Source organism: Halogeometricum limi (assembly GCF_900115785.1).
GTDB classification, from domain to species: Archaea; Halobacteriota; Halobacteria; order Halobacteriales; family Haloferacaceae; genus Halogeometricum; species Halogeometricum limi.
In genome coordinates this window covers 57,555-113,323 of record NZ_FOYS01000005.1, presented here as the reverse complement: position 1 = coordinate 113,323, position 55,769 = coordinate 57,555, and the positions used below count along the sequence as shown (strand labels likewise).

Annotated in this window: 55 protein-coding genes and 1 pseudogene (2 of these 56 cut by a window edge); 31 read left to right on the top strand and 25 right to left on the bottom strand. The window is 65.8% G+C overall.

The genetic code is table 11. The features are described from left to right. The 8 genes from BM282_RS14545 to BM282_RS14510 all read right to left on the bottom strand — a co-directional run. Positions 1–860, bottom strand: the 5' portion of a protein-coding gene (locus BM282_RS14545; RefSeq protein ID WP_089882372.1) for an MBL fold metallo-hydrolase. Its footprint begins 94 nt before the window's first position; the window shows 860 of its 954 coding nt (coding positions 1–860); it begins with the start codon at positions 858–860; its stop codon lies beyond the left edge, outside the window. Continuing rightward, complete coding sequence (locus tag BM282_RS14540; RefSeq protein WP_089882369.1) at positions 853–2,259, bottom strand: UbiD family decarboxylase domain-containing protein; 1,407 nt, start codon at positions 2,257–2,259, stop codon at positions 853–855. The genes BM282_RS14545 and BM282_RS14540 overlap by 8 nt, the downstream gene beginning before the upstream one ends. Next, positions 2,259–3,767, bottom strand: coding sequence for a UbiD family decarboxylase (locus BM282_RS14535; RefSeq protein WP_245758381.1), 1,509 nt, complete (start codon positions 3,765–3,767; stop codon positions 2,259–2,261). The genes BM282_RS14540 and BM282_RS14535 overlap by 1 nt, the downstream gene beginning before the upstream one ends. Next, positions 3,764–4,264, bottom strand: a complete 501-nt coding sequence (locus tag BM282_RS14530; protein WP_089882367.1) for a hypothetical protein — start codon at positions 4,262–4,264, stop codon at positions 3,764–3,766. The genes BM282_RS14535 and BM282_RS14530 overlap by 4 nt, the downstream gene beginning before the upstream one ends. A 115-nt stretch (positions 4,265–4,379) precedes the next feature. Continuing rightward, entirely contained in the window at positions 4,380–4,823 is a 444-nt protein-coding gene (locus BM282_RS14525) for a MaoC family dehydratase (protein ID WP_089882364.1), read from the bottom strand. Between the two features lie 157 nt (positions 4,824–4,980). Continuing rightward, positions 4,981–6,618, bottom strand: a complete 1,638-nt coding sequence (locus tag BM282_RS14520; RefSeq protein WP_089882362.1) for an acyl-CoA synthetase — start codon at positions 6,616–6,618, stop codon at positions 4,981–4,983. A 59-nt stretch (positions 6,619–6,677) separates the two neighbouring features. Beyond that, a complete protein-coding gene (locus tag BM282_RS14515) occupies positions 6,678–7,463 on the bottom strand; it encodes a CoA-transferase subunit beta (protein ID WP_089882360.1) in 786 nt (261 codons plus the stop codon). Then, entirely contained in the window at positions 7,453–8,346 is an 894-nt protein-coding gene (locus BM282_RS14510) for a CoA transferase subunit A (protein ID WP_245758380.1), read from the bottom strand. The genes BM282_RS14515 and BM282_RS14510 overlap by 11 nt, the downstream gene beginning before the upstream one ends. Before the next feature lie 184 nt (positions 8,347–8,530). Between BM282_RS14510 and BM282_RS14505 the strand changes: the two genes are divergently transcribed. From BM282_RS14505 to BM282_RS14495, 3 genes are all read left to right on the top strand, one after another. Further along, positions 8,531–9,817 carry an ABC transporter substrate-binding protein gene (locus tag BM282_RS14505; RefSeq protein WP_089882356.1) on the top strand — a complete coding sequence of 429 codons (1,287 nt, stop codon included), beginning with the start codon at positions 8,531–8,533 and terminating at the stop codon, positions 9,815–9,817. A 90-nt stretch (positions 9,818–9,907) separates the two neighbouring features. Further along, entirely contained in the window at positions 9,908–10,768 is an 861-nt protein-coding gene (locus BM282_RS14500; RefSeq protein ID WP_089882354.1) for a branched-chain amino acid ABC transporter permease, read from the top strand. Beyond that, positions 10,765–11,793: a branched-chain amino acid ABC transporter permease gene (locus BM282_RS14495; protein ID WP_089882352.1), complete on the top strand. Its 1,029-nt coding sequence runs from the start codon at positions 10,765–10,767 to the stop codon at positions 11,791–11,793. The genes BM282_RS14500 and BM282_RS14495 overlap by 4 nt, the downstream gene beginning before the upstream one ends. 185 nt (positions 11,794–11,978) lie before the next feature. On the opposite strand, the gene BM282_RS14490 is transcribed toward BM282_RS14495, so the two are convergent. The 3 genes from BM282_RS14490 to BM282_RS14480 form a co-directional block, all read right to left on the bottom strand. Then, the gene (locus BM282_RS14490) at positions 11,979–12,671 is read right to left on the bottom strand and encodes an ABC transporter ATP-binding protein (RefSeq protein ID WP_089882349.1); all 693 of its coding nucleotides are present in this window, start codon (positions 12,669–12,671) and stop codon (positions 11,979–11,981) included. Continuing rightward, positions 12,668–13,393, bottom strand: a complete 726-nt coding sequence (locus tag BM282_RS14485; protein ID WP_089882348.1) for an ABC transporter ATP-binding protein — start codon at positions 13,391–13,393, stop codon at positions 12,668–12,670. Before BM282_RS14485 ends, BM282_RS14490 begins: the two co-directional genes overlap by 4 nt. A 116-nt stretch (positions 13,394–13,509) precedes the next feature. Beyond that, complete coding sequence (locus BM282_RS14480; RefSeq protein WP_089882344.1) at positions 13,510–14,622, bottom strand: NAD(P)-dependent alcohol dehydrogenase; 1,113 nt, start codon at positions 14,620–14,622, stop codon at positions 13,510–13,512. Between the two features lie 182 nt (positions 14,623–14,804). On the opposite strand from BM282_RS14480, the gene BM282_RS14475 reads away from it, so the two are divergent. The 4 genes from BM282_RS14475 to BM282_RS14460 all read left to right on the top strand — a co-directional run bounded on the left by BM282_RS14475 (position 14,805) and on the right by BM282_RS14460 (position 19,153). Next, positions 14,805–15,980 carry a thiolase domain-containing protein gene (locus BM282_RS14475; RefSeq protein ID WP_089882342.1) on the top strand — a complete coding sequence of 392 codons (1,176 nt, stop codon included), beginning with the start codon at positions 14,805–14,807 and terminating at the stop codon, positions 15,978–15,980. Beyond that, positions 15,977–17,398, top strand: a complete 1,422-nt coding sequence (locus BM282_RS14470) for a zinc ribbon domain-containing protein (protein WP_089882340.1) — start codon at positions 15,977–15,979, stop codon at positions 17,396–17,398. Before BM282_RS14475 ends, BM282_RS14470 begins: the two co-directional genes overlap by 4 nt. Positions 17,399–17,480: 82 nt before the next feature. Beyond that, complete coding sequence (locus BM282_RS14465; protein WP_089882338.1) at positions 17,481–18,362, top strand: 3-hydroxyacyl-CoA dehydrogenase family protein; 882 nt, start codon at positions 17,481–17,483, stop codon at positions 18,360–18,362. Continuing rightward, on the top strand, positions 18,359–19,153 hold the full coding sequence (locus BM282_RS14460; RefSeq protein WP_089882335.1) for an enoyl-CoA hydratase/isomerase family protein: 795 nt from the start codon (positions 18,359–18,361) through the stop codon (positions 19,151–19,153). The genes BM282_RS14465 and BM282_RS14460 overlap by 4 nt, the downstream gene beginning before the upstream one ends. A 26-nt stretch (positions 19,154–19,179) precedes the next feature. Here BM282_RS14460 and BM282_RS14455 read toward each other — a convergent pair whose 3' ends face one another. From BM282_RS14455 to BM282_RS14445, 3 genes are all read right to left on the bottom strand, one after another. Continuing rightward, positions 19,180–20,631, bottom strand: coding sequence for an aldehyde dehydrogenase family protein (locus BM282_RS14455; RefSeq protein ID WP_089882333.1), 1,452 nt, complete (start codon positions 20,629–20,631; stop codon positions 19,180–19,182). A 549-nt stretch (positions 20,632–21,180) separates the two neighbouring features. Further along, positions 21,181–22,410 (bottom strand): FAD-dependent monooxygenase, encoded by a 1,230-nt coding sequence (locus tag BM282_RS14450; RefSeq protein ID WP_089882331.1) that lies wholly within the window; start codon positions 22,408–22,410, stop codon positions 21,181–21,183. A gap of 61 nt (positions 22,411–22,471) precedes the next feature. Further along, positions 22,472–22,792, bottom strand: coding sequence for a hypothetical protein (locus tag BM282_RS14445; protein WP_089882329.1), 321 nt, complete (start codon positions 22,790–22,792; stop codon positions 22,472–22,474). A gap of 428 nt (positions 22,793–23,220) precedes the next feature. On the opposite strand from BM282_RS14445, the gene BM282_RS14440 reads away from it, so the two are divergent. Continuing rightward, a complete protein-coding gene (locus tag BM282_RS14440) occupies positions 23,221–23,988 on the top strand; it encodes an IclR family transcriptional regulator (protein WP_089882793.1) in 768 nt (255 codons plus the stop codon). Between the two features lie 100 nt (positions 23,989–24,088). Continuing rightward, positions 24,089–25,636 carry a class I adenylate-forming enzyme family protein gene (locus tag BM282_RS14435; RefSeq protein ID WP_089882327.1) on the top strand — a complete coding sequence of 516 codons (1,548 nt, stop codon included), beginning with the start codon at positions 24,089–24,091 and terminating at the stop codon, positions 25,634–25,636. 38 nt (positions 25,637–25,674) lie between these two features. Here BM282_RS14435 and BM282_RS14430 read toward each other — a convergent pair whose 3' ends face one another. Further along, positions 25,675–27,090, bottom strand: coding sequence for an SLC13 family permease (locus BM282_RS14430; protein WP_089882325.1), 1,416 nt, complete (start codon positions 27,088–27,090; stop codon positions 25,675–25,677). Between the two features lie 132 nt (positions 27,091–27,222). Here BM282_RS14430 and BM282_RS14425 point away from each other — a divergent pair, with 132 nt between their 5' ends. From BM282_RS14425 to BM282_RS14410, 5 genes are all read left to right on the top strand, one after another. After that, positions 27,223–28,599: a CoA-binding protein gene (locus BM282_RS14425; protein ID WP_089882323.1), complete on the top strand. Its 1,377-nt coding sequence runs from the start codon at positions 27,223–27,225 to the stop codon at positions 28,597–28,599. Continuing rightward, entirely contained in the window at positions 28,592–29,293 is a 702-nt protein-coding gene (locus BM282_RS14420) for an acetate--CoA ligase family protein (RefSeq protein WP_089882321.1), read from the top strand. Before BM282_RS14425 ends, BM282_RS14420 begins: the two co-directional genes overlap by 8 nt. Next, the gene (locus BM282_RS14415) at positions 29,290–29,691 is read left to right on the top strand and encodes an acyl-CoA thioesterase (RefSeq protein ID WP_089882319.1); all 402 of its coding nucleotides are present in this window, start codon (positions 29,290–29,292) and stop codon (positions 29,689–29,691) included. The genes BM282_RS14420 and BM282_RS14415 overlap by 4 nt, the downstream gene beginning before the upstream one ends. 43 nt (positions 29,692–29,734) lie before the next feature. Continuing rightward, on the top strand, positions 29,735–29,905 hold the full coding sequence (locus tag BM282_RS18595; RefSeq protein ID WP_175501558.1) for a hypothetical protein: 171 nt from the start codon (positions 29,735–29,737) through the stop codon (positions 29,903–29,905). 86 nt (positions 29,906–29,991) lie between these two features. Further along, positions 29,992–31,071, top strand: a complete 1,080-nt coding sequence (locus tag BM282_RS14410) for a cupin domain-containing protein (RefSeq protein ID WP_089882317.1) — start codon at positions 29,992–29,994, stop codon at positions 31,069–31,071. Positions 31,072–31,116: 45 nt separating this feature from the next. Here BM282_RS14410 and BM282_RS14405 read toward each other — a convergent pair whose 3' ends face one another. Further along, the gene (locus BM282_RS14405) at positions 31,117–31,995 is read right to left on the bottom strand and encodes a fumarylacetoacetate hydrolase family protein (RefSeq protein ID WP_089882315.1); all 879 of its coding nucleotides are present in this window, start codon (positions 31,993–31,995) and stop codon (positions 31,117–31,119) included. A 1,239-nt stretch (positions 31,996–33,234) separates the two neighbouring features. On the opposite strand from BM282_RS14405, the gene BM282_RS14395 reads away from it, so the two are divergent. The 5 genes from BM282_RS14395 (at position 33,235) to BM282_RS14375 (ending at position 37,419) form a co-directional block, all read left to right on the top strand. Next, positions 33,235–34,179, top strand: a complete 945-nt coding sequence (locus BM282_RS14395) for a hypothetical protein (RefSeq protein ID WP_139229735.1) — start codon at positions 33,235–33,237, stop codon at positions 34,177–34,179. Positions 34,180–34,354: 175 nt separating this feature from the next. Further along, positions 34,355–35,239, top strand: coding sequence for a GAF domain-containing protein (locus BM282_RS14390; protein ID WP_089882309.1), 885 nt, complete (start codon positions 34,355–34,357; stop codon positions 35,237–35,239). After that, complete coding sequence (locus BM282_RS14385; RefSeq protein WP_089882307.1) at positions 35,239–35,895, top strand: DUF7504 family protein; 657 nt, start codon at positions 35,239–35,241, stop codon at positions 35,893–35,895. Before BM282_RS14390 ends, BM282_RS14385 begins: the two co-directional genes overlap by 1 nt. A gap of 84 nt (positions 35,896–35,979) precedes the next feature. After that, entirely contained in the window at positions 35,980–36,879 is a 900-nt protein-coding gene (locus tag BM282_RS14380; RefSeq protein ID WP_089882305.1) for a universal stress protein, read from the top strand. Positions 36,880–36,930: 51 nt separating this feature from the next. Next, complete coding sequence (locus BM282_RS14375; RefSeq protein ID WP_245758379.1) at positions 36,931–37,419, top strand: halocyanin domain-containing protein; 489 nt, start codon at positions 36,931–36,933, stop codon at positions 37,417–37,419. Positions 37,420–37,515: 96 nt separating this feature from the next. Here BM282_RS14375 and BM282_RS14370 read toward each other — a convergent pair whose 3' ends face one another. Next, positions 37,516–37,719 (bottom strand): HVO_2142 family zinc finger protein, encoded by a 204-nt coding sequence (locus tag BM282_RS14370; protein ID WP_089882303.1) that lies wholly within the window; start codon positions 37,717–37,719, stop codon positions 37,516–37,518. 217 nt (positions 37,720–37,936) lie between these two features. On the opposite strand from BM282_RS14370, the gene BM282_RS14365 reads away from it, so the two are divergent. The 3 genes from BM282_RS14365 (at position 37,937) to BM282_RS14355 (ending at position 40,740) form a co-directional block, all read left to right on the top strand. Beyond that, on the top strand, positions 37,937–39,361 hold the full coding sequence (locus BM282_RS14365) for an amidohydrolase (protein WP_089882301.1): 1,425 nt from the start codon (positions 37,937–37,939) through the stop codon (positions 39,359–39,361). A gap of 181 nt (positions 39,362–39,542) precedes the next feature. Beyond that, a complete protein-coding gene (locus BM282_RS14360; RefSeq protein WP_089882299.1) occupies positions 39,543–39,830 on the top strand; it encodes a HalOD1 output domain-containing protein in 288 nt (95 codons plus the stop codon). Positions 39,831–39,954: 124 nt separating this feature from the next. Next, on the top strand, positions 39,955–40,740 hold the full coding sequence (locus tag BM282_RS14355) for a response regulator (protein ID WP_089882297.1): 786 nt from the start codon (positions 39,955–39,957) through the stop codon (positions 40,738–40,740). A gap of 9 nt (positions 40,741–40,749) precedes the next feature. Here BM282_RS14355 and BM282_RS14350 read toward each other — a convergent pair whose 3' ends face one another. Together BM282_RS14350 and BM282_RS14345 are read right to left on the bottom strand one after the other, a co-directional pair. Further along, positions 40,750–41,787, bottom strand: a complete 1,038-nt coding sequence (locus tag BM282_RS14350) for a zinc-dependent alcohol dehydrogenase family protein (protein ID WP_089882296.1) — start codon at positions 41,785–41,787, stop codon at positions 40,750–40,752. Positions 41,788–41,878: 91 nt separating this feature from the next. After that, entirely contained in the window at positions 41,879–42,598 is a 720-nt protein-coding gene (locus tag BM282_RS14345) for a helix-turn-helix domain-containing protein (protein ID WP_089882294.1), read from the bottom strand. Positions 42,599–42,924: 326 nt separating this feature from the next. Between BM282_RS14345 and BM282_RS14340 the strand changes: the two genes are divergently transcribed. From BM282_RS14340 to BM282_RS14310, 7 genes are all read left to right on the top strand, one after another. Continuing rightward, positions 42,925–43,146, top strand: a complete 222-nt coding sequence (locus BM282_RS14340) for a hypothetical protein (RefSeq protein WP_089882292.1) — start codon at positions 42,925–42,927, stop codon at positions 43,144–43,146. Continuing rightward, positions 43,139–43,549 carry a hypothetical protein gene (locus BM282_RS14335; protein WP_089882290.1) on the top strand — a complete coding sequence of 137 codons (411 nt, stop codon included), beginning with the start codon at positions 43,139–43,141 and terminating at the stop codon, positions 43,547–43,549. Before BM282_RS14340 ends, BM282_RS14335 begins: the two co-directional genes overlap by 8 nt. A gap of 46 nt (positions 43,550–43,595) precedes the next feature. Then, positions 43,596–43,883, top strand: coding sequence for a hypothetical protein (locus BM282_RS14330; protein WP_089882289.1), 288 nt, complete (start codon positions 43,596–43,598; stop codon positions 43,881–43,883). A 141-nt stretch (positions 43,884–44,024) separates the two neighbouring features. Then, complete coding sequence (locus tag BM282_RS14325; RefSeq protein WP_089882287.1) at positions 44,025–45,545, top strand: DUF3267 domain-containing protein; 1,521 nt, start codon at positions 44,025–44,027, stop codon at positions 45,543–45,545. 248 nt (positions 45,546–45,793) lie between these two features. Further along, entirely contained in the window at positions 45,794–47,722 is a 1,929-nt protein-coding gene (locus BM282_RS14320; RefSeq protein ID WP_089882285.1) for a methyl-accepting chemotaxis protein, read from the top strand. 107 nt (positions 47,723–47,829) lie between these two features. Continuing rightward, positions 47,830–48,843 carry a lysylphosphatidylglycerol synthase domain-containing protein gene (locus BM282_RS14315; RefSeq protein WP_089882283.1) on the top strand — a complete coding sequence of 338 codons (1,014 nt, stop codon included), beginning with the start codon at positions 47,830–47,832 and terminating at the stop codon, positions 48,841–48,843. Positions 48,844–48,930: 87 nt separating this feature from the next. Next, positions 48,931–49,512 (top strand): NAD(P)/FAD-dependent oxidoreductase, encoded by a 582-nt coding sequence (locus tag BM282_RS14310; RefSeq protein WP_089882280.1) that lies wholly within the window; start codon positions 48,931–48,933, stop codon positions 49,510–49,512. Here the strand turns inward: BM282_RS14310 and BM282_RS14305 are convergent. Further along, positions 49,446–50,021: a TrmB family transcriptional regulator gene (locus BM282_RS14305; protein ID WP_245758378.1), complete on the bottom strand. Its 576-nt coding sequence runs from the start codon at positions 50,019–50,021 to the stop codon at positions 49,446–49,448. The two genes, BM282_RS14310 and BM282_RS14305, sit on opposite strands and share 67 nt — an antisense overlap. A 148-nt stretch (positions 50,022–50,169) precedes the next feature. Between BM282_RS14305 and BM282_RS14300 the strand changes: the two genes are divergently transcribed. After that, positions 50,170–51,315: a Vms1/Ankzf1 family peptidyl-tRNA hydrolase gene (locus BM282_RS14300; RefSeq protein WP_089882278.1), complete on the top strand. Its 1,146-nt coding sequence runs from the start codon at positions 50,170–50,172 to the stop codon at positions 51,313–51,315. Between the two features lie 25 nt (positions 51,316–51,340). On the opposite strand, the gene BM282_RS14295 is transcribed toward BM282_RS14300, so the two are convergent. The 4 genes and pseudogenes from BM282_RS14295 to BM282_RS14285 form a co-directional block, all read right to left on the bottom strand. Beyond that, entirely contained in the window at positions 51,341–51,817 is a 477-nt protein-coding gene (locus BM282_RS14295; protein WP_217642710.1) for an SHOCT domain-containing protein, read from the bottom strand. A gap of 446 nt (positions 51,818–52,263) precedes the next feature. Then, positions 52,264–52,618, bottom strand: a pseudogene (locus BM282_RS19045) (type II/IV secretion system ATPase subunit); the annotation flags it as partial. Between the two features lie 274 nt (positions 52,619–52,892). Beyond that, positions 52,893–53,042 (bottom strand): hypothetical protein, encoded by a 150-nt coding sequence (locus BM282_RS18590; protein ID WP_175501557.1) that lies wholly within the window; start codon positions 53,040–53,042, stop codon positions 52,893–52,895. Positions 53,043–53,131: 89 nt separating this feature from the next. Then, positions 53,132–54,619: an aldehyde dehydrogenase family protein gene (locus BM282_RS14285; RefSeq protein ID WP_089882272.1), complete on the bottom strand. Its 1,488-nt coding sequence runs from the start codon at positions 54,617–54,619 to the stop codon at positions 53,132–53,134. A gap of 263 nt (positions 54,620–54,882) precedes the next feature. Here BM282_RS14285 and BM282_RS14280 point away from each other — a divergent pair, with 263 nt between their 5' ends. Further along, entirely contained in the window at positions 54,883–55,125 is a 243-nt protein-coding gene (locus BM282_RS14280) for a winged helix-turn-helix domain-containing protein (protein WP_089882787.1), read from the top strand. A gap of 18 nt (positions 55,126–55,143) precedes the next feature. On the opposite strand, the gene BM282_RS14275 is transcribed toward BM282_RS14280, so the two are convergent. After that, on the bottom strand, positions 55,144–55,769 hold the 3' portion of the coding sequence (locus BM282_RS14275; RefSeq protein ID WP_139229734.1) for an amylo-alpha-1,6-glucosidase. 1,432 nt of this gene lie beyond the right edge of the window; only the last 626 of its 2,058 coding nucleotides appear in the window; its start codon lies off the right edge, out of view — the gene reads right to left on this strand; the stop codon is at positions 55,144–55,146.

Below are 55,769 nucleotides of genomic sequence, written 5' to 3'. Positions count from 1 at the left end.
TCGGCCAACGCGCGGAGATGCGCCGCCGCCTCGCCCGCACCGAACTTGACGTGGATGCCGTGCATCTCGCCGAACAGGTCCACGGCGACGTCCCACGGCGTCGCGTCTCCCCGCGCTTCGAGTCGGGCGAGGACGCGTTCGGTCCGTTCGCGGTGGTGAGTGCGAATCGTCTCGACCCGTTCGGGTATCGCGAGGGACCCGCCGTGACCGGGGAAGAACTCCCCGTCGTGTTCGAGCAGTCGTCGGAGCGACTGGAGATAGTCGGTCAGCGGTGTCGTCGAACGGGTGTCGCTCCCGCCGACGTTCGGCGTGTACGTCGGCAGAACCGTGTCGCCGACGAACATCGCGTCGCCGAACCGAATCGCGAGGTGGCCGAGCGTGTGACCCGGCGTGTGGAGAATCTCGCCGCCCGCGACGACGTCGCCGTCCTCGTGAGCCACGACGGGCGTCTCGTCAGGAAGCGGCGACGGCGTGTCGCCCGCCCGCACCTCCTCGACTCGCACTTCGGGGACGCCCCACTCGGCCAGCGTGGCCGCGTCGCGACGCGTTCGCTTCCGGCGTTCCTCGCGGTAGGACCCCAGAAGCGGAGCGTCGTGTTTGTGCATGTGTATCGTCGCACCCGCCGCCGCGGCGAGGCGAGGCGCGAGTCCAACGTGGTCGGCGTGCCAGTGCGTCACGACGACGTGGTCGATATCCGAGACCGAAATTCCCGCGTCCGCGAGTCCGGTCCGGAGACGTTCGTACGCCTCGTCTCCCGGCGGCCCGGGGTCTATCAGGACGCTGTGGTCGGGGAGGACGTACGCGCTGTTCGACCCCTCCGGTGAGCCACCGCCGACGGGGACGCGGACGAAGTCACTCATCGCGCTCCTCCGACGTCTCGGTCCCGTCGAATCCGAGCGCGTGCCATCGCTCCGCGACCGTCTCGCGAATCTCTTCTGGGTACATCAACTCGAACTCGACTTCCGGGGCGATGAACTCTTCGTCCCACCGGGGGTCCCACGCCGCGTCGACGTAGAGCCGTGACCCCGTCTGGCCGTCCGCTCTGTACGACGGGGCCGTCGCGGCGGGGGCCGCCGCTTCGCTGAATATCCAGTCGTGAGAGGGGTGCGCCTTCACCCACATGTCGTCCAGCGCGCTAGCGAGGTTCTCGAACGTCGCGTCGGTGTCCAGCACGACGACTTTGTCGAACGTCGGTCCGAACGAGAACAGCGTGTTCGCCAGTTGCCACTCGAACCCCGCGTAGAGAATCTCGCTGGCGACGAAGCAGACGCCGAGTCCCGCTTCCACGGGGAGACCGATCCAACTGACCGGTGAGACGCCCCAGTAGCCGTTCACACGCGCGCTCAGGCGCGCTCCTTCGACGAGACTCGTCAGGTGGGTGTCGTCGCCCAGCGGTTCGCCGAGGGGGGCGAGCGGGAGAACTGGGTCGGACCGACTCGCCACGCGGTCGACGGCGACGGCGAACGGTTCGGAGTTGGCGACGTCCTCCCACGCCGCCCGGGGAACCGTCGCCGACCCCGCCGCGCGCGTGAGCGTCCCGTCGACGACGACTTCGGCGCTGGCGGGGAGGAGGCCGCCGGCGCAGGGCGCGAGCGGAACGTCGTCCAGCGCCGCCGCAACCTCCGGCGCGGACCAGCGCCGCCACGGTTGCGTCTGCGCCGACGAGAGGTGCGCGGCGAGGAGTGCCGCCGTCGGGACGCCCAGCGCCACCGAGACGGGTGCGTTCTCGGGCGCGCGCTTCGCGACGCTGGCGGGCACGTGGACGCGGAGCGTCGACCGGCCGCGAACCTCGCCGCGGACGGGGGCCCACAACTGCCGGTCGCCCGCCTCGACGGCGAGGATGCCGTCGGACACCAACTGTCGGTCGTCCTCGCCGGCGACGGGGAGACACAGCGACGTGACGTCCCGGTCGTGTCCGCTCGCCGCGGCGGCGCGCCGTCGTAACGACGGGCGGTCGGCCGGCGGCGTGGTCAGCACGTCGAGCATCCGCCCGTACGAGGTGTCGGCTGGGAGTCCCATCCCCACCGCGTAGCGGTACCACGGCAAGCGCGCTCTCCTGAGCATCCGGTCCGGACCGCCGCGGACGCCGCACGCGAGACTCCCCTCGCCCGGAACGTCGGACAGGAGGACCGCCGGACCGTTCGAGCGCGCGCTCTCGGCCGCGACTGCGAACGGGAGGGTCGGGTCGTCGATTCGCTCGTCTATCGTCACGAGGTCGTCCGCCGTCGCCAACGCGTCGACCGTCTCTCTGAACTCCATCACTCGCCCTCCTCGGCGACGACGCCCGCCGTCGCCAGCAACTCCCGCGCGCGGTCACGACTGTCGGCGGAGACGACGTCCGGTCGTGCGGCCGCCGACCCCGTCGCGTCGATGTACGCCTTCGCCGTCTTCGCCTTCGACGTCCCCGTCTGCGCGTCTCCCTTCTCATCCGGCGTCTGATAGATGTTCAGCGGCACCTTCGGCATCGTCTCCGTCCCGAACTGGTGGAAGTCCGCGTCCGGGTCGGCGTGGAGGGCGATGGCTTCGAGCACCTCTCGCGTGTCGAACGGGTCGACGGAGGCGTCGACGAAGATGAAGAAGTCGATGTGGAGCATCCCCCACGTCGTGAAGATGAAGTTCGCCAGTTCGTGGAGCGCGCCGGGGTCGTTCGTCTCCGTCGCCACCACGTAGGCGGTGCGGGGCGTGAACTGCCACGGGACGCACCGAATCACGTCGAATCCGGCCGCTCGGAGGCCGAGCGTCGCGTCGGGGCCGACGCATCCCGCCTCCATCGAACTCGTCGTGTTCTCCGTGTAGCCGACGCCCGTCCCCTCGACGCAGAACGGGATGATGGGCGACTCGCGGTGCGTGACGGCGTCGACTTCGAGCGCCGGCATCGAACGACGAGGGCCGTGCATGTAGCCGAAGTAGTCGCCGAACGGCCCCTCGTCGAGTCGCTTGTCGGGGACGAGGTGTCCCTCGACGACGAGTTCGGCGTTGGCCGGGACGTACAGGTCGTTCGTCTCGCACTGAACGAGTTCGACCGGCGCGCGACGCAGGCCGCCCGCGTACCGCGCCTCGTCGCTGCCGGTCGGAATCCACATCACCGACGTGCACTGCACGGCGGGTTCCGTGCCGACGACGATGGCGACGGGCATGGGTTCGTCGCGGCGTTCGTACTTGTAGTAGAAGAGGTTCGGCGTCTGCTCGCCCGCTAGCAAGAGGACGCTCGCCTGCCTGTCGTCGTGGACCATCGCTCGGTGCGTCGACCAGTCGACCCACTCGGAGTCGGGGTCCGGCGCGACGAGGGTGTGGAGGTTCGAGTACCGCCCGCCGTCGCCGGAGTGGATGTACGGCCACGGGAACGACAGCAGGTCGACGTCGTCGCCGACGTGGACCACTTCCTTACACGGGGCGGCGTCGGGCGTCGAGGCCACCGTCGTCGGTTCCACGGGGTCGGTCAGGCGTTCGAGCATCGCGTCGTAGTACGTCGCGCCGTCGGTGTCCGCGGGGAGGCCGAGAGCGGTGGCGATGCGGTCCCACGGTCGACGCTGCGACCCGCGGTACGGGTCGCCGACCAGTCGCGCACCGGGGACGCCGCTTCGGGCGACCGACTCGAACAGCGGTATCTGGGCGTCTCGTTCGCCGGCCCGCATGGCGATGGCGCTGGCTTCGAGGTCCCACGACACCTCGTCGGTGACGCGGACGAGGTCACCCGCCTCGTCCAACGTGTCGAGGTAGGCCCGGAGGCTCGGTTCGGAGGCGATTCCGTCCCCGTCGTCGCTCACCGCTCGTCACCCCGAAACGCGGCGGCGACGGACTCGCGTTCGACGGCCGTCCTGAGGTCGACGTACTCGTCGACCAACTCGGGGTGTGCGGTGGACAGTTGCGCGGAGAGAAGCGAACGGACCGCGTCCGAGAGCGACCCGTACTCCCCGCTCCGAACGAGATACTGTAGCATCGCACGCAACTCCTCCGAACGGGCGTTCAGGAGGTCCGAGTCCTCGCGGGCCTCTTCTAAGCACTCGCGGAGGAGGTCCGTGTCCACCTCGGCGTCGCCGACGTCCGTCTCGATGAAGTCGATGTACCACTGCTCTTCGATGTTCTCGTGCGGCCCCTTCACGACGGTCAGCGGGGCGGGGTCTCTCAGTCCGTCCGGGTCCCGAGACACCCGCGCCCGCGTCCGAAATATCTCGCGTGACTCCGTGTCCGTCACCTGGAGGGTGACCTCTCCGTCGGTGTCCTCGGGGAGGTACTCTTCTGACGTGGTGTACGTTCGTGCCATGCGCGTTCGTCACGTCCCTCCCGTCGAACATACATAAACGTTCCTCAAGAATTTGCGAAACGAAAGTGAACACCCAATCAGAGCGACGTTTACACCTCTGTAAGCAGTGGAGTAATCAGCGCTTGAGGAAGATGTTGGTCGCCCGCCAGTACACCACCTCGTCGCCGTCCCCGTTCGTCGCCTCGACTTCGGACGTGATGTAGCCCCTGTCGTCTCGGCTGGTCGATTCGGTCTTCTCCAAGACGCGTACCTCGACGCTCACGGTGTCGCCGGGGTAGACGGGGGTTCGCCAGCGGAGTTCGTCGAGGCCGAACGACCCCAGCGTCGCCGTCTCCGAGAGGAACTCGTCGACCAAGAGGCGCATACAGCAACTCGCCGTGTGCCACCCGCTGGCGATGATTCCGCCGTAGATGGTGTCTTCGGCGGCGACGGGGTCGACGTGAATCGGTTGCGGGTCGTATCGTTCGGCGAACTGTAAGAGTTCGTCGCGCTCGGCGGTGTAGCGTCCCAGGGCACGAACCTCGTCCGCGTCGATATCTTCGTAGTAGCGTCGTGGCATCACGGGGAACGTCTCGTGAACGGCGCATAAACGCTCGCGTCTCGGAACGTGACGGTCAGGGCGCACCGTGCGCGCGGAGGGCGGGGACAGAGCGGGTCGGTCGGCGAGTCGAGACGGGCGACCGGTCGACGGGTAGCAGTTACTCGGTGAGCGTCAGTTACTCCTGTTCGCGTTCGCGGAGTTTGATGCGCTGAATCTTTCCGGTCTCCGTCCGCGGGAGGGTCTCCACGAACTCGATGGCGCGCGGGTACTTGTACGGAGCGAGCGTGTTCTTGACGTGGTTCTGGAACTCGTCGACGAGTTCGTCGCTCCCTTCGAACCCCTCCGCGAGGACGACGAACGCCTTGACTATCTGACCGCGTTCCTCGTGCGGTGCGCCGACGACGGCCACCTCCGAGACGGCGTCCAGTTCCTGCAGGACGTTCTCCACTTCGGGACCGGGGATGTTGTAGCCCGAAGAGATGATGAGGTCGTCGCGGCGCGACTTGTACTCCAGACGGCCGTCCTCGCGGTGGACGTAGATGTCGCCGGGGAAGCTCCATCCGTCGACGACGGCGTCCTCCTGTTTGTCCGGGCGGCCCCAGTAGGAGATACCCGTCGGACCGCGAACGGCCAACAGACCGGCCTCGCCGCGCGGCATCTCCTCCATCGTGTCCGGGTCGACGACGCGACACTCGTAGCCGGGGACGGGGAAGCCCGTCGCGGAGGGGTCGATATCCCCGTCGTGCCGGTGGCTGACGAAGATGTGGAGCATCTCAGTCGTCCCGATACCGTCCAAGAGAGGGACGCCGAACTCGTCTTCGAACGCGTCGAACGTGCTCGGAGCCAGCGGTTCGCCCGCGCTCATCCCCGCGCGGAGGCTGGAGAGGTCGTACTCGTCGGCGGCGTCGGGGTGCGCCGAGAGAATCTGGTTGAACGCGGTCGGAATCGAGCAGAGGATGGTGATACCGTGGTTCTCGACGGCGTCCAACAGGTCGCCGGGTTTGGCGTCCTCGACGAGACTCGTCGTCGCGCCGAACCGAAGCGGGAAGGTGACGAGGTCACCGAACCCGTACGCGAACGGGAGCGGCGGGTTGCCGCCGAACACGTCGTCGCGGGTGGGTTCGAGACAGTAGCGCGCGTAGCAGTCGGCCGTCGCGAGCATCTGCCGGTGGGTGTGAATCGCCCCCTTCGGACGGCCCGTCGTTCCGCTCGTGTACAGCATGAGTGCGAGGTCGTCGCGTTCGGTCTCGTAGGCGTCGAGGTCGTCGGAGGCCCCGTCGAGTAGGTCGTCGAAGTCGTGGTGGTCGTGTTCCACGTCCGCCCCGCGGTCCGCGACGACGACGTCGTCGAGCGTTTCGAGATTGGGCATCGCGTTCTCCACCTCGTCCAAGAGCGCGTCGTAGACGACGCAGTGTGTCGCCCCGGAGTCGTTGAAGATGTACTCCAGTTCCTTCGCTCTGAGGAGCTTCATCGACGGCAGGGCGACGCCGCCGAGTTTCTGGACCGCGAGGCAGGCGATAACGGCTTCCGGACGGTTCGGGAAGCGGACGACGACGCGGCTTCCCGGTTCGACGCCGAGTTCCGAGAGCGCGTTGCCGAAGCTGTTCACCTTCGACTGCAGTTCGGCGTACGAGAGTTCGTCGTCCTCGAACCGGACGGCCGGGTCGTCTCCGTGGCCGTCTTCGACGTGTCTGTCGACGAGTTCGGTCACCACGTTCACGTGCTGGGGGTAGTGGACTTCCGGAACCGCGTGAATCAGTTCTGGACCCGTACCCGCGTCGGGTAGCTTCTCAGCTGGGACGCGTGCTTGCATAACAAGAGAGAGTGTCGCAATGGGGGGATATAGTAGTTCCTACCGATTCTTCCTGAATGTCAGCCGCGTGTCCAGAATCCGTCGGGGTCGAACTCGCGGATGAGCTCGACAGCCTCCGAAGAGGGAGCGTCGGTCACGCCGACCGCTTCGCCGGTGACGTCCTCCCGCGTCCGCAGGTCCCACGGGAAGTCCGCGGCCACCTCGTCGGCGTCGACGCCGGGGTGAACCGTCCGGAGGTAGAGTTCGCCGTCGTCGAAGCCGAACGTCGCCTTCGAGGTGACGAGAGCGTTCGGGCCGCCGCCCTGTACCGACTGCTCGTCGCGCCAGTCGCCGCCCTCGCCGTGGCCCGGACTCGTGACGTACTCCACGCGTTCGACGAATCGCCGGGGTTCGTGCGCCATCAGGATGACCGTCCGGTCGGACAGACACGCGATGTCGCAGGCGCCCCCGCTACCGGGGAGCCGAATCTCCCTGTCGCCGGCGTGGACGCGCGTCGTGTTGAGGTTGCCGTAGCGGTCTATCTCCGCGCCGCCGAGGAAGCCCACGTCGATGTCGCCACGCGCGAGGCGACCCATCACGTCGAGCATGCCCGTCGTCGAGACGGCGCGGTCGAGGTTCGGAAGGTCGCACATCGTGTGGAGAAAGCCGTCCGCCGGGTCCTCTCGGACGACGCCGCTCTCGAACACGGACATCGCGTTCGGCGCGTGCGTGCTGACCGCGACTTGAAACGCGATGAGCGGAAGTCGCATCCCGACGAACGCGACGTCGCCGTCGTCTATCTCGCGCGCCGCCGCACTCACCATCAGTTCGCGGGCGGTGTACTCCGAGGCGTCCTCACTGGCCATAGGTCACCTCCGCGGCCGTCGTCGGTTCGCGTACGGAGAGGTCACGCGTCACCTTCTCGCGGTACTCCGCCCGGCTCTCGACGCCGTGAATCCACTCGTCGGCCCACGCGTCGAAGCCGCCCTCGTCTCGGGTCGCCTCGGCGTACTCCAAGAAGAACTCGTTGTCGCGGTTGTACCGCCCGGCGACGGGCGACGGGTGCGCACCGAACGGCGCTTCGACGACTGCGGTCACCTGTTCGCGGGTGATGCGAGTGCGACTCGGGTCGCTCTTGATAACCTCGGGGTCGACTATCTCCTCGGCCGTGACGAGGACGTTGTCGGCGGCTCTGACGGCTTCGTACGTCACGCCGGTGTTGCCCCACAGGTGCGCGTCTCCCGTCGGCGCGGCGCGTTGGACGTGCACGAACGTCCAGTCCGGGGCGATGGCGGGGACCTGAACGACTCGCTGGCCCTCGAACGGGTCTTCGGTGATGCGGAACTGGGGTTCCCCCGCGATGTCGCTCCCGAGGAGCGAGCGCGTCGGAAGGTAGGGGACGCCCAGTTCGGCGGCGTGAAGCGACAGCGCGATGGAGAAGTTCGAGTGGTTCTCGACGTCCAGCTCACCGCCTTCGACCGCCCGTCGGAAGTTGTAGCCGCTTCCGGCGCTGACGTTTCCCGTCCACGCGGCGCGAACGTTCGAGACGAGTCCGGCGCCGACGAGTTGGTCGAACAGCACGTCGCTGATGGGGCCGACGAGCGTCAGGTCGTCCGTCCCCTGCCGCACGAGCTCGTGTCCGGCGGCGAACGGGATGGCGTGCTCCAGCGCCAACCCCGCCGCGATGGTACTGCCCGGTTCGATGCTGGCGATAGCCTCCGCCATGCTCGCAGTCTTGTCCGCAGGCATACAACACATCGCACGGTCCGTCGTGATAAATCCACGCTTCGGGGAGGGCTGTTTTCGGGTTAGAAAACAGAAATTTGACCCATAGACGGCCGATACAGCCCTCGAAGCGGTCGTAAACGGCAAAACAACACCCGTGAGAACACACTACAAAGATATTTATTGGCGCTCAATAATTGTGACACTCATGGTCGAACGAAAACGATTCCAGAGACGGAACTTTCTGAAAGCGGGCGGCGTGGCGGGACTGGGCCTACTCGCGGGATGCGCGGGTGGCGGCGGGTCGGACGGCGAGACGAACACCGACGCGTCCGGCGGAGACGACGGCGGAAGCGACTCCACCGACGGAGGAAGCGACTCCGGTGGAAACTCCGGCGAACCGATCGTCATCGGGTCGATGCAACCGCTCTCGGGGCCGTTCACCCCGTGGGGGAACGCGCACCGCGCCGGACTCGCGTTCGCCGTCGAAGAGATCAACAGCGACGGCGGCGTGTTGGGTCGCGACCTCGAAATCGTCGAGTCCGACACGAAGAGCGACGCCGGGCAGGCAGACACGGTCTTCCGCCGGTTCGTCGAACAGGAGAACGCCGTCGCGACCGTCGGTCCGGTCTCCTCCGACGTCGGTATCCGAACCGCACGCACCGCCCAGGAACTCGAAGTCCCCATGTTGCTCCACATGTCGGGGACGAACAAGGCCATCACGCCGGACACGACGTACACGTTCCGCGTCGGACTCCTCCCGGCGGACACGACGATGCGCGCACAGGCGAACCTCGTCGCGGACGCGGGCTACGAGAAAGTCGGCGCGATTATCGGCGACTACGCGTGGGGTCGGTCCATCGAAGAAGGCATCAACGAACACTTCGGCGTCGACGTGGACGTGCAGGCGGCACCCGTCGGCGCGAGCGACTTCAAGTCGTTCATCCGCAAGTACCCCGACGACATCGAGATGATGGTCGCGACGGGCCACCCGCCGGGGTCGCTCACCATCGCCAACCAACTGAACGAACTGGGCTACAGCCCCGAGGTCATCACGGGACCGAGTTTCCCACCGGGCGTCATCGCGGGCGCACTCGGCGAGTTCGCCTTCGAGGGCGGGTTCACGCACGTTCACAACACGGACGTGTACAGCGACGAGTTCGCGGAAGTCGCACAGCGGTTCGGCGAGGCGAGGGGCAGCCAGTTCGACACCCACACGGCGTACGGCTACGTCTCGGCGAAGATGCTCGCGCAAGCCATCGAAGACGCCGGCGAGGCGGACCCGGTGGCCATCGGAGAGGCGCTCCGCGGTATCAAGTTCGACACGCTGTTCGCGAACCCCATCGAGTACACCGAGAACGGCGAACTCAAGAACCAAGTGCAGATATACAGCCAACTGACCGCAGAAGCGCCGTCGTACTACCCGGACGGGAAGTTCGGCTTCGAAGAGCAGTTCCGAACCGACGCGCTGCCTGCGCTCCCTGCAGACCAGTGACCAGCGCTGTCACGCGGTGCGACGTCGGCACCGCACGGTACGTGCGTCCCGAACAGCGACGCGACTCACTCCGACGAGGACGGGGGACGTATGGTAACGGCTAGTACGCTCCTCGGACTCGCCGTCGACGGACTCGCCTTCGGCGTGTTCCTCGCACTGCTGGGCGTCGGCATCACACTCGTGTTCGGTCTCGGCGAGGTGCTCAACCTCGCTATCGGCACGTTCGCCGTCTTGGCGGTGCTCGTCGCCACCGTCGTCGTCCAACAGGGGATGGGCCTCGTCGTCGCGGCGGTAGTCGCACTCGTCGCCGTCGCGGCGTTCGGTCTCTTCGTCGACCGGACGCTACTGTCGCTCGTCTACCGGTCGGAGGGAGAGGACAGAATCCTCCTCGGCATCTTCACGACGCTGGGGCTGACGGTGTTACTGGACGGTATCCTCATCAACTACTTCCCGTCGCGGTACACCCTCCCCCTCGACGTGGGGACGCTCTCCGTGGCGGGCGCGACGCTCACCGGGAGTTCGCTCGTCATCGTCGCCGTCGGCACCGTCGTCCTCGCCGCCGTCTTCGCGTTCCTCCGCGGGACGTTCCTCGGGAAAGCGACGCGAACGGTGTTCCAAGACGAACGCGGCGCGCGTCTGGTCGGGGTGAACCCCCGACGCATCCGGACGCTCATCTTCGTCCTCTCGGCGGCGGTGGCCGGACTCGGTGGCCTCGTGTTCGCCGCCGGGTCGGCCGTCGCCGTCTCGAACGGTTTCGAGTTCACGACGTTCGCGCTCATCATCTCCATCGTCGGCGGCGTCCGGAGCCTCGTCGGCGCCATCGGCGCCGGCGTGCTCCTCGGACTCGTCAACCAGTTCGCGAACTTCTTCGTCGGGTCGTACATCGCGACGATTATCCTGTTCGTGACGGCCATCGTGGTGCTCTTGGCCCGCCCGGAGGCGATACAATGAGTTCGCGTGCGTCGCTCGGGACGGAAGTCCGCAACGTCGCCATCGTGGCGGTGTTGTTCGCCGTCGCACCGTTGGTCGTCCTCGGCAGCAGTTACTACGAGAGCGTGCTCGCGCACCTGCTTCTCATCGCGCTGTTCGCCGTCGCGCTCAACATCGTCTTCGGCCACACCGACCAACTGTTCCTGTTCGTCGGCGGCCTCGCGGGCGTCGGTGCGTACACGACGGCGCTCCTGGCGGACGCGCTGTCCATCTCGGCGTGGGTGACGCTCCCCGTCGCGGCGCTCGTGTGCGGACTCATCGGGATGCTCGTCAGCTACGTCTCCGCCAAGCGCAACTTCACCGTCGTGCTCATCTCCATCCTCACGCTGAACCTCCAACTCGTGTTCAGCGAGATATTCGTCGGAGCGCGCGACATCACCGGCGGGTCGACCGGCTTCCCGTACGAGTACTTCTCGCTCGGCGTCGTGGCCGAGGCAGTCGGCATCGAGACGAAACTCGTGCTGTACTACATCGTGCTGGTGCTCCTCGTGGCGACGCTCGGCGTCTACCTGCGACTCGTCCACTCGAAGTACGGCATCGCGTTCGACGCCATCCGCGAGGACGAAGTCGCCGCCGAGTCCATCGGCATCGACGTGGTGCGGTACAAGACCATCGCGGGCTTCGTCGCCGCACTCATCATCGGCGTCGTCGGCGCGTTCTTCGCGCGGGAGTCCGGCTACGTCCTCCCCGGTGGGTTCACCTTCCTCGCCGTCGACGTCATCGTCCTCATCGTCCTCGTCGTCGGGGGCCTGCGGACGACGCTCGGACCCGTCGTCGGCGCGGTCATCGTCGTCGGCATCGAGGAGTTCCTGAGTTCCGCGCAGAGCCTGCAGACGTGGCGGACGGCCATCTTCGGCGCGCTGCTCATCGTGCTGTTCCTCTACTTCCGCCGCGGCGTCGTGCGCTCGGCGCGCGACCTCGTGGCGGACGCGAGAGGGGGAAGTACGGGCGGGAACGGCGGAAGCGACGTCGACGGCGGCCAGTAACGCCGCCGCGACGGTCTTCGATTCGTTCGACTACGTTCGATTCCTCGGCACCTTTCGACGCGTCTCGACGTACGTCGAACAGCGCGTGACCCTCGTTCTCTGACGCGGAAAACCAGCGGGGTCCAGCGTAACGACAAAAAAGCGCGTTCGACTCGTGAGGCGGCGAAGTGACGGGGGCGACGAGGCTACAGGTACGCGTCTTTGATGTGGTCCGACTCCAAGAGAGCCGGGCCGGTGTCTTCGGCGACGAACTCCCCGTTCTCCAAGAGGTAGGCTCTGTCGGCGAGTCCGAGCGCCTTGTGGACGTGCTGTTCGACGAGGAGGACGGTCACCTCCTCGCTTATCTCGTCTATCTTCTCGAAGACGCGGTTCGTAATCTGCGGGGCGAGACCCTCCGACGGTTCGTCGAGTGCGAGAATCTTCGGCCGGGCCATCAGGCCGCGCCCGATGGCGAGCATCTGCTGTTGCCCGCCGCTCATCGACCCCGCGCGCTGACTCGCGCGCTCTTCGAGGATGGGGAAGAGGTCGAACACCTCTCGGAGCGTCTCGTCCAGCGTGTCGCGTTTCGTGTACGCGCCCATCTCCAGGTTCTCGCGGACGGTCATGTCGCCGAAGAGGTTGCGCTCCTCGGAGACGTGGACGAAGCCGCGTTGGACGACTTCCGAGGGGTCCATCTCGGCGACGTCCTCACCCCACGCCGTCACGGACCCGGCGTGGTAGGGGTGGAGTCCGGACATGACGCGAAGCAGCGTCGACTTGCCCGCCCCGTTGGGGCCGACGATGGAGACGACGCGGTCCTCCTCGGAGACGTGAAACGAGAGGTCCCAAAGCACCTGGATGTTGCCGTAGGAGACGTCGATGCCGTCGACTTCTATCACGCTTCGTCCCCCAGGTAGGCCTCGACGACGGAGTCGTTCGCGCGAATCTCTTCGGGCGTCCCCTCGGCGAGTTTGCGACCGCTGTTCAGGACGATGATGCGGTCAGCGACGCTCATGACGGCGTCCATGATATGTTCGATCCAGAAGACGGAGATGCCGCGTTCGTCGCGGAGGCGGCGGATGGTGTCCGTGAGTTCGGCTATCTCGCCGGGCGTGAGACCGCTCGCAATCTCGTCCAAGAGGAGGAGTCGAGGCTTCGAGGCGAGGGCGCGCGCGAGTTCGAGTTGTTTCTTCTGCGCGATGGGGATGTTCGCCGCCAACACGTCGGCTTTGTCGGCGAGTCCGATGAACTCCAGTGCTTCACGGGCGCGTTCCTCCGCCTCGTCGCGCGAGATGGACTCGTCGTTTCCGAACAGCGCACCAGTGGTCACGTTTTCCAGAACGGTCATCTCGTTGAACACGCGAACGATTTGGAAGGTTCGAACGAGGCCCTTCCGCGCGATGTCGTGCGTCTCCAACGCGACGATGTCCGTCCCGTCGAACTCGACGTGCGTCCCGTCTTCGGGTTCGAGGACGCCCGTGATGCTGTTGAACAGCGTCGTCTTTCCGGCCCCGTTCGGGCCGATGAGTCCGACTATCTCTCCGTCGGCTATCTCGAAGGTGACGTCGTCGACGGCCACCAGTCCGCCGAACTCCTTCCGGAGGTCGGTTACTGCTAACATAATTCATTGAGGACTGTCCACCGTTATAATGCTTTCTCGTACAGTCGGGTCGAGAGCGAGTCACCGCGTCCCGAAACGGAGTGGTCAGTCCGCGGTCGAGCGCGGAGGAGTCCGTCTCAGGCGTCGCTCATGCGAAGCACGGGTTTGATGGTGTCGCCTTCCTCGGAGTCTTCGACGGCTTGTTCGATGTCCTCGAAGTCGTAGTAGGTGACGAGTTCGTCGAACGGGAACTTCCCCTGTCGGTAGAGTTCGACGAGGTCCGGGATGAACTGCTGTGGGTCGGAGTCACCCTCGACGATGCCGGTGATGCTCCGTCCGTTCAGGATGAGGTTGTTGACGTCGTAACCGGCCTCCGTCCCGAGTGCCGGCGCACCGATGACACCGAGCGTCCCGCGTTGCGTGAGCGTCTCCACCGCCTGTTCGGCGACGGCGGGGACGCCCGTCGTCTCCAGTGCGTAGTCGACGCCGCCGTCGGAGAGTTCTCGGACGGCCTCGACGACGTCGTCCACCTCCTCGGGGTTCACCGTCGCGGTGGCGCCGAGTTCGTCGGCTTTCTCCAACCGGTTCTCCTTCAGGTCGATAGAGATAATCTCGGTACAGCTCTTGATACCGGCGGCCATGACGGCCGAGAGTCCGACCGAGCCCGCACCGAAGACGGCGATAGACGAGCCCGCCTGCGGGTTCAGGGAATTGATGACGCCGCCCGCGCCCGTCTGAATGCCGCATCCGAGCGGACCCAACAGTTCCAGCGGTACGTCGTCCTCGACGGGGACGACGTTTCGCTCCGTCGCGATGGCGTACGTCGCGAACGACGACTGCCCGAAGAAGCGACCGCTTATTCGCTCGCCGTCCTGCGAGAGCGGCGACGACTCGTCGTGCGGCCGCACGCCGCCGAAGTTGTGCGCGAAGAACGCCTCGCAGAACGCCGGGTGGCCGTCCCGACAACTCGTGCAGGTGTCGTCGTAGTCGAAGCTCAAGACCACGTGGTCGCCGGGTTCGACGTTCGTCACGTTCGACCCCACCTCCTCGACGACGCCCGACCCCTCGTGGCCGAGCACCGCCGGGAGCGGTGTCGGATACATCTGGTCGCGGACGATCATATCGGTGTGACAGACTCCCGCGCCGACGATGCGGACGAGCACTTCGTCCGACTGCGGGTCTTCCAGACTCACGTCTTCTATCTCGAACGCGCCGCCCTCCTCGTGCATCACTGCTGCTCGTATGTTCATTGGTGGAATACCACACGATTGGTCTCGGCTGAGAGACATATAGGTTGGGATGGAGGCGGTTCCCGTGCCGTCGAGTCGGCGGCGGTCCGGCGGGAGCGCGGAACGTGTCCGGTGTCTCGCCGCGTCGCGTCGTCACCTCCTCCCGCATCCTTTTCTATGGGGGCCTCGACACTCAACTATCGATGAGTGAGGCTTACATTGTCGGGGCCGGACAGTCGCCGTTCGGTTCCTTCCCCGACGAGACGTACCGCTCGCTGTTCGACACGGCGTTCGACAGAACGCTGGAGAGCGTCGACGGCGAGCTAGACACCGCGGACATAGAGGAGGCGTTCATCGGAACGCTCGGCGTCGGCGGCCGACAGATCGGTCTGAGCGGACCGGCCGTCACCGAACACCTCGGCCTGCACGGTATCCCGACGACGCGCGTCGAGAACGCCTGCGCGTCGAGCGGGTACTCGCTCCGGAGCGCCGTCGCGGCGGTCAAGTCCGGGATGGCCGACCTCGTCCTCGCTGGCGGGTACGAGGTGATGACGGACACGAGTTCGGACCACACGAAGTGGTGGCTCGGCGTCTCCGGCGAGACGGAGTGGGAACGGCTCTCCGGGACGACGTTCGCGGGCGTCTACGCGCAAATGGCCTCCGCGCACATGGACGAGTACGGGACGACCAAGGAGGACCTCTCGCGCGTCGCCGTCAAGAACCACGGCAACGGCGCGCAGAACCCCGACGCGCACCTCGGCTTCGAGTGCTCGCTGGAGGACGCGGTGAACGCGCCCGACGTGGCCGACCCGCTGAACCTCTATCACTGCTGTCCGACGACGGACGGTGCCAGCGCGGTCCTCGTCGCGAGCGAGGACGTCGCGTTCGACCTCACGGACGACCCGATTCGCGTCGCGGGCGTCGGCGCGGCGAGCGGACGGGTCGGACTGTTCCAGCGACCCTCGTTGACCTCCATCCCCGCAACGAAGGAGGCCGCAGAACAGGCGTACGAGATGGCCGGCGTCGGCCCGGAAGGCCTCGACTTCGCCGAAGTGCACGACTGCTTCGCCATCGCTGAACTCCTCGCGTACGAGGACCTCGGGTTCTGCGAACCGGGCGAGGCCGGAACGCTCCTCCGAGAGGGGCGCACCGACCCCGACGGGGAACTGCCTGTCAACACCTCGGGCGGCCTGAAGTCGAAGGGTCACCCCATCGGCGCGACGGGGACCGGACAGGTCGTGGAGGCGTTCAAGCAACTCCGCGGGAAGGCGTCGGTGCAGACGGACGACCCCGTCCGCGGTCTGACGCACAACGTCGGCGGGTCCGGCGGCGGCGTCACCGTCCACGTCTTCGAGCGGACGTCGGAGGTGGAGCCGTGAGTTCCCGTGGCATCGCCGCCGCGGGCGTCTACGTCCCGCGCGGCCGCGTGACCGCCGAAGACGTGAGAGAGGCGTGGGGCGCGTTCCAGGGCCGGGGAATCGACGCGAAGGCGGTCCCAGCGGGCGACGAGGACGCGGTGACAATGGCCGTCGCCGCCGCGGGCCGCGCGCTGGAGAACTCGGCGATGTCGCCGAACGCCGTGGACGCCGTCGCCTTCGCGACGACGACACCGCCCGTCGCCGAAGAGCAACTCGCACCCAGAGTCGTACAGGCGCTCGGTCTCTCGTCGGAGACTCGAACGTGGCACCACGGGCAGAGCACGGCCGCCGGCGCGGACGCCCTGGAGACGGCGCTGAACGCCGAGGGGACGGTGCTGGCCGTCGTCGCCGACGCCCCGGTGGGCGACCCCGCCGGAAGCGACCACGCCTTCGGGGCGGGCGCGGCGGCGTTCCTCGTCGACGACGACGCGGCGGTCACGTTCGCGGGCGTCGGGTCGGCGACGGACGAGTCGCCCGGCGTGCGCTTTCGCGAGGCGGCAGAGGAGGAGGTCGCCTCGCTCGACATCACGGGTTACGAACGCGCGGCGATTCGAGAGACGACGCGCGACGCAATCGCGGACCTCGGACTCGACGCCGACCGAATCGACGCCGCGTCGCTTCACCAACCGAACGGGTCGATGCCGTACCGAATCGCGGGCGAGGGCGTCGTCTCGAACGGGGCCGTCGCCGAGGGGACCGTCGTGGACCGCATCGGCGACGCGGGCGCGGCGACGGCGGCTATCGGTCTCGTCGCGGCACTGGAGACCGGCGGCGACGAGAGCGTCCTCGCCGCGTTCTACGGAAGCGGCGGCGGTGCCGTCGCGTTCGCCTTCGAGGGGCGTCTCGACGGCGACGAGGCGGCGACGCTGGACGACGGGGAACGGGTGAGCTACGTCGAATCCCTGCGAAAGCGCGGCATCGTCGTGGACGGCGATGTCGCCGGCGGCGGCGCGAACGTCTCGCTTCCGACGTGGCGGCGGACGCTCGACAGTCGCTACGCGCTCACCGCCGGTCGGTGTCCCGCCTGCGGCGCGCTGTCGTTCCCGGGAGAAGGCGCGTGCGACGACTGCCACGAACGCGTGGAGTTCGAGCGCGCACCGCTCTCGTCTGTGGGAACGGTCGCCGCGCGGACGGTCATCGGTCACGGCGGCGCGCCGCCGGAGTTCGTCGAGTTACAACAGCGTGACGGCGCGTACGGCGCCGCACTCGTTCGCCTCGACGCGCGAGACGGTGACGGGTCGGTGCTCATGCCCGCGCAACTGACCGACTGCGACCACGAGTCGGTCGCCGTCGGCGACGCGGTTCGGCGGACGGTCCGCCGCATCTACGAACAGGAGGGCGTCGTACGATACGGCGCGAAGTTCACGCCGACCGAGTAGCCGTCGGAACACTCGCGGCGGCGGCCCGCGACCCACGCCGGGTGGGTGGTTTTTTATCGTTGCCGCGCCGTGCAGAGAGACGATGCAAGTGTGTGTACTCGGTGCCGGGACCATGGGTCACGGCATCGCACAGGTGACCGCGATGGCGGGCCACGACGTCAGACTCCGGGACATCGAGATGGAGTACGTCGAGAGCGGTCTGGACGCGATTCGGTCGAACTTGGACGGCGGTGTCGAACGGGACAAACTGACGCAGGAGGAGGCCGACGCCGCGTTCGACCGAATCGAGGGCTACACCGACCTCGCGGAGGCGGTGTCGGGCGTGGCGTTGGTGATAGAGGCCGTCCCCGAAGACATCGACATCAAGCGCGAGACGTTCGAGGACGTGGAAGAACACGCCGCCGCCGACGCCGTCGTCGCCTCGAACACCTCGTCGCTGTCGGTGACGGAAGTCGCGAGCGTCCTCTCCGACCCCTCCCGCGCCGTCGGCCTGCACTTTTTCAACCCTGTTCACATCATGGGGCTGGTCGAAGTCGTCGTCGCCGAACAGACGAGCGAGGAGACGCTGTCGTTCGCCCGCGAGTTCGTCGCCGACATCGACAAGACGGCCGTGGAAGTCACCGACTCGCCGGGCTTTGCCTCCTCGCGACTCGGCGTCGCCCTCGGGTGCGAGGCGATGCGGATGGTCGAGGAGGGCGTCGCCTCGGCGGAGGACATCGACGCGGCGATGGAACTGGGCTACCGGCATCCGATGGGGCCGCTGAAACTGACCGACGTCGTCGGACTCGACGTCCGTCTGGACATCTTGGAGTACCTCCGCGAGGAGTTGGGCGAACGGTTCCGCCCGCCGCAAGTCCTCAAGCGGAAGGTCCGCGCGGGCAACCTCGGGAAGAAGTCGGGCGAGGGGTTCTACGTCTGGGAAGACGGCGAAGCGGTCCGCCCCGCCGACGAGGGTGGACGATGAGCCTGCACGCCGACGACTGTGACCTCGTCCGTCTCGACGTCGACGACCACGTCGCGACGGTCACCATCGACCGACCGGACGCGCGGAACGCCCTCAACGGACAGGTCCGAACCGAACTGAAGCGCCTGACGGAACGCATCGCCGACAGCGACGCGCGCGTCGTCGTCCTCACGGGGTCCGACGAGGCGAAGGCGTTCGTCGCGGGCGCGGACGTCTCCGAGTTGCGCGAGCGCGACACCTTCGAACAGCGTGAGGCGAGTCGTCGTCCTCGGGTGTACGAGGCCGTCGAAAACCTTCCGCAACCCGTCGTCGCCCGCCTCAACGGACACGCACTCGGCGGCGGATGCGAACTCGCACTCGCCTGCGACATCCGCATCGCGCACGAACGGGCCAAGGTCGGCCAACCGGAGATAAATCTCGGTCTCATCCCCGGCGGCGGCGGCACCCAGCGCCTTCCCCGCCTCGTGGGCGAGGGGCAAGCGATGCGCCTGATTCTGACGGGCGAACTCGTGAGTGCAACCGAGGCGAAGGACATCGGACTCGTCGACGTCGTCTGTTCGGACGAGGAGTTCGACGAGCGCGTCGCCGAGTTGACGGCGTCCATCGCCAACAAGTCGCCGCTGGCGCTCGAACTGGGGAAGGAAGCCGTGAAGGCGAGCAGTCGCCTCGGTCTGGACGACGGACTCGACTACGAGGCGAACCTCTTCTTCCAACTGTTCGCCTCCCACGACAAGAACGAAGGTATCGACGCGTTCTTCGAGGACCGCGACCCCGAGTGGCGCGGCGAGTGAGTCGTCCGCTCTTTCTTTCTTGACCGTCAGTCGAGTTTGACGTTCACGTTCTTCGTCTGCGTGTACTCGTGGACGGCTTCGAGTCCCTGTTCGCGGCCGTGTCCGCTCTGCTTCGTGCCGCCGAACGGCGTCTGCGGGAACGTCACCGGATACTCGTTGACGCTGACCATCCCGTAGTCGAGAGCGTCGGCGACGCGGTGCGCGCGCGAGAGGTCAGTCGTCCAGATGCCGGAGAGGAGGCCGTACGGCGAGTCGTTGGCTATCTCCAGCGCCTCCTGTTCGTCCGAGAACTCGATGACCGAGAGGACGGGACCGAATATCTCCTCGCGGGCGACGGTCATGTCGTTCGTCACGTCGGTCAGGACGGTCGGTTCGACGAAGTAGCCCGTCTCTTTGTCCTCGGGGACGCCGCCGCCGTACTCCACCGTTGCGCCCTCCTCTCTGGCCGTCTCGATGTAGTCGAGGACGGTCTGTCGCTGGTCCTCGCTGACCATCGGACCCATCCGACCGTCGTCGTCGATACCGGAACCGAGCGGAGTGGACTTCGCTCCTTCGACGACGTGTTGGACGACGTCGTCGGCCACGTCCTCGTGGACGAGCAAGCGCGACCCGGCCCAGCACATCTGCCCGGCGTTCATGAAGATGCCGTAGTGGACGCCCTTCGCGGCGGCACCCAGGTCAGCGTCGGGGAAAACGAGTTGGGGGCCTTTGCCGCCGAGTTCGAGCGTCACGCCGGTGACGTTCTGCGCGGCGTCGGCCATGACGCCCTTCCCGATTTCGGTACTGCCGGTGAAGGCGATGTGCGCCACGTCGGGATGCTGTGCGAGCGTCGCGCCCGCGCCGGACCCCGACCCGGGGACGACGTTGACGACACCGTCCGGGAGGCCCGCCTCCTCGGCGGCGAGCGCGTAGTACAGCGCAGACAGCGGTGTCTCGCTCGACGGCTTCACGACGGCGGAGTTACCGCAGGCGAGTGCGGGTGCGATGGAACGACCGGCGAGTTGGAACGGATAGTTCCACGGGACGATGTGCGCCGTCACGCCGAGGGGTTCGCGCGTCGTGTAGTTCAGGCGTTCGCCGGGGACGGGGTTGTGTTCGCCCGTCAGTTTGTCCGTCCACCCGGCGAAGTAGCGGAACGTGTCGATGACCATCTGAATCTCGATGCCCGCCTCGAACGGCGTCTTGCCGTTGTCGTGCGATTCGACCAGCGTAATCTCGTCTTTCATCTCCTCGATGGCGTCGGCCATCCGACGGAGCGCCGCACCGCGCGCGCCCGGGTCGAGTTCGCGCCACTCGCTGCCACGCTCCATCGCGCGGGACGCGGCGTCGACCGCACGTTCGACGTCTTCTGCGTCCGCCTTCGCGACGGTGGCGTACTCCTCCTCCGTCGCGGGGTCTACCGTCCGAATCGTCTCTCCCGACTCGGCGTCGGTCCACTGGCCGTCGACGTACAACTGCGTTGGGCCGTTGTATTCCATTACATGTTCGTCACGGAGCCCGAATTATTAATGATTCGTGTTTACCCCCGTGAGTCGCCGGTTCGAGACGGCGCGCCGAGAGAACGCCCGACGCGACGCGTACACGATGCCGTTTTCACAGTTGTAAACATCTGTGGCGCGAGGACAGCGCTCCCCTTGTCGCCCGAACCGTCGCGGACGGAGAGGAGCAGAGGCCTCACTGAGAACCACAGTCAAACATAACTATTTGTGAGGGACCCCGCGTCTGTACAGATGCAGACGCGGCCGGGGGAGTCGTCTCGACGGACGGGAGCCGAGGACTGAAGCGACAACCCGCAATCGAGTGAGTATCCCGTATGGAGTATCGGACGTAAATTGGGGGGGCAGTACGGAGTAAAACGTGTGAAGAGAGTTCACTCGAAATCGAGTCAGTTACTCGGCTAAACTCAACACGCCGCCGACATCGCACGGAAGAACCGCACGGACCGGAATTTCGCCGTCGAATGGCGTTCGTGTTAGTACAACTACTTTCGTCGTCGCCGAGGGTGTGGTCCGAGTCGGCCGCCCCGTTCAGTAGTTTCCGGTCGTGACGATGGGCGGACTGCCGTGCGGGCCGTACGGCGCGTCGTCTAAGTATTCGCCCGCCACCTCGAAGTGGTCGGCGAGCGACGCCGCCGCCTCTTTTCGGAGTACCGTCGCCGGGTTCTCTCCTTGCAGGTACTCCAGGGCTTGTCCGGCCGCGGCCAGGTTGTACTCCGCCGCTTTCTCGCGACGCGCGGCGTACAGTTCGACTTCGTCGCGCGCGACGGCGTCGACGCGCGCGCGGTACGCGGCGGCGATGGCCGACGCCGCCTCGTCGGCGTCCGCGATGCCGGAGTTCATGCCGCGCGCGCCGAACGGCGCGAGCAAGTGCGCCGCCTCGCCGACGAGGAGGACGCGGCGGTGTTCGTCGACGAACGTGTCGGCCATCACCTGCAGGAACTTGTAACTCGACACCCACGAGACGTTGTCGGCGTAGCGTTCGCCCATGACCGCGGTGACGAACTCCCGCATCTGTTCGTCGCTGCAGAGTTCTTCGGGGTCGTCGCCCTCGATGCACTGCACGTCGAGTCGCCATCCGCCGGTGAAGGGGACGAGGAGGACGTTTCTGCCGCCGACGCTCGGGTCGTCGTAGTGGAACAGTCGTTCGAGCGGTAGTGGGTCCTCGTCGACTTCGTCGACGTCGGCGATGATGAAGGAGTTCTCCGACTGGTCGCCGTCGAAGTTCGCACCGATTTCGTTTCGGACGGTCGACCCCCCGCCGTCGGCGCCGACGAGGTACGGTACGTCCCACGTCCGCCCGTCGGCCGTCTCGACGCGGACGCCGTCGGGACTCGTCTCGACAGTCTCGACGGCGGCGTCCCAGTGGATGTCGATGCCCGCCGCGTCGAGGGCCTCGCGCATGTACGCCTCGGTACGGACCTGCGGGATGCTGGAGAAGTGCGGAACGTCACCCGACCCGCCGGGGTTGTCGTACGTCCGCGAGAACACCTCTTTGCCCCGCCAGCACGTCCGTCGGGTCGGCCAGACCAACCCCTCCTCGACGAGGTCCATCCCGAGTCCCGGGTGGATTCGCTCTAAGGTCCGAAGCGTCGTCCCGTGGACGTATATCGCTCGACTCCCGGACCGGTCGCGGTCCTCGGACTCGGCTTCGACGATAGTCACCGGAACGCCCCGAGCGTGCAGTGCGAGCGCAGTCGTCATCCCTGTCGGACCGGCGCCGGCGACGAGCACCGGACGGTCCGCGTCAGTCTCAATCATCGTCTCTGCCCTCGTCTTTCGATGCGGCCGTCATAACCGTTCTGTTGCGTGCCATCGTGTATCATAGCCCGAGTTCGGCGGCCACCCAGCGGTCTATCGCGGCGAACACCATCTCCGACTCGTCGGCGAAGTCCGTCGTCTCGGCGACGAACGCGTCCCACTCGCCGTCGGTGACGCGGCCGAGTTCCCCCGCCGTCGTCGCGTCCGACGGACTCGCGGCGACCATCTGGTCGAACGAATCGAATCCGGAGTGCGCGCGGACGAACTCGTCGGAGAACAGGGCGTCGAGCGGTACCTCCTCGTCTTTTGCCACGACGTCGTGCGGGTCCGGGAGTCCCTCCGCGGACGCCGCTTTTGCTGTGAGATCGGACTGGTACGACATACGTTCAATGCTCGGCCAGTACCAGATAAGTGTTTACGCGAACGGACCGACGCGGCGTTCCCCCGCACCGGCCGGAGTATCGGCGCTGGCGACATCTCGTTCGATGACACCGAACAGAACTGTGCTCGGACCGAAACAGAGGCGGTGTAGCGAGAGTATCTAACCAGAATATTGGGCAGAGAGCGTCCGAAAGTGCAGAAATCGTCCTCACCTCGTCGATACGCGAGAGATTACAGGACTAACCCTGTAACGGCAGTGCCAGTTTCGTGATCGTTCGTGACAGAGTCGCGCGCCTCTCAGCCGAGTACAGCCGGGATAGGAACCACGGAGCGCGTTCGATGTCACCGAACAAAGGGTGTCGTTCGGCGGAGTCGAAGCGGTTCGGACGACACTGGACATTTAACTACGCGGTGGCCGTGTACGTCGGTATGAACCGCGAATCGGACTCGAAGAGGGGGGTCAAGTCGGACGAGACGCTGTTCGCTCTCATCGAACTCCTGCGGGAGCGAGACGGGGCGGGAGTCACCGAACTGGCGCGGGCGGCGGGCGTCGCGAAGAGCACGGTGCACGGTCACCTGACGTCGATGCGCGACCACGGGTTCGTCGTGAAGCGAGGCCAGACCTACCACTTGGGGCTTCAGTTCTTCGACTACGGACAGTACGTCCGCGGGCGACTGGACATCTTCCGCGCGGGGATGTTCGCCGCGGACAGGCTCGAACGGGAGACCGGAGAGATGTCGTGGCTCATCACCCACCAGGGCGGAAAGGCGATGTACGTGTACGGCCGCGGCGGCGAGAACGACATCGACGTGAACAAACTCCTAGGGACGTGGGCGCACATGCACTGCAACTCCGGTGGGAAGGCGATTCTGGCGCACCTGCCGGAAGACGAGGTAAACCGAATCGTCGACACGCACGGCCTGCCCGCCCGGACGGACGACACCATCACCGACCGAGACGAACTGAACGAGGAACTCGCGCGGATTCGAGAACAGGGATACGCGCTCAACCAGAGCGAGGACCTGGCGGGCATCCACGCCATCGGCGTTCCCCTCAGATTCGAGGGCGAGGTGCAGGGCGCGTTGAGCGTCGCCGGACCGGCCCACCGCCTCTCGAAAGAACGGTGCGAAGGCGAGATACTCGACCGGTTGCGCGCCGCGACGAACGAGATAGACGTGAGCCTCGCGTACCGGTGAGTCGAACGACCGGCGTTCGGTGACGGCGAACGCGACGCGCCTCCCCCGACCAGAACAATTAATACTGTGGGTGGAGCGGTACTTCCTAACGTAGCACACGATGAAGCTCGTAGAGGCGTTCGACAGGACGGTGCGGTGTTATCCGACTGAGACGGCTCTCGTCACCGAAGACGGACGGGCGTTCAGTTACCGCGAGTTAGACGAGCGAAGCACGCGCCTCGCGAACGCGCTGGAGAGGCGCGTCGGGTCCGCGCGTTGTGCTGTCCTCGCGCACAACGGACCGCCGGCGATAACGGCGATGCTCGCGGGCAACGAACGGGGCGTCGCGACGGTGCAACTGTCGTTCCGCGCGACGACCGGAGAACTCGTCGAGATGGCGGAGACGGCGTCCGCCCGAGCGCTTCTCTTCGACGACGGGAACGTCGAGACGGCGCTCGAACTCCTGGACAGAGGGACGTTCGACGCCGCGATTCACGCCGGCGACGCAACCGTCGAACACGACGACGTGGAGTCGTACGAGGCGGTTCTCGACGCGGCGTCGCCAGACCGCCGAGACGACCACCCAATCGGCGACGAGTGCGCCGTCCTCTACACGAGTGGGACCACGAGCACGCCCAAGGCGGTGCCGTTCGACCAAGAACAACTGTGGTACGGGGCGATTCAGGGCGTGATGGAGCAGGGAATAGACGAGACGGACGTGGCGCTCTGCACGACGCCGTGGTATCACATGGTGACGACGGACGCGTGGCTCTACCCGCACTTCGTCGCGGGCGCGACGGTGGTGCTCCAACGGTCGTTCGACCCGCGCGGAGCGCTCGAACTCGTCGAGGAACGCGACGTGACCGGACTCCTCGCCGTCCCGACGCAGTTGCGACGGCTGAACGCGGTGCAGGCCGAGGAGGGGTACGACACGAGTTCGCTGTCGTACGTCCGGACCGGTGGCTCGCCGCTGACGAAGCGTCTCGTCGAAGAGACCGCAGAGCGACTCGGCGAGCGAATCTACAACACGTACGGGATGACCGAGGGAGGGCCGAACTTGTCGTACGCGCATCCCGAGGTACAGCGAGAGCGCCCCGGAACCATCGGGAAGGAGGCGTTCTCCTACGAACTCCGCGTCGTCGAACCGGCCCCGCTGTCGGAGAACCCCGACCCCGAAGCCACCGTCGACGCGGGTGAGCGCGGCGAGATACTCGCCCGCGGGCCCGGGATGTCGACGGGGTACATCGACAACCCCGAAGCCGAGGCGAAGACGTACTTCGACGGCTGGCTTCGGACGCGAGACGTGGCCGAAGTCGACGAAGACGGCTTCCTCTACGTCGTCGACCGGGTTGACAACATGATACTCAGCGGCGGCGAGAACGTTTACCCCGCCGAAGTCGAACGCGCGCTGGAGAGCCACCCCGACGTGAGAGAGGCGTGCGTCTTCGGGACGCCCGACGACGAGTGGGACAACGTCGTCACCGCCGTCGTCGTCACGGACGCCGACCTCACGGCCGACGACCTCTCGCAGTTCTGTCTCGACCACGACGGACTGGCGAACTTCAAGCGGCCGCGAGAGTACGTCGTCACGAGCGACTCGCTCCCGCGGACGGAGACGGGGAAGATAGTGCGCGGCGAACTGGCGGACCGGTACTTCCCCGAGGGGTAGCGAGCGTCGAACGGCGAAGCCGAGGCGTCAGAGACGACTCAGAACAGCAGCGAGAACAGGGCAATCTGTATCGGGACCAAGAGCGCGAGCGTCGCTATCGAGCAGGCGCTCGCCATCCGCGTCAGTTCGGCGGCGTCCACGACGTCCAGTCCGAGGATGGCGACGAGCACGGCCGACTGGTACGGGAAGAAGTAGGCGTTGAGCGCGACGGCTTCCATCATGGCGACGGGGACGACGGAGACGCCGACGCTCTCGGCGAACGCGACGAGGATGGGCGTGAGGACGCTCGCGACGGCCAGCCCCTCCATCACGAACGTGAGCGCCAGCGAGACGGCGACGACGAACGCTAACACGAGTGCGAGCGAGGGGTCCGACGGGACGGAGTCGAGGAGCGCGTTCGCCGCCAGTTCGGTGAACCCCACGCGGCGCAGTCCCTCCGCGATGGCGAAGATAGCGCCGAGGAAAAAGAGGATGGAGAAGTTCGCGCGCTCTACCGCTTCGGGGCCGACAACGCCGATTCGGGGTGCGAACGCGAGAAGCGCGACGACGACGGCGCCGAACAGCGGGTGGAGGCCGTGGAGGAAGTCCGTCGCCCAGACGACGACGCCGACGAGGAGAAAGAGCGCCATCCGCCGCTGGGTCGACGTGAGCGAGACGGCGTCGGCCCGGTCCGGCGTCTCGACGTCGACAGTCGCGCCGTCTGCCGGTCGGTAGAGTGCGAGCGCGACGGCGACGACGACGACGACGCGGCCGACGCCCATCACGGGTGCGAGCCACACCGCCCACTCCGTCCACGTGATGGCCGGGCCACCGCTGGCCTCCAGAAGGCCGGTGACGATGATGTTCGCGAGCGACCCGGTCAGAATCCCGGACGCGCCGTAGAACGTGGCGAACAGCGGACCGAGGAGGAGTCCGACGCGGGCGCGAGAGTCCGAGAACAGACCGCCGAGCGAGTGGAGGATGGGGGCGAGGACGAGGACGCGGACGAGCGAGGACGGGACGAGAACCGCGAACGCGAGGCCGCCGAACGACGTGACGACGAGGAGGTAGCGATACGCAGAGCGCGCGTCGGAGGCGACGCCGGCGGGCATCCAGCGGACCGCGAGTCGTTCGACGAGCGACGCCAGACCGCTCTCGCGCGTCGCCTCCCCGACGAGGATACCGACGACGACGAGCCACGTCGCGGGGAGCTGAAATCCCGTCAGCGCGAGGCTCGGCGAGAACGTGACGCCGACGAGGCCGATACAGAGGAGCGCGGTGAACCACGGTCTGACGGGCGATCCTACCCAGAGGACGACGCAGAACAGCGTTATCGCGAGCATCCGGGTCGCGTCGGTCGAAAGCGGGGCGAACCCGAGAACCGCGCCCGCGAGGACGACGGCGACCGGAACCGAGAGCCACGCGCGGGAGACGGCGAACACGTCGGTGACGCGAGTCGTGGTCTCTTCGGACATCGGTTACCCCACGGTCACGGCCCCGGACAATGACGTTGTCGGTGGTGACGCTTCGTCTGAGATTCTCGTCGGGCGAGTGAGGGCCGGTGTCGTGGGGAAAACGCTTTGACGGAGATAGGACAACTCACGGGTGTGACTCTCGCACACATGTTCGACCCGTCGGGAATCGCCGTCGTCGGCGCGTCGGCGTCCGAGGGGAAGATCGGATACGAGGCAATGGCGAACGCCGCCGCCTTCGACGGCCCCGTCTACCCGGTCAATCCGTCGGGGTCGGGGACGCTGTTCGGAGAACCGTTCGTCGAGTCGGTGAGCGACATCGGCGGGGACGTAGACCTCGCGCTCTGCTGTGTTCCCGGCCCCGCGTTGCCGGACGTCCTCGAAGAGTGCGGCGAGGCGGGTATCGGCGCGGCCGTCGTCTACGCCAGCGGGTTCGCCGAGGCGGGCGACGAGGGCGAACGACTCCAGGCCCGCGTCGTCGACGTCGCAGACGAGCACGACGTCTCGCTGCTCGGACCGAACACGAGCGGGTTCGTCGTCCCCGAACGCGACCTGCGCTGTTCGTTCGCCAGCGGGGTCGAGAAAATCCCCGCCGGAAACACCGCCGTCGTCGCGCAGAGCGGCGGCGTCGCGCACGTGCTGGCGTTCCAGTCGCGCCGACAGGGGCGCGGCGTCTCGGCGATGGTCGGCCTCGGCAACCGCGCGAACGTCGGGTTCACCGAGGCCATCGACTACTTCGACGGCGACGAGCGAACCGACGCCATCGTCCTGCACGTGGAGGGGACCGACGACGGCCGAGGCCTGCTGGAGGCCTGCCGCGAGAGCGACACGCCCGTCGTCGCCTACAAGGTCGGTCAGTCCGACGTCGGCGAGTTCGCCGAGTCCCACACGGGTGCGTTGACCGGCGACCACGAACTCTACACCGCGGGGTTCGCGCAGTACGGCGTCCCGACGGTGGACGCGACGGACGACCTGTTGGACGCCGCGGCGGCACTGGGGAACTCACCCGAACCGGCGGGCCCGAACGTCGGCGTCGTGACGGCGCAGGCGGGACCGGGAATCATCGTGACCGACCGCATCCAACGCGCGGGGGGCAGACTCCCCGAACTCGGCGCGGAGACCCGGGCGCGTATCGACGATGTCCTCCCGGGCGTCACCTACACCGGCAACCCCGTCGACACCGGCCGACCCATGCCGGAGTTCGGCGAGTTGGTCACCGCCGTCGCCGAAGACGACGCCGTCGACATCGTCCTCGTGTACGAACTGTTCGAGGAGGCGCTCGGGTTCCCCGTCGCGTCGCTCTCCGGCCTCGCAGAACGAGTCGGAAAGCCCGTCCTATTCGCCACCGAGGGCGTCGAAGAGGAGATGGCCGAGGAGAAAGCCGCACTCGCGGAAGCGGGCGTTCCGACGTTCGAGACGCCCGAACGCGCCGCCGACGCCGCGGGCGTTCTCGCGCGGTACGCCGAGTTGTCCGCGCGGGTCGCCGCCGAGGAGGTGAGCCGCGATGCGTGACGCCGACCCCATCGATGCGGCCCGCGAAGACGGCCGGACGACGCTGACGGAGGCCGAAGGAAAGCGTCTCCTCGCCGAAGCGGGGGTCGAGACGCCGCGGTTCGAGGTGTGTCCGGACGCGACGGCCGCCGTCGACGCCGCCGAAACGCTGGGGTATCCCGTCGTCGTCAAGGTGTCCTCGCCCGCGGTGACGCACAAGAGCGAGTGGGCGGACGGCGCGGGCGTCGCAATCGGTCTCGACTCGGCCGACGCCGTGCGCGAGGCGGCGGAAGCGATACTCGCGGCCGCCGCCGAGAGCGGCATCGACGCCGACGTCCTCGTCGAGGAGGCGATGGACGTGAACGCGGGGACCGAAGTCATCGTCGGCGGCCTGCGCGACCCCTCGTTCGGCCCCGTCGTCCTGACGGGCCTCGGCGGCGTGTTCACCGAGGTATTCGAGGATACGAGCCACCGAATCGCACCGGTGAGTCACCGCGAGGCGCGGTCCGCAATCGAGGAACTGCAGGCGGCGACGCTGCTTCGGGGCTATCGCGGGTCCGACCCGGCGGACGTCGACGCAGTCGCCGCCGTCGTGAAAGCCGTCGGTGACTTCGTCACCGACTACCCAATCGCCGAACTGGACGTGAACCCCGTGTTGGCGTCGGCGGACGGCGCCGTCGCCCTCGACGCGCTCGTCGTCCTGGAGGCGGAATGACGTACGAGCGCGTCTGGACGGTTCGCTTCTCCGACACCGACCCGTTCGGCATCGCTCACTACCCGCGCATCGTCGACGCGGTGCACGAGGTGTCGGACGCGTTCATGCAGGACATCGGCTGGCCGTACTGGGACATCGTGGACGAACACGGCTTCGGCCTCCCGCTCGTCGAGATGAACTTCGAGTTCGAATCGCCCGTCGAAGCCGGCGACGACGTCATCGTCGAACTGACGACGGACGTGGGAACGCGGAGCGTCCGGTTCGACTACGTCGCTCGCCACGTCGACGAAGTGGTGTTCTCCGGCTACGAACAGCGCGTGTGCGTCGAACGAGGCGGCGAGGTGCGGGAACTCCCCGACGAACTCGCGGAGGCCCTGGCGGTCTACGCGAGCGAGTGACTTCGGGGTACGTTTTTACACACCACGTCCGTACCCAATCAGTATGACCGAGTTCGAGAACCCGTACGCCGAAGCGGACCCGTTCGTCAGAGCGCACTTCGACTGCCTGGACTGCGGCGGGAAACTCTGGGAGTACGCCATTCAGGGGCAGATGGTCTGCGAAGACTGTCTGGAGGTCTTTCCGTCCGCCGACGTGTTCGAGGCCCAGGTGTAATCGCCCGACTGGCGGCGACTGGACCGGACGCCCGACGGCGTCGAACCTCCAGTACACTTATGTCGAATCTGTGGTAACTGTTGTCCATGGGTCAGAAAGAGCCAGCGGAACTCTTAGAGCTGAGTACGGACACGAGGGATATCCTCGAATCGAACCGTCTCAGACCGCTGTGGGAGGTCCAAGAGGACTTCGGGCACGTCTTCGACGAGATGCAGGCGGACATCTGGAAGTGGGAGGATATTCAGGCGGCCATCGACGGCATCGAATCCGACGTCCCCATCGCCGAGTTGCCGCCGGGGTTCCAGCGACGGGTCGCCGTCCCGATAAACGCCGGACTGAACACGGCCGTCTCGAACACCATCTACGTCGGCATCCAGACCGTCTCGCCGGGTGAGACGGCACCCGCGCATCGCCACGGAGCCAACGCGATGCGGTTCGCAATCGACGGCCACGAGGACATGAAGACGGTCGTCGCGGGCGAGGAGTTCCCGATGGAGGACAACGACCTGATCACCACTCCGCAGTGGGAGTGGCACGACCACGTCAACGACTCCGACGAGACGGCGGCGTGGTTGGACGTCCTCGACCTGCCGCTCATCCTCGATTCGATGAGTCGGAGCAACGTCTTCGAGAATCACGAACTCGAACGCCAACCGGTGACGAAGACGCAAGGGTACTGGGACTCACAGTACGGTCGCGGACGACCGGCGAACGAGAAGTCGGGCGACATTCCGGGGCCGTTTCAGGGGACGAGAGAGCCGACGCCGCCGTACCGATTCGGGTGGGACGAGATGCTGGAGACGCTGGAACAGCGAGTCGAGAACGACGACCCGGACCCGCACGACGGCTACAGCGTCGCCTACGTCAACCCGTCGACCGGGAGAGAACCGCTGTTCCCGACGATGTCGTTCCGCGCGCAGTTGTTACAGGAGGCGACCGACCCGCACTTCCACAACGCCGTGGAGGTGTACTTCGTCGTCGAAGGCGAGGGCGCGACGCACGTGGACGGCGAGGCGTTGGAGTGGGCCGAACGGGACATCTTCGTCGTCCCGCCGGACGCGCCGCACCACCACGACCCAGACGGCGAAGCCGTCCTCCTCGGGATGACCGACCGGCCGGTGTTCGAGGCGTTCAACTTCTACGCCGAAGCGACGCCCGCCGAGTGAAGCGGGGGCGGACCGCCACTGCGACCGCTGCTTCTGTCCGCGCGTCTACTCCTGTCCGCCCTTCTGCACGTTCGCATCCGCGTAACTCACGTCCCGTCCCCGCACGTCGACGGTCATCGAACCGATTCGCTCTATCTCCGCCTCGATGGTGTCGCCGTCCGAGAGTTCGCTGACGCCCTCCGGCGTCCCCGTCGTGACGATATCGCCGACTTCCAGCGTCGCACCGAGGGAGGCGTACTGGACCACGTCGGCGCAGGTGTACACCATGTCGCCGGTGTTCTCGTACTGGCGGCGTTCACCGTTGAGTCGCAGTTCCATCTGGAGGTCCTGCGGGTCGGGTATCTCGTCGACCGTCGTCACGCACGGACCGACGACGGTGAACGTGTCGTAGGACTTGCGGTTCGAGCGGTCCTGGTCGCCGCGGAGCGAGATGTCGAGGAGGATGGTGTAGCCGAAGATGTGGTCCCACGCCTCCTCGGCGGAGACGTCTTTCGCGTCGCTACCCATCACGAACGCGAGTTCTATCTCGTGGTCGGTTCGTCGGTCCGTGAACGGAAGTTCGACGCCGTGGTCCGGGCCGACGACGCTCGACGGCGCCTTCAGGAAGTAGCCTTTGTCCTTGATGGAGAACCACTCGTCGGTGGTGATGTCGCGGTCCGAGATGGCCTCCTCGATGTGGTTCTCGTAGTTCAAGGGTGCGGCGATGACTTTCCCCGGACGACCGACGGGAGAACGGAGCGTCACGTCCTCGACGTCGTGGTCCGGGTCCTCGTCGGCGTATTCGCCTGCGTCGTACCCGCCTTCGATGTACTCGACGAGTGGTTCGTCGCCGTCGAGTCCGAGGCGGTCGGTCAGGTCGATGACCCCGGTTCCGTCGTCGGTGAGTACGCCTAGCTGGTCGTCGTCGTAGCGGACGAATCGCATACGTGGGTCATCGGCGGTGTGTGTGATAAATGGTGCTCTTCGGCGAGCACGGAGCGACGGCGTTCTAGCGAGAGAACTTGAGTCCGCCCGCGGGGTCTTCGACCGCGACCCACCAGTGCGCGTCCGGTCGGACGTGTCTCCGGGTGCGGTGCAGCGCTATAGTAGCGTCTGCAACTGTTTACTCATCCGACCGCACGCCGTCGTGCGGCCGAGTGAGCGATGACTTGCAGACGCTACTATAGCTGTCGCCCAGTCTCGAAATCTCGACCACAGCGGTTGCAACGGTGGTGGGGATTCGACGTCATCGATGAGAGTAGGTCGTACCGACGTATGGACTCTTTCTCACGAACACCTGAACGACGCGCGGTCAGAGATAGGTGCGCGCGGAGTGACGTCGCCCACGCGCCGTGTCAATCTCTACACTTGTCTGTTTGAGCACCATCTGCAGTCGTCACTTTTCCACGGCCGGTGTCGGATGAAGTGACTAGATATTTATGTTTCCACAATAGGTTCCAGAGGGGAGATACGTTCGACGAATCGACCCGACTTCGCCGCAGACGAAGGCGAGCGCGAACCATCTGCGTCGGACGTACACTCGAACTGCAGTCGATGAGACTGTCAGAAAGCGAGTCACATATTCGGAATAGTAGTGTTCATAAAGAGCAATACTGAAGAGAGCAGACGGAACGTCTGCGTAGACAGTGGACATCTCGGGCGAGTACACGAGGCGTTCGAGACAGACGATTCGAAACGCGGTTTCGTCGGAGTTGTCGCCGAATCTCTGACGGTTCGACTCGAGCAGAGTGAGTTCAGAGATATTCATTCGAGCGGGATATTAATATATCAGAAGAATGGTCAGAATAGATACAAACAAAGTAGTTGATGATTAACCGAAAAAGATGCGCCGAGCGCCGTGTAGTCGAGCGTAATACTGCATTACTCTATTCTCAGATATCGCAACAGAGCGCTCACAACGGCGAGCAGAGCGCGTGATTCGAAGCCAGACACCTACTCGAACAGATAGAAATGGCGGTATCACCCGGTTCAGATAATTTCGTTTGAAATTGAACATTTGTTTTGTAATATCTCGTGCACAGACGTTCAAATAAGATAGAAATGGAAATTCACATCCATATATCAAACAATATCGTTATATTAATCAAAGGCAACTGTCTCTCCGAAGACGCGACGCGGAGCGAGGCGCTCTGCGGAGCGGTAGACGACTGCGACGACAGACACATGTTTAGAGGCAACACCGAATCTGACAGCGAACGTAGCACATCAACCTCATCCGAGGAGACGAAAGACACGTCCGGATCTATCAGTCGGCGTCGATATCTGCAAGGCGTCGGCGCGGCGATAGCGACGACGGGATTCGCACAGACTGCACGGGCGGACTCCGTCGACGTCATCAAACTGAGCAAGGGCGAAGGGCGACTGTTCCGCAGTTCCCAAGACGACCTGTCGAACACGCTCATCAAGCCGAACGGCGGGTCCGTTCGGTTCGTCATCGACTCCGGCGGTCGGTGGGAGAACATCGGCATCGAAGGCGGCCTCAACCAGACCGGTCGCGGTGGCGGTGTCTTCGCGACGATGGTTCCCGAAGGCGAGGAGTTCGTCCTCGACGGGTACTACACGGGCGGGACACACCGAGGCGGAACGAACGACGACGGCGGCCACGCGTTCGTGTTCAACACCATCGACCACGCGGGCGACGCCACGTTCAAAAACGGGTTCGTCAGCGACTGGTACCAACCGTACTACTGTTCGAACAGTGGGAACCCGCCGCACCGAAACGACGACCACGCCGGCCGTGGGGGCGACATCCACATGGAGAACCTCTACACCGAGAAGTTCGCACACACGGCGTACCGTCTCGGGACCGACGGGTCGACCTGTGTCGACTGCGTCGCCGCGGACCCCTACGACGACCACGGCCCCGCGCGGAGTGCGTGGGCGTACTTCAACAACCCGACGTACAAGAACCTGCAGTTCGCGACGTTTATCATGTCGGGTAGCAGGTACGACCACGCGGTGCCGCGACTGAAGAACTGTAAGGGGACCGGCGGTCGGATGGAACCCGAGGACTTCACCGGCGACGCGCCGACGGAAGGAGCCGACCTCAGCGTTCCGGACGGCGTCCCCACCTCGGCGCGGGCGGCGGCCAACGGCAACCGCGAGTAGACCACAGACCGAATTTTTTCGTCCGAGACGGCACCGACGACGAGTCGCGTGCGTCATCCGGCATAAACGTCCGCTTGGCAGTATCCAACTGTTACTATCAGAATCGAAAATCGGGAGCGCAGATATATTACACTGCTCTGAAACACGAAAGTATGCAACGGGGTTTCCGTCAGAGATGAGCGGTATGAACGTCGTCTGCGCCGACGCAGACACGACTGCACGAACGAACACGACGAGTGCGTTATCAGATTCGGGACTCTCACCGGTCGAGACGGCGTCGGTTGCCGACGTCAGAGACGAACTAGAGAACGACGTCGACTGCGTGGTGACGGAGTCCGACTTCGAGGACGGAACCGGAATGGACGTCGTACGCGCCGTTCGCGAGTCCGCGCCGGACGTGCCGTGCGTCCTCTACACCGACGAGAGTCCGACCGACATCGATACGACGCAGGTCGAGGGGATGGTCGTCGAGTACTTCCGGAAGAGTTCGCCCGACGCGGGCGAACGCCTCGGTGACCTCGTCCGCGACCTGGTCACCCAACGCGCGCAGATTAGCTACATCCTCCCCGAGAACGAGGACGAGCGACTCGCGGCGCTGGCGGAGTACGACATCGAGGAGTTGGACCTGCGCGAGTCGTTCGAACGGACCACCGAACTCGTCGCCTCACACTTCGGATGGGAGGCGGCGTTCGTCGGCACCGTCGACCAGACCGAAGAGCAGTTCATCGCGTGTCACGGTATCGAACTCGGCGAGTCGTTGAACCGCGAGGACACCATCTGCACGCACGCGATTCTGGAAGAGCAAGTGACCGTCGTCGAAGACATCCTCGGCGACCACCGCTTCCTCGGGAACGAGACGCTCACGAGCGTCGGCGTCCGAGCCTACGCGGGCGCGAACATCGACACGCCCGACGGGCAGACCATCGGGTCGCTCTGTCTCATCGACTACGAACCCAAGGAGATGTCGGACGAGGAACGACGCGAACTCGCGATGTTCGCGGACGAGGTGGCAGAGCAACTGGAACTGCGCCGTCAGGTGCTGAACACGGAGGTGGAGTGATGTCGGCGAACGCCATCAGTTTCGGCGACGACGTCCCGTTGAATCCCGTCGACGCCGGGACGAACCTCCTCGTCTCGGGACCGACGGACGCCGGCTTGAAGTCGCTCGTCCACCGACTCATCGCACCCGGCGAGGGCGAAGGCCTCGTCAGCATCACCACCGACAGCGGCGACGCCTTCCTCCGGGACCAGCGGCAGCACGGCGGCGCGTACGACGACGACGCGACGGGCGTCGTCGGATGTGCGTCCAGTCCCGGGACCCCCGACGAACTCGTTCGGTCGGTCACCGGAACGGCCGACCTCTCGGCGCTGTCGATGGAGTTCTCCGCGCTCTCGGACGACGTCGGCTACCAGACGGACCGACTCCGGTCGGGACTGTACTCGGTCTCACCGCTCTGTGAGTCCGCATCGGACATGCGCGACGTCTACCGGTTCTTGAACAGCGTCGTCTCGCGAAACCGACGCTCGCGCGGCGTGTTCGTCTGCGGCATCGACCCGGAGGCGAACGTCGGCGAGTTCGGGTCCGGTGAGAACATCACGAAGGGAATCTCCATGGTGTTCCAAGGGCACGTCGAACTCCGTGACGGGGCGACCGGACCGGAGATTCGCGTCACGGGACTCGACGGTCAACCCGACGGGTGGCAGTCGCTCGACTGAGCGACCCCCCACGAGACACGTCGTACTACGAGGGCGCTGTACATTGATTACCGTGGGTCTCCTACACGCAACAGAGTACCGACGATGTACGACAGAGTTCTCATCACGACGGACGGCACCGAGTGTTCGGTGACGGCGGCCGCCCACGGACTGGCCCTCGCCGACGCGTTCGACGCGGAGGTACACGTCGTCACCGTCGTCGACGTGCAGGCGGCCGGCGGAGTGTTCGACGCGGGCGGCCTCACGGCCGACTTCGTCGAGGCGCTCGACGCCCGTGCGAAGAAGCAGGTCGAAGCCGTCGCCTCGAACGCCGACCCGGCGACGACGGTTCACACCGAGATTTTGAAGGGGACGCCCTCGAACGAGATTCTCCGGTACGCGCGCGAGAACGACGCGGACCTGTTGGTCCTCGGAACGCACGGCCGGTCGGGCGTCCGTCGGGTCATCACGGGGAGCGTCGCCGAACGCGTCGTCAGACTCGCTGACGTTCCGGTTCTCACCGTCCGCGAACGCGAGGAGACGAGTCTCGACACGACGTACGACCGAATTCTCGTCGCCACGGACGCGAGCGAGGACGCCGAAGCGGCCGTCGAACACGCACTCTCCTTGGCGGCGCGGTTCGACGCGGAGGTACACGTCCTCTACGTCGTCGATACGAGCGTCATCAGACCGAAGTTGGGGAACCTCGTCCCCGAGACGGTTCGGAGCGCCCTCGAAACCGTGGGGAAGGAGGCGTTAGCGGCCGCCGAAGCGCGGGCAGAGGACGTCGGCGTCGACGCGGTGACGGAGATGGTCGACGGCGTCCCGTCACGCAAAATCCTCTCGTACGCGGACGAGAACGGCGCCGACGTCGTCGTCGTGGGGACGCACGGGCGAACCGGCGTCGACCGACTGCTCCTCGGCAGTACGACCGAACGGATACTCAGGTCCGCGTCGACTCCCGTCCTCTCCGTCCGGCGAGGAGACGAGAACGGCGACGAGTGACGACCGTCGGAAGAAATCCAGATATACCGACAGCACGTAGGAGCGCAGTACGTGTACGAATCCACCTCGCGTCGACGACTCCTCGGCGGCATGGCAGCGGTCACCATCGGCACCGTCCTCGCAGGCTGTACGTCCGGCGGGTCGGGTACCGAAGAACCGCCGGAGACGACGGCCGGAGAGGTCGAAGCAAACGACGAGACGTTCGACGGATGGCTGTCCGGCGTGGACGGCGCGGACAGACTGACCGACGCCACCGGGCGGTCGGAAGTTCGCGTGCGCGTCGGTGCCGAGGGCAACGGCGGGAACTTCGCGTTCGACCCGGCGGTCCTCCGCGTGTCGACTGGAACCACCGTCGTCTGGGAGTGGACCGGACTCGGCAGTGCGCACAACGTCGTCGACGAGGCCGGCGCGTTCCAGAGCGGCCTGTCCGGGACGGAGGGGACGACGTTCTCGCACACGTTCGAGACGGCCGGTGTGACGAAGTACGCCTGTACGCCCCACGAGTCCATCGGGATGAAAGGTGTCGTCGTCGTCGACTGAACGACGCGGGAGACGGCCACCGGTCACGAACGGGAGCCTATCGACTACGTAGTCGGTGCGTCGGAGAAACAGCGCAGTCAGTGTGCGAACGGGCGACTACGCGCGTTCGGTCTCGGGACTGGACGGTCCTTCGGGTGTCGACTCGACGACGTCGTCGCCGACGTACACGTCGTGTCGGTACTTGCAGTTCTGACAGAAGAACTGCGCGTATCCAGCCGATTGGGTCCCACTGAACAGCAACTCGTCGCCACAGTCAGAACACCACTCGCGGTGCACTTCTTGCGGACGTTCGATACTCATACATCACCAATCTCCATGAGGGAATGTCATTCTATCGGCTGTATTCTGACAAATATACTCGCGGAATATATCTGTGAGAATATCATTAAGCATTTTTTATGTTGTTTTAGTATATATTATTTATTTTTTGAATGTCTGCCGCAGATGGTCGAGCACGTGCGCCGGGTCGGAATCGTCTCGAACGCAGGTTCAATACGCAGTGCTCCGACCCGGGCGTATGACGAAATCGGAACTGTTCGAGCGAATCGACGAGAACGACGCGTCACTCCGGCGAATCGCCCACTCGCTGTGGGAGACGCCGGAGTTGGGGCTTCACGAAGAGCGGTCGGCGGCGATACTCGTCGAGACCCTCGAAGACGGTGGATTCGACGTCGAAACCGGCGTCGGCGGCATGCCGACGGCGTTCGTCGCCAGATACGGCGACGGCGGTCCGAGCGTGGGTATCCTCGGCGAGTACGACGCGCTCCCGGGACTCTCACAGCGCGTCACCGCCGAACCCGACCCCGTCGTCGAGGGCGACCCGGGCCACGGGTGCGGGCACAACCTGTTCGGGACGGCGGGCGTCGGTGCCGCACTCGCCCTGCGAGACGCCATCGACGCGGGCGAGATAGACGGCACCGTCGTCTTCTACGGTTGTCCGGCCGAAGAGACGCTCGTCGGAAAGACGTACATGGCCCGCGCGGGCGCGTTCGACGAGTTGGACGCCGCAGTGACGTGGCACCCCGGCGACCTCAACACCCCGCGGATGGGCTCTTCGAACGCGCTGAACTCCCTGATGTTCACCTTCGAGGGAGTGTCCGCGCACGCCGGCGGGTCGCCCGATTCCGGTCGGAGCGCGCTGGACGCGGTGGAACTTCTGAACACGGGCGTCGAGTACATGCGAGAGCACATCTCGGACGACGCGCGGATGCACTACGCCATCACCGACGGCGGAAGCGCCCCGAACGTCGTCCCCGCGGAGGCGACGGTGTGGTACTACGTCCGCGCGCCGACCCGCGAGGAGGTGGAGACGAACACCGAGTGGCTTCGCGACATCGCCGGGGCCGCCGCCACGATGACGCAGACGACGGTGTCCGAGCGGTTTCTCACCGGGTGTTACGACTACCGGGCGAACGGCGTCGTCTCCGAACTGCTCTGGGAGAACCTGCAGGCCGCCGGAACGATTCCGTACGACGACGCCGACAGGGCGTTCGCCGCCGAGTTACAGGAGACGGTCGCCGACGAGCGAATCGAGTCGCGTCTCGACGAACTCCCGGACGACGTGGCCGAGGCGGTCCGCGGGGAGTCGTTGTACGCAGAGCCCGTGGAACCGCACGACCACGACAGACAGAGCCACGGGTCGACCGAAGTCGGCGACGTGAGTTGGCTCACCCCGACCGCACAGTTCACCGCGGCGACGTGGCCGGTCGGTGCGCCGGGACACTCCTGGCAGGTCGTCGCCGCGAACGGCGACTTCGGCCAGAAAGCCGTCGCCTACGCCGCCAAGGTACTCGCCGGGACGACGTACGACCTGCTGTCGGACGGAGACGCCATCGCGGACGCGCGCGAGGAGTTCGAGTCGGACGTCGGACACGGCGCGTACGAGACGCCGCTTCCCGAGGACGCCGAACCGCCGTTCGACGTGACCGCGATGGACGGCTGAGACGGCTTCGGTCCCCGTTCGAGACCGTCGAGAGTCTATATCAGAATAAATAATTTCACGCAAAACGTTATGTCTATCCGACTGTTAGTTTCGAGTACGTTCGCAGTCGTCGCCGGACGGCACGCACCCGAGAGCGGAGGCGTGCGACGGATGGGCGAGGACTGTCGGAGGGAGAGAACTCATGTCACAGACACAAACATCGGACGCCGGCGGTCGAACGACGGGCAACGCAGAGATACGAGAAGAAGCGACACTCGAAATCGTCTCGCGCGTCGCGGACGTGAAGGGCTGCAAGCCGTGGGAACTCGAACCCCTCTCGAAGGTGACCGACCCGGACGCGATAGAGGAGTTGGTCAGGTGTTCGTCGGACGTCCAGTTCGAGATCGGATTCGACTACGAGGGAGGACGGGTCACGGTGGAGTCCGACGGCGGCGTCACCTACGAGTATCCGACCGAGACGCCGGCGTAGGACGCGGCGACGGAACTCCGCGAGGAGTCGTGCCGCGGGTCGAGACGACCAGCGGCGAGGCTGGCGGCGAGAACCGGGGGGAAACGGCGGTACTCGACAGCACACGAGAGACGACGGACACAGCATGACCGGGAAAAGCCAAAACGCGACCGAAGGGACGACGGCGTCGCTCTCCGTGCTCCACGTGGACGACGACGAGGGGTTCGCGGAGTTAGTGAAGACGTACTTAGAGCGGGATTCGAGCGAGTTCGACTGTCGTATCACGACGGAGACGTCACCGACGGACGCGCTAGAGACGATTCGAAGCGGCGCCGAATTCGACTGCGTCGTCAGCGACTACAACATGCCCGAGATGAACGGCATCTCGTTTCTCGAGGCGATTCGCGAGACGTACTCCGAACTTCCGCTCCTCCTCTTTTCGGGCGAGGAGACGGGCGACGTCGCCGCGGAGATACTCGACGTCGGCCTCACAGACTACATCAAGAAAGGGTTCGGAACCGAACAGTACACGATGCTCGTCCGGCGAGTCGAGCACGCGGTGCGGTCGGACGGACAATTCGACCCCGCGTCCGAAGCCGAACTCGACGGCGTGGGCGTCGTCGGCGTCGACGACCGCATCGAACGGGCCGACGAGAAGTACGCCTCGTTCTACCGCTACGACGCCGACGAACTCGTCGGCAAGCACTGGACGGAACTGCACCCGCCGGACGAAGTCGAACACATCAAAACGCACGTCCTTCCGGTCGTGCAGGACGGCGGGAAGTGGACCGGACAGAGCAGGGGAAAGCGAGCCGACGGGTCGACGTTCACGGAGTCGAAACTGGTGACCGCGCTCGACGACCGACGGCTACTCATCGCGGTGACCGAACTCGACGACTCAGACCTCGCGTCGGCGGACCGGTCCCGCTGAGACGACGACTCAGACCTCGACGAGGACCTTCACCGCGTCGCGTTCGTGCATCGCGCGGTAGCCCTCGGGCACGCCGTCTAAATCGACCGTTTTCGTGAACACCGGCGAGGGGTCGAGCGTTCCCTGCAACACGTCGGCCATGAGTTCTTCCGCGTACGCACGCACGGGAGCGACGCCGCCGCGGAGTGCGACGTTGTCGCCGAAGAACGGCGAGAGGTCGAGGCCGTCTCCCATCCCGTGCGGGACGCCGACGTAGCCGACGGTGCCGCCGGGGCGAGCGATGCCGACGGCCGTCTCCATCGACGACGTCGCACCGACGGCTTCGAGGACGTGGTTGACGCCGCCGTTCGTCATCTCGGTCACGTGTTCTATCGCCTCCTCCCCGCGTTCGGTGACGAGGTCCGTCGCGCCGAACTGTTCGGCGATTTCGAGTCGGTCCTCGTGGTGGCCCATGGCGATGATTCGCTCCGCTCCGAGTCGTCGGGCCGCGAGGACGCCACAGAGTCCGACGGCGCCGTCGCCGACGACAGCGCAGGTCGACCCCGCTTCGACGCCGGCGTTGAGAGCGGCGTGGTGGCCGGTGCCCATCACGTCCGTCAGAGGGAGGAGCGCCCTGAGCGTGTCCTCGTCGTCGGCGTGCCTGTCGGGGACGCGGACGAGCGTGCCGTCCGCTTCGGGGCAGTGAATCAGTTCCCCCTGTGCGCCACCGTTCTCGCCGCCCCACGAGTCGCCGTTCACACAGGAGGTGTGGAGTCCCTTCCGACAGAACTCGCAGTACCCGCAACTGACGACGAACGGCGCGAACACCCGGTCACCGGGTTCGACCGAGCGGACGTCGTCGCCGACTGCTTCGACGATGCCCATCGGTTCGTGACCGACGCGCGATGGAACGTCGCGGTCGCTCTGCCCGCGGTAGAACCAGAGGTCCGACCCGCAGACGGCGGTGTGTGTCACGCGGACGATAGCGCCCGACGACGAGGAGAGTTCGGGGTCCGGAACGGACTCGATGCGGATGTCTTCGGGACCGTGATAGACTGCTGCTCGCATAGGGAGACTGCGTCGGAGAGATGCAAAAAGGTCCGGTCTGCGGCGAGTTACCCGGGATGTCGGCGGGGGCGTCGACGACGCCGACGGCTACTCAGAGCGCCGTGTCGACGAACTGTTCGACGATGAGGTCTTCCGCGGTACGAAGGCGGTACTGGACGGTCGACCGCGGCGTATCGAGAATCGACGCCAACTCCGCGACGGTCACCGCTCGCGGGCGGGCGTAGTAGTCGTGTTCGATGGCCGCCTCGAGGACTTCCCAGTGGGCGGGCGACAACTGCGCGGCGACGCGGGAGTCGACGTCCCAGTTCCCCGCCTGCGACAGGTGAGACACCTCGAGATGCAGGCCCTCGCGGAGGTTCGACTCGATGTCGTCGTAGAGGTCACCGATGGGCTGTTCGCCGGGGTATAGGATGCGCCAGCGATACTCGCCCGCCGTCCGGCGAGACTCGAAGACGACGCCGTCACCGAGATGGTCGACGACGTGGTGCGGAATCGAGTGACAGCGGTGGACCTCCCGTCGGTACGTGTACACCGTCCGCGAGTTCTGTTTCCGGTCGAGGACGTGGTACATCCGCGACGTGTCGCAGTTCACGACGTCGAAGCACTCGTTACACCAGTTCTCGTCCAAGAACACGTCGTCGAACGCCTCCAGAGCGTCCTGTTCGCCGCGAACGTGGTCGATACGCCACATCCGCTCTCGGGTCGTGAAACAGGTCGAAGAGCGCGTAGAGAGCGACGGATACTCGAAGAAGAGGTCCATCAGGTCGTCGGCTCCGCGGTCGAAGGTGATTACGAACTCGAACTCTCGCATCTACGTCGACAGTTCTCGTCGAACGCACTTAGCACATACTCATCCGCATATATCACGCAATAATCACGTATGGAGTCTTTTTCGGTGGGACTGAACGCGGAGCTAGCAGATGCCAACAGCACCGAGCGCGGCGGCCACCACACTCGGAACGGCGACCGTAGAGCTATCAGTTGCAGTACATATCTTGATAGTTATATCAGAGCGAGCGCGTCTCGACGTTCTCGAATCGAAGAACGATTGGCAGTACGGCGACGGGACGGATGAGGAGAGCGAGATTGTCATTCTGTCGGCCGAAGCTATATCTGTAATCCAGCCTACAATCAGGTATGGCGAACTCAGCCGCCCCCGACGACAGAATCGACGAGACGACGACGTGGCCCGACCTGGCCATCAGTCTGTACGACCGGCTGACCGGCCGGGGTGCGGAGATTATCTACGACTTCGAGGAGATGGAGGTGGACGTTCCGAGCGGAACCGGCGAGGACGCCGAACACGCTCACTGGCGACTCGACGGAACGGTCCGCATCACGACCCGAGAGCGTGAGTGACCACACCGACGAGACGCGGCCGCGAGCGCCGCTGACGGTTCACACGGACCTCACGCTGACCGTCGACGGGACGGAACTGCCGGTGACTTCGACGGGCGAACGACTGTTCGTCGAGTTTCCGTCGCTTCCCAGTGCGGTTCGAACGCTCCGTCGTTCCCCGCAGGGCGAGCGTCACCGACTGCACGACCTGTTGACGACGACGGACCTCACCGTCGAGGTTCGCGTCCGCGGGCGGACCGTGGCCGTGTCTGGCGCGGGTGCGCGGCCGGGTATCCTCTCGCGAGAGTTGGGCGTCGACCCCGTCGAACTCCGTATCGGCGGGGTGTTCGGAGCGGTCGGACGGGAACTCTCGGCCGCCGTCGAACGCGTCCGCGGCGTCGGACGCCGACTGCGAGGCAGGTAGTCTCGCACGGAATACTGCCAAGTAGGTAGCGACAGAAGAGACAGCTATGAGCCACTCGACCGAAGGCGGATACTCCGAGGAGTCGTGGATGCGTATCGTCGACAAACTGCTCGACGAGGAAGTCGACCGCACCGAAGAGATTCAGCTCACGGCCGAAGACCTGAGCGTCGACGTTCCGCTCTCGTGGGGCGAGGACGCACAGCGCGCGACGTGGAAGTTCAACGGTAACGTGACCGTCCACGTCGAAGGGATGCGCGGCCCACTCGCCGACTGGCTCAAACTGTGGGTCAGAGACGAAAAGCGCGGACCGGAGCCAGCGGACTCAGAAGACTGACCGAGTCGGAGTCGGCGGAAGACACAATTACGGGTGCGTTCGAGGGCCGCGAGTGGACACGTCGTCGGAGCGCTATCGAGTCCCGCGGTCGGTGGCCTCGCTGACCCGAAAAGTTAACGGTCTGACATACGACGCGAAACCATGGATTCGGTCGGGAGCGACCCCCCGGAAGCAGTGCTCGCTGACCTCGAACTGACGCGGGGACTCGCGATACAGATGGCCGCGCTCAGCACGCTCGGATTGGTCATCGCTGCGACCGTACTGAGCGGCCTGTACCAAGCCGTCACCGGGCACCCGGCCTCGTTTCAGTTCGCACCCGGGGTACGGTGGTGGACCAACGCGTTGGACGTGCTCGTCCTCCTGTTTCTGGCGACAGTGTTCATCGTTCCCCACGAGTGGCTGCACGGCCTCGCTATCCGGTACTACGGCGGCGAAGCGAGATACGGCGTCGGTATCGCACACTTCGTCCTCCCGTACGCGTACGCGACCACCGACCACCAGTTCACTCGCAATCAGTTCGTCGTCGTCCTCATGACGCCGCTCGTGGTGTTGACCGCCGTCGGTGTGCCGTTGATGCTGGTGCTCGAGTGGGGGTGGCTCATCGTCCCGCTAGCTGCGAACGCCGCCGGGGCGATTGCGGACCTCTGGATGACGATGACGCTTCTCACCTTCCCGTCGGACGTCCGTCTCGAAGACCACCCCGACGGAGTCCGAATACTTGGCCGCGAAAGCGACCGACCGGGCGCGCTGTCGGTGACTGCTGTCGTCTGGGACGCGCTCGCCGGTGCGGCCGTCGCCGCGGTCGGCGTGTTTCTGGTGTTGGCAGTCGGCGGCACGCTCGTGCTGGATCTCCTCGGCGTCGGTTCGCTCGTTGTCGGCACGCCGGACACGCTCGGTTTCCTGTTCTCGTTCACGTCGACGCCGACCGAGATTTCGATGAGCGTCGGCCCCGCCGTGCTCGGTATCGGCGCAGCCATCGGACTGTTTACGCGTTCGTTCGCAGCTATCGGCGCGCGCGTTCGCCCGGTAAGGAGCCACGGGCGAACACGAACAAGAGAACGGCGCGCTAATCGACGGACAGCCGACAGACCGCTTCGCCGCTCTGTGCCGTGGGACGACTACGGGACCCTGATGACGACCGAGTATCCCTCTTCTTTCGCTTCTCGGAGAATCGCGGGAATATCGTCGGGAGGCACGTTCCGTCGGTGCATCTCGACCTCGACGCCGTCTTCGTTTTCGAGACCGAACTGGGCGAGCGACTCGTCCGAACCGGACGGTGCCGCTTGGTCGGCGATCCAGTCTCCGACGCGAGTTCCGAGTGCGTTGACGACGGCCGTCGAGAAGGCGCTCCCCAGTATAATCAAGAAGAGCTCTATCTCGGTCTCCTGTGTCCGTTTGGCCACGGTTTCGAGCGAGCCAATCTCGTTTTCGTGGCTCCAGTTCGGGTCGTCGGAGGCCAGTTCCCACGGCTGCTTCGTGAGGTACGACACGAGCGGACCGACGTCGACGTCGTCGACGGGTCTCCCGTCCGCGTGCCGTATTCGAATGCTGAGACTGTCGGTACTCTTGCGGTCTGCTCCGGGTGTTTTCCGGGATGTAGAAGCCATCTTCGTTCCTCCCTATTCCGACGAAGAGAGTACGCGTTCGGAGAGGATAGACTAGAAGGTCGGGGGACGTACGCGACGCGTCTCTCGGTCGAGCGACTCAGACCCGGGTCGGCGATGGCGGAACGGACGCGGGTCCGTGTGGAATCGTGCGGTTCGTGCGGTCGGCCACGGCCAGTACGTCTCTCCGCCGCCGGACGGACTCCCTCAATTCGGCGTTCGTCTGAGTACCCGCTCGGTGCGCTGATTATCAATATATAATATTAGAACACAATATACTTTTCAAATGAATTCTTCTACGACAGTATGTCAACACCGACGGTTGGCGAGGGGTCTCACGAGCGGTACGCACGGCGCATTCGGCGAGCGGTGAGAGACGTCGTCAAGTACATCCCGCGGGGGAACACCATCCCCGAGGAGTCATGGAAGTCTCGTCACCGAAACATCACGCTGTTCATGCTGGCACACATCCCGTTCCTACTCGCTCTCGGGACGTACACCGGGACGGAACCGTACGTCACGGGAGCGACGTTCACGGCGGTACCGACGGAGTACGTTGGTCTGGGACTGGGTATCGTCGTCGGCCTCGGACTGCTTGCGCAGGTGCCGGCGTTTCCGCGACGGGTACGGACGGCGATAGTCTCTGTCGGGCTGGTGACGTGTTCTGCGCTGCTCGTCTACTTCTCCGGGGGGTTCATCGAGGCACACTTTCACTTCTTCGTCGTCGTGGGCGTCATCGCGGTGTACGAGGACTGGATGCCGTTCGTCGTCAGCATCCTCTACGTCGCGATTCAGCACGGCGCGTTCGGGATGTCGAATCCGGGGGCGGTGTACAACCACCCGGCCGCCGTCGCGAATCCAATGGGGTGGGGTATCGTCCACGCGGTGTTCGTCCTCGGCCTCTCCGCCGCGCTGATGACCAACTGGGTCTCCATCGAACGGTCGCGCGAACAGACGCGAGAACAGCTTCAGAACGTACGCGACAGCGAGGAGGCGAGAGCGGAGGTCGAACGGTTGAACGAGCGACTCGTCGTCCGGGCGGACGAACTCGCGACGGCGATGGACGCCGTCTCGAACGGCGATTTCACCGCTGAAGCACCCAACGAAGCGGACATCGTGGCAATAGCGGAGATAAACGACGCGTTCGACGAGATGCGGCACGAACTCTCGTCGACCGTTCTCGACATTCGGGCGTTCGCGTCGACCGTCGAAGGAACGACGCAGTCGGTGTACGACGACGCGGAGGAACTCGAACGGGACCAAGAGGCACTCGCGAGAGACGTTCGCGGGTTCGCGACGGACGTTCGCGAGCAGGCGAGCGACCTGGAGACCACGACCGACGAACTCACCTCACTGTCCGCCACTATCGAAGAGATAGCGGCGAACGCCGACGAGGTGGCCAGGGAAGCGAGCACCGCGGCGGACAGCAGCGAGTCCGGGAGTCGGACCGCGGCCGAGGCCGTCGAAGCCATAGAGCACGTCGAGGGCACGGTCGGTGACCTCGCCGACCTCGTCCGGTCGCTCGACACGCGGATGAACGACGTCGCAGACAGCACCGAACTCATCGAGGACATCGCGGACCAGACGAACGTGCTCGCACTCAACGCCAACATCGAGGCCGCACGCGCGTCCGACGGGAGCGAAGGGTTCGCCGTCGTCGCCGAAGAGGTCAAATCGCTCGCCGACGAGACGCAGCGTCACTCCGCGACCATCGGCGAGACGGTCGAAGCCACCGTCGAAGACGTAGAGCGCATCCAGCGAGCGATGAGCGAGACGAAAGCGCGGATAGAGACCGGCAAGACGACGATGACGGAAGCGGGCGACGCGTTCTCGGGACTCACCGAGACGGTCGAAGGAGTGGACGCCTCCGTCGAGACGGTGGCCGTCGCCACCGACGACGGCGCGCGAACGACCGAGGAAGTGGTCAACGCTATCGAACGAGTCGCAGAGCGTGCACGCGCTATCGCAGACGAGAGCGAGTCTCTCGCCGACCGGGCCGACGAGAGTGCGGCGACCATCTCGAAGATACGGTCTCGGTTAGAGAACCTCTCCGCGCAGACGGAATCGCTGAAGACGAGACTCGACTCGTTCGAGTGTGGTACGGTCGAGCGCGACGGGTCGGCAGAGAGCGGTCGGTCGGAAGAGAACAGTCGGTCAGCAGGGGGTAGCCGGTCGGTTAGCGACGACGCGGCACACGGCGTCGATGAGCGAGTCGCGTCTCGACCGTCGCGGTAGTCGCGGACGGAACCGTTTCGGTTCGCGCCCTCGCAGTCTATCACGCGTCCAACGGCGCACGGCCACGAGACGAAGTGCTTTTCGAGCGGTATCGCGGAGTCCGATTCGTGCGACGACTCACGCGGTTTCTGGTCGGCGTCGTCCTCGGTGCGTCGGCGTTCGCCGGCTACCTCGCGTTCGTCGGTGTCGACGACGTGCTCCGACGCGTCGGTGAAATCGCCCCGGCCGCCGTCGCAGTCGTCGTTCTCCTCGTCGCCGCCGAGGGTGCCGTCGACGGCGTCGGCGTCTGGGCGTCGGTTCGACCGCTCAAGGGAGGAGTCTCCGTCGCAAAGAGCGTGCAGTTCGCGCTGGCGGGCGACTTCTTCGACACGCTCAGTCCGGCCGGACCGGTGAGTTCCGAACCCATCATGGCGCGTTTCATCGGCGTCGAAACGGAGACGACGTACAGCGACGCACTCGCCGTCCGAGGCGTCGCGAAGTACGTGAAATCCGGCGCACAACTGCTCGTCTCGACGGCGTTGGCTGCCGTCGTCGTCGCGGGCGGGTCGTCTTCGCGAGTCGTCCTCGTCACTCTCGCCGGGGCCGCCGCCGCGTTGCTCTGTTTCGGCGTCGCCCTCGTCTGGTTCCGCTCGCAGGTCTCTCGCGGTGCCGTCCTCGCGCTGACCCCGGTGGTCCGCTGGCTCTCCTCGCTGTACCGTGACGACCCGTACGACGAACGAGTGGTCGAAGCGGCCGTCGAGCGGTTCTGGTCGCGCATCCTTCGGTTTCGGGACCGACCAGGGCTGCTCGCACTCGTCGCCGTCGGAGGCGTCGCAGAACAACTCCTCGTCGCGGCAGCGCTCTGGGTCGCACTCGCCGGGACGGGAACGACGGTATCGCTTCTCCCCATCGTCGCTATCGTCCCGTTGCCGCAGGCGTCGAGCATCGTCCCGATTCCGGGGAGTCTCGGCACCTACGACGTACTTCTCGGCGGTGCGCTCGCCGTCGTGACGGACGCGTCCCCGGCGTCGACGGCGGCGGCCGTCGTCGTCGTACGGACGATAACCCTGCCGTTCGGTCTCTCCGTCGGCGGCCTCTGCGTGGCCTTCCTCCGCGGGTGGCGGCCGACGGCGGGGGCCTGAGAGACGCCGTCTGCGTCCGGCGTTCGCGATACCGGCGAGTTCCTCTCCGGGAGGAACACATTTGTCACTATCGTGAGAGCAGGATGTATGGCACACGTCATCGTCGTCGGCGGCGGTCCCGCCGGGTTGAGCGCGGCCCTGTTCACGCAGAAGAACGGCATCGAGACTACCGTGTTCGACACGGACAAGACGTGGATGCACAAGGCGCACCTGTTCAACTACCCCGGAATCGGGTCGCAGGACGGGACGGTGTTTCTCGACACCCTCCGCCGACAGGTGGAGGCCTTCGGCGTCGAACGTCACGAGGCGGAGGTGACGGACGTCTCCGCGTCCGACGACGGGTTCACCGTGACGGCGGACGGCGAGGACCACGACGCCGACTACGTCGTCCTCGCGACGGGTGCGAACCGTGGCCTCGCCGAGTCGCTGGGGTGTGCGTTCGACGGCGACGTCGTCGACGTCGGCGTGACGATGGAGACGAGCGTCGAGGGCGCGTACGCGACGGGCGCGATGGTCCGCGCCGAGGAGTGGCAAGCCGTCATCGCCGCGGGCGACGGGGCGGCCGCCGCACTCAACATCCTCTCGACAGAGAAGGGCGAGAACTACCACGACTTCGACGTGCCGGGTGACGCCGACGAGGTGTTCAGCGCGATGGCCGACGAGGAGTGAGCGTCGCCCACGTAGACCGATACGCGGACGACGACGCCGCGGTCTCTGGCGGCCCGGAGTGCCGGCTCCAACGACTCCAGTTGCTCGAAGGTACCGGCGATTTCGACGACAGTCTCCGCGTCTTCGATGAGGGAACGGGCGTTCTCGGTGGCCGTCTCCGCGCGTTTCGTGACGCCGACGCGAGAGTCCATCCGCACCGGCGCTTCGTAACGCTCTCTGACCGCTATGGCGGCGTCGTTGAGGAGTTCGCCGCGCGTTTCTAAGTCGGCCATCGCCTCGGCCGGGTCGCACGGACGCACGTAGAGTTTCTCGCGGTCGATGGTCTCGGCGTAGCCTTTCGATTCTAAGCTTCGGAGTACGTCGTACACCTGCGAGACGGGAACGGAACTCTCGCGTCCGACCTCTATCGCCGGTGCGTACCCCATCTCCAGCAGTGTGAGGTAGGCGTCGGCCTGATACGAGGTGAGGTCGGCGTACTCCAACGCCCGTTCGAGCATCTCCCGTTCCATACGATGTCCCACTCTGTACCGACATTTGAACGCTTCGTCGGTCACGTCGAATCGGCGCCCACCGGGTACACCGAACGACCCTGAATGAACAGGCAGTAGTGAAATCCCCCCTCCGTTCGGTGCGGTCGTACGGAGCAAATTCACGCATATGTCTGCAGACCACGCCACACTTCGTCGACGAATCCACGCCGTTTCGGACGCGGAAGCCGACGACGACCGACTGTTGACGCTCGGCGTCGCCGCTGACGAGTCCGTCGGTGCGGTTCGAGAGCGAGTCGAAGAAGAGCGCGCGAAAGCCGAGTACATCGAGGAGGACAACACCGACCAGCACCGACGCGACGCGTTCGAGCGAGCGGTTCGCGTCCTCAGAAATTACGAGCAGACGCCGGAGCACGGCCTCGTCCTCTACGTCGGCGTCGTCGACGGCGACGTCGAGGACTACGTGTTCGACGACGTCTCCGGACTGGCCGTCGAGACGGCGTACTCGTTCGACAACGAGTTCGACGTCGAACCGTTGGAAGCGGCCGTCGCCCCACAGCAGACGTTCGGTCTCGTCGTCGTCGAACGCGGCGGGGCGGCACTCGGTCGACTGGACGGCGGGCGAGTGACCGACGCCGAACAGTTCGAAAGCGAGGTTCCCGGCAAGACGAGAGCGGGCGGCCAGTCCGCAGAGCGGTTCGAGAGGGAGCGAGAACGCGCGAAAGAGGAGTTCTTCGAACGCGTCGGCGAAGCGGCGTCGCGCCGGTTTCTCGACGCGTCGTCGGGAGGCGGAGACAGCGAATCGACCGCGGACCCGAACGACGGGGCGGCCACGCCGAGCGTCGACGGCGTCCTCGTCGGGGGCACCGCGGTCACCGCCGACCAGTTCTGCGACGGCGACTACGTCGATTCCCGCCTCGACGACGCCGTCCTCGGCGACCCCATCCCCGTCGAGTACGCGACCGAACAGGGACTGAGCACGCTGGCCGAACGCGGTGCGGACCGACTCGAGGAACTCGAACGTCGAGCGCCGGAGGCGGCCTTGGAAGCGTTCTTCGAGGCGCTCTCCGACGAGGCGGCGGAGAACGAGGTTCGGTACGGCGACGACGGCGTCGGCGAAGCCTTAGAGTACGACGCCGTGGAGACGGTACTCGTCTCCGAGGCCGTCGAGGTGGAACGACTGCGCGCGTTCGAAGAACGCACGACCGAACAGGGCGGCGAACTCACCGTCGTCCCCGTGGACGTAGAGCGAGGCGAACAGTTCGTCGAGGCGTTCGAGGGCGTCGGCGCGTTCCTCCGGTTCCCGCTGGAGTGAGGTCGAACCGACGGAACCGACCGCGTCAGTTGTCGGCCGACTCGCGTTCACGGTCCCGTGGGGAGGGACGGTGCGAGTGCGACGCGGACGACGCGGCCGATGCGGACGATGCGGACGGCGGGGGTGCACCGACGGACCGCGTCTCCGACAGTTCGACGAGTGAGTCGACGCGCCGTTCGAACTCCGCGTCGTCTATCTCGCCGGCCGCGTATCGCCCTTTGAGCGTCGCGAGCGGGGAGTCCGAATCGGCGTTCGTCCGGGCGAGGCCCGAGTCAGGCGCGAGGAGGACCGTCGCCGCGACTGCCGGGAGCGTGACCGCGAGGATGCCGAACACGAGGATGATGAGGTTGTACACCATCCCGGACTTCACGCCGGACGAGACGGCGAACGCGCCGTACATGGCGAGTGGGCCGCCGACGGCGGCGAGTGCGGCGACGACGCGCCGCCACCGACGACTGTCGGGAGTGTATCTGGCGAGGAGGGACGAGCGGCGTGGACTCATGTCTACGAAAGCGTGTTTTTACAGCGACAAATCCGTTTCGGTGCGTCGATTTCAGCCCGTCTCCGCTCGGTTCTCCGAGAGCGTCACGAGGACGACGGCGTCCTGCAAGTCGAACGCCCCGCTCTCGGGGTCGGTGGAACCCAACTCGAGCAGGTAGATGGCCTGGTTCGGTGCGAGCGAGAGGGTGTCCGTCTCATCGTCGACGTACGGGCGGAGGAACGCCTCCGCGGACCCTTGGTCTTTGTAGCCGTCGACGTCGGGGAGCAGGACGACCTGTGCGGAGCCGGCGCTGTCCGTCGAATCGACGCTCCGGATGAACCCCCCGAGGTCCGCCGACGCGACGACGCCGATTTCCTCGCCGGCGTCGCGACTGACCGTGTACGCGCGGGTCTCCCCGTCGTTGACGTCCGCGGGCCACGGGGCCGTCCTCTCGTCGTCGACGCGGAACTCCACGGACACGGGGACGCCGTCGCCGTCGCAGGAGATGTCCTCGATGGCGCCGTCGCGCATGATGGGGTCGATGGGACCGTAGTCGAGGAAGTCCCGCAGGAGATAGTAGAGCAGTTTGTGGAGGGACCCGGCCTCGACGGTGGCGGCGTGTTCGGCGATGACGGCCTTCGATTCCGCCTCGAAGACGGCCGTTCGGTCGCGCGTCCGGTCGATGTCGCGGGAGAGGAGGTTGTTGCGGAGCGCCTTCGTCAGGTCGTCGCGGACGTACGACTCGAACTCGTCGAGGACGGGTTCGGAGACGTGGTAGCGGACGGACTTCGGCGACTCGTCGTACAGGATGGAGACGAACGCGTCGTCGGGAACGTCGGCGAAGGAGTTCGGACAGCCAGTAGCGGTCGAGGCGCTGAAACGTCCGGGGTACGGCGTCGTCGCCGTGCAACAGGCCTCTGACCCAGTCGTCCATCTCCGCTCTGAAGCGCCAGTAGGCGCTCATCGTGTTCCGGGCGTTCACCGAGAGGTAGAGACGGAACCGAAGCGATTCGCCGTCGTCGGTGCGGTACTGACGCGCGATAGCCCGGATTTCGTCGCGCTTCCTTCGAATATCGGTTTCGTGTTTTACCACCTCTCAGAACGTGACCTCGGTCCCCTGAGTGAGGCCCTCGTTCTCCTTCGTCCGAGCGACGGCGAGGTAGACGTAGACGCGTTCGGGACCGAACTCACAGTAGGAGGTGAGGTCTGCAAAGGGGGTGTCGTCCGGTTCCTCGGCGTCGTCCATACGCGGCCGACGTGTCGGGCCGCGTTAACGGTTCGGGAGGGGTGCGACTCCACGTCGACGCGGAGCGAGGGACGGGTCTAACCGCCGCCTCAGAACGGGTACTCCCGCTCTTCTCGCTGCACCGATATCCACTTCGTCTCGGTCAGTGTTTCGAGGATGGTCTCGCTGTTGTAGCCACCCATTCCGGAAGCGTTCGTCCCCGAGAAGGGAACGTGCGCCTCGTCATTTATCGGTTGGTCGTCGATGTGGACGTGGCCCGTGTCCATCCGGTCGGCGATGTCCATCGCGGTGTCGAGGTCACCGGCGTGGACCGACCCCGAGAGGCCGTACTCGGTGTCGTTGGCTATCGCGACGGCTTCGTCGACGTCCGAGAACGGGATAACCGGGGCGATGGGCCCGAAGTGTTCGTTGCACGCGGCGGCCATCTCGTTCGTCACACCCGAGAGGACGGTGGGTTCGACGACCAGCGAGTCCTCGACGCCCACGTCGACGGTACCGCCGCCGGTTTCGAGCGTCGCCCCCGCGTCGACCGTCTCCTCGACGTAGTTCAACATCTCGTCCCGTTGGGACTCGTCGACGATGGGCCCGACGACGGTGTCGGCGTCGTGTGCGCTTCCCGTCGGCAGTCCCTCGGCGCGTTCGACGAGTCGCTCGACGTACTCGTCGTAGACGCTCTCGTGAACCACATGCCGGTTTATCGAGATGCAGACCTGTCCCTGATGGACGAACGACCCGAATACGGCGCTGTCGACTGCGGCGTCTACGTCGGCGTCCGCCGTGACGACGTGAGCGTTGTTGCCGCCGAGTTCCATCGCCTGGACGGCGAGGTTCTCCGCGGCGGTGGCGGCGACGCCGCGTCCGACGTCGGTGGACCCGGTGAACGCGACGGCGTCGCTCTCGGGGTGGCCCGCCACGCGGTCACCGATGTCAGACCCGCGGCCGGTGACGACGTTGAGAACGCCGTCCGGCAGACCCGCTTTCTCGAACAGTTTCGCCAGGAGGAGACCACCCGTGACGGGCGTGTTCGAGGCGGGTTTGAGAACGACGGTGTTCCCGAGGGCGATGGCCGGTGCGACGGCGCGGAGCGAGAGGTTGAGCGGGAAATTCCACGGCGAGATGGCCGTAACGACGCCCTTCGGCACTCGCTTGACGATGTTCTCCTTCCCCGGGATGTTCGACTCGCGGTGTTCGCCTTTCACGCGCTTCGGATACGTCGCCGCCTCGCTGGTGTGGTCTTTCGATATCTGGACCGAGGTTCGTCCCATCACTTCCGTCCCGCCCGCCTCCGTCGCGAGGAGTTCGACGACGTCGTCTTCGTGTTCGTCGAGGAGTCGGGTCACCTCGCGTATCACTTCGGCGCGGCGGGCGGGCGGTTGCGCGGCCCACTCGTCCTGTGCGGCCGCCGCCGCCTCGTACGCGGCGTCCACGTCCGAGTCGGTGGCTGCCGGGACGTGCGTAACGGTTTCGCGCGTCGAGGGGTCTTCGACGGCGAGTTCGTCGTCTCCGTCTGCGGTTCGCCACTCGCCGTCGACGTAGAGCGCGTTCCAGTCGGCGTCTATCGAGAGGTCGGCGGGCATGATAACGCATCGTACGGCCGACAGGATAAAATCCGGGACGGAATCAGCGAGGACGCGCGGGAGCGGTACGTTCAAGTATCGAGTCGCGTGCAAGCTCGCTGAACTGTCACGTTCGATGCGGGGTCGGTGACAGCGGTGTAACCGGGTGGCACGGGTGTCCTAGAACGGCTATATTGGATGAGTCCGTAGTGTGGTCCGTGAGTCCTCGGGTCGAACCGGAGCAGTCGTCCGTGGACGCCCGAAATCGAACCGAACACACCTCTATGTCTCAAGCCCAACAATCAACCACGTCGATTGCTGACCTTCCCCCGAGTGCAAAGTTCGTCAACTACGTCCTCGAACAGGAGTCGCATCTGACGCAGGGCGAACTGACCGAACGAACGCAACTCTCCTCGCGGACGGTCCGCGGCGCACTCCGGAAACTCGAAGAGGCCGACATCGTCCACGAGGACGTCTGCCTCCGCGACGCCAGAAAGCGCGTCTACTCGCTGGAAGCATCCGACTGAGGGGCGCTTCATTCGAATCTACGACCGAACGGCACCGAACACGTCGACCGCACGGGGGGCGAACCGTGCCGGCGTTCGACCAGCGGAGACGCCGTCTCCGTCCGCGGAGACGTCGAACGACGCCCGAAGGAACGCGAACGGCGCGCCCGCGGCCCACGCTTGAGGCGTACACGCCGCCGGATACTCGACGGGCGCTCGGTCGTCTCCGAATCCGCAGTACAGTTCCGGAAGCCGGTCGTGTGCGAGGTGCGCCGTCGCGTCGAGGACGTCCGTCGCGAGTCGTTCCGCCGCGTCGCCGTAGCCGTACCGAGAGAGGCCGAGTGCGACGAGCGACGTGTCGTGGGGCCAGACGCCGCCCGCGTGGTACGAGACGGGCGAGTAGCCCGCATCGTCCGGACTCATCGTTCTGACGCCCCACCCGGACGAGAGGGGGCCGTCCGCGAACGTCGACGCCACCGAATCGGCTCGCGACTCGGGGATAGTGCCCGTCCAGAGACAGTGGCCGACGTTCGAGGTGACGGCGTCGACGATTCTGCCGTCTCCCTGTTTCGCCAGCCCGTAGAACGACCGCTCGGGTAGCCAGAACTCCTCGTCGAACGCGCGTTCGATGGCCGCGGCGCGGTCGCGGTACGTCGAAAGCGGGT

What these genes read in the sequence shown, in the direction of transcription:
- BM282_RS14540 (WP_089882369.1), bottom strand. Translation starts at nt 2,259, where the DNA reads ATGGAGTTCAGAGAGACGGTCGACGCGTTGGCGACGGCGGACGACCTC.
- BM282_RS14530 (WP_089882367.1), bottom strand. Translation starts at nt 4,264, where the DNA reads ATGGCACGAACGTACACCACGTCAGAAGAGTACCTCCCCGAGGACACC.
- BM282_RS14525 (WP_089882364.1), bottom strand. Translation starts at nt 4,823, where the DNA reads ATGCCACGACGCTACTACGAAGATATCGACGCGGACGAGGTTCGTGCC.
- BM282_RS14520 (WP_089882362.1), bottom strand. Translation starts at nt 6,618, where the DNA reads ATGCAAGCACGCGTCCCAGCTGAGAAGCTACCCGACGCGGGTACGGGT.
- BM282_RS14515 (WP_089882360.1), bottom strand. Translation starts at nt 7,463, where the DNA reads ATGGCCAGTGAGGACGCCTCGGAGTACACCGCCCGCGAACTGATGGTG.
- BM282_RS14510 (WP_245758380.1), bottom strand. Translation starts at nt 8,346, where the DNA reads ATGCCTGCGGACAAGACTGCGAGCATGGCGGAGGCTATCGCCAGCATC.
- BM282_RS14505 (WP_089882356.1), top strand. Translation starts at nt 8,531, where the DNA reads ATGGTCGAACGAAAACGATTCCAGAGACGGAACTTTCTGAAAGCGGGC.
- BM282_RS14500 (WP_089882354.1), top strand. Translation starts at nt 9,908, where the DNA reads ATGGTAACGGCTAGTACGCTCCTCGGACTCGCCGTCGACGGACTCGCC.
- BM282_RS14495 (WP_089882352.1), top strand. Translation starts at nt 10,765, where the DNA reads ATGAGTTCGCGTGCGTCGCTCGGGACGGAAGTCCGCAACGTCGCCATC.
- BM282_RS14485 (WP_089882348.1), bottom strand. Translation starts at nt 13,393, where the DNA reads ATGTTAGCAGTAACCGACCTCCGGAAGGAGTTCGGCGGACTGGTGGCC.
- BM282_RS14480 (WP_089882344.1), bottom strand. Translation starts at nt 14,622, where the DNA reads ATGAACATACGAGCAGCAGTGATGCACGAGGAGGGCGGCGCGTTCGAG.
- BM282_RS14475 (WP_089882342.1), top strand. Translation starts at nt 14,805, where the DNA reads ATGAGTGAGGCTTACATTGTCGGGGCCGGACAGTCGCCGTTCGGTTCC.
- BM282_RS14465 (WP_089882338.1), top strand. Translation starts at nt 17,481, where the DNA reads ATGCAAGTGTGTGTACTCGGTGCCGGGACCATGGGTCACGGCATCGCA.
- BM282_RS14460 (WP_089882335.1), top strand. Translation starts at nt 18,359, where the DNA reads ATGAGCCTGCACGCCGACGACTGTGACCTCGTCCGTCTCGACGTCGAC.
- BM282_RS14455 (WP_089882333.1), bottom strand. Translation starts at nt 20,631, where the DNA reads ATGGAATACAACGGCCCAACGCAGTTGTACGTCGACGGCCAGTGGACC.
- BM282_RS14450 (WP_089882331.1), bottom strand. Translation starts at nt 22,410, where the DNA reads ATGATTGAGACTGACGCGGACCGTCCGGTGCTCGTCGCCGGCGCCGGT.
- BM282_RS14445 (WP_089882329.1), bottom strand. Translation starts at nt 22,792, where the DNA reads ATGTCGTACCAGTCCGATCTCACAGCAAAAGCGGCGTCCGCGGAGGGA.
- BM282_RS14440 (WP_089882793.1), top strand. Translation starts at nt 23,221, where the DNA reads ATGAACCGCGAATCGGACTCGAAGAGGGGGGTCAAGTCGGACGAGACG.
- BM282_RS14435 (WP_089882327.1), top strand. Translation starts at nt 24,089, where the DNA reads ATGAAGCTCGTAGAGGCGTTCGACAGGACGGTGCGGTGTTATCCGACT.
- BM282_RS14430 (WP_089882325.1), bottom strand. Translation starts at nt 27,090, where the DNA reads ATGTCCGAAGAGACCACGACTCGCGTCACCGACGTGTTCGCCGTCTCC.
- BM282_RS14420 (WP_089882321.1), top strand. Translation starts at nt 28,592, where the DNA reads ATGCGTGACGCCGACCCCATCGATGCGGCCCGCGAAGACGGCCGGACG.
- BM282_RS14415 (WP_089882319.1), top strand. Translation starts at nt 29,290, where the DNA reads ATGACGTACGAGCGCGTCTGGACGGTTCGCTTCTCCGACACCGACCCG.
- BM282_RS18595 (WP_175501558.1), top strand. Translation starts at nt 29,735, where the DNA reads ATGACCGAGTTCGAGAACCCGTACGCCGAAGCGGACCCGTTCGTCAGA.
- BM282_RS14410 (WP_089882317.1), top strand. Translation starts at nt 29,992, where the DNA reads ATGGGTCAGAAAGAGCCAGCGGAACTCTTAGAGCTGAGTACGGACACG.
- BM282_RS14405 (WP_089882315.1), bottom strand. Translation starts at nt 31,995, where the DNA reads ATGCGATTCGTCCGCTACGACGACGACCAGCTAGGCGTACTCACCGAC.
- BM282_RS14395 (WP_139229735.1), top strand. Translation starts at nt 33,235, where the DNA reads ATGTTTAGAGGCAACACCGAATCTGACAGCGAACGTAGCACATCAACC.
- BM282_RS14390 (WP_089882309.1), top strand. Translation starts at nt 34,355, where the DNA reads ATGAGCGGTATGAACGTCGTCTGCGCCGACGCAGACACGACTGCACGA.
- BM282_RS14385 (WP_089882307.1), top strand. Translation starts at nt 35,239, where the DNA reads ATGTCGGCGAACGCCATCAGTTTCGGCGACGACGTCCCGTTGAATCCC.
- BM282_RS14380 (WP_089882305.1), top strand. Translation starts at nt 35,980, where the DNA reads ATGTACGACAGAGTTCTCATCACGACGGACGGCACCGAGTGTTCGGTG.
- BM282_RS14370 (WP_089882303.1), bottom strand. Translation starts at nt 37,719, where the DNA reads ATGAGTATCGAACGTCCGCAAGAAGTGCACCGCGAGTGGTGTTCTGAC.
- BM282_RS14365 (WP_089882301.1), top strand. Translation starts at nt 37,937, where the DNA reads ATGACGAAATCGGAACTGTTCGAGCGAATCGACGAGAACGACGCGTCA.
- BM282_RS14360 (WP_089882299.1), top strand. Translation starts at nt 39,543, where the DNA reads ATGTCACAGACACAAACATCGGACGCCGGCGGTCGAACGACGGGCAAC.
- BM282_RS14355 (WP_089882297.1), top strand. Translation starts at nt 39,955, where the DNA reads ATGACCGGGAAAAGCCAAAACGCGACCGAAGGGACGACGGCGTCGCTC.
- BM282_RS14350 (WP_089882296.1), bottom strand. Translation starts at nt 41,787, where the DNA reads ATGCGAGCAGCAGTCTATCACGGTCCCGAAGACATCCGCATCGAGTCC.
- BM282_RS14345 (WP_089882294.1), bottom strand. Translation starts at nt 42,598, where the DNA reads ATGCGAGAGTTCGAGTTCGTAATCACCTTCGACCGCGGAGCCGACGAC.
- BM282_RS14340 (WP_089882292.1), top strand. Translation starts at nt 42,925, where the DNA reads ATGGCGAACTCAGCCGCCCCCGACGACAGAATCGACGAGACGACGACG.
- BM282_RS14330 (WP_089882289.1), top strand. Translation starts at nt 43,596, where the DNA reads ATGAGCCACTCGACCGAAGGCGGATACTCCGAGGAGTCGTGGATGCGT.
- BM282_RS14325 (WP_089882287.1), top strand. Translation starts at nt 44,025, where the DNA reads ATGGATTCGGTCGGGAGCGACCCCCCGGAAGCAGTGCTCGCTGACCTC.
- BM282_RS14320 (WP_089882285.1), top strand. Translation starts at nt 45,794, where the DNA reads ATGTCAACACCGACGGTTGGCGAGGGGTCTCACGAGCGGTACGCACGG.
- BM282_RS14310 (WP_089882280.1), top strand. Translation starts at nt 48,931, where the DNA reads ATGGCACACGTCATCGTCGTCGGCGGCGGTCCCGCCGGGTTGAGCGCG.
- BM282_RS14305 (WP_245758378.1), bottom strand. Translation starts at nt 50,021, where the DNA reads ATGGAACGGGAGATGCTCGAACGGGCGTTGGAGTACGCCGACCTCACC.
- BM282_RS14300 (WP_089882278.1), top strand. Translation starts at nt 50,170, where the DNA reads ATGTCTGCAGACCACGCCACACTTCGTCGACGAATCCACGCCGTTTCG.
- BM282_RS14295 (WP_217642710.1), bottom strand. Translation starts at nt 51,817, where the DNA reads ATGAGTCCACGCCGCTCGTCCCTCCTCGCCAGATACACTCCCGACAGT.
- BM282_RS18590 (WP_175501557.1), bottom strand. Translation starts at nt 53,042, where the DNA reads ATGGACGACGCCGAGGAACCGGACGACACCCCCTTTGCAGACCTCACC.
- BM282_RS14285 (WP_089882272.1), bottom strand. Translation starts at nt 54,619, where the DNA reads ATGCCCGCCGACCTCTCGATAGACGCCGACTGGAACGCGCTCTACGTC.
- BM282_RS14280 (WP_089882787.1), top strand. Translation starts at nt 54,883, where the DNA reads ATGTCTCAAGCCCAACAATCAACCACGTCGATTGCTGACCTTCCCCCG.